Below are 56,624 nucleotides of genomic sequence, written 5' to 3'. Positions count from 1 at the left end.
GGCGCGGGCTGTCGACGGAGAGTGCCCGACACGTCGCGACCGGGCCGATCCCGAGGACGCCCGTTGGATTCGCTGAACTCTTTCATCCTGGACGTCAACGACGTCTTCTGGGCCTACTACCTCATACCCCTGGTCGTGGGCGCAGCGTTGTTCTTCACCTTCCGGTCCCGGGCCGTGCAGATACGCCTGCTGCCCGAGATGTTCCGGGTACTGCGGGACAAGGCGCAGACCGGGCCCGACGGCAGCAAGCAGGTCTCCTCGTTCAAGGCGTTCACGATCTCCGCCGCCGCGCGGGTCGGCACCGGCAACATCGCCGGTGTCGCGACGGCCATCACGGCGGGCGGCGCCGGCGCGGTCTTCTGGATGTGGGTCATGGCCCTGCTGGGCGCGGCCTCGGCGTTCGTCGAGTCCTCGCTGGCGCAGCTGTACAAGGTGCGCAACAAGAAGGAGTCGGGGAACGCGGCCGGCACCTACCGCGGCGGCCCCGCGTACTACATGCAGCACGGCCTGGGGAAGCGCTGGGCCGGGCTGGTCTTCGCCGTCGTCATCACGCTGACCTTCGGCTTCGTCTTCAACGCCGTGCAGTCCAACACCATCGCCTCGGTGGCGCGCGGCTCGCTGGGCGACGGGATCCCCGAGGCGGGCATCGGGCTGGTGCTGGTGCTGCTGCTCGGTGCCGTGGTCTTCGGCGGGGTGCGCCGGGTCGCGGCCGTCTCCTCGGTGGTGGTGCCGGTGATGGCGGTGCTGTACCTGGTGCTGGGTGCGGCCGTCGTCGTCCTCAACATCGGTGATGTGCCGCGGGTGCTGGCCGACATCGTCGGTGGCGCGTTCGGTGTCCGCGAGGTCGCGGGCGGCGCCCTGGGCGCGGCGATCCAGCAGGGTGTGCGGCGCGGCATGTTCTCCAACGAGGCGGGGCTCGGCTCGGCGCCGAACGCGGCCGCGACGGCCGAGGTCACCCACCCGGTCAAGCAGGGGCTGGTGCAGACGCTCGGGGTGTTCTTCGACACCCTGCTGATCTGCTCGATGACCGCGTTCATCATCCTCACCTCCAACCCGTCGCTCTCCGAGCGGGCCGGTGCCGATCTGACGCAGTCGGCGCTCACCGGGACGCTCGGCGGCTGGGCCGGACATGTGCTGACGGTCGTCGTCTTCCTGCTCGCCTTCTCGACGCTGATCGGGAACTACTACTACGGCGAGTCGAACATCCAGTTCATGACGGGGAAGCGGTGGGCGCTGCCCAGCTACCGGGTGCTGGTGCTCGTCGCCGTCTTCGCGGGGGCGCTCGGCTCCGTCGACGTCGTGTGGAACCTCGCGGACGTGTTCATGGGCGGTATGGCACTGGTGAACCTGCTGGCGATCCTGCCGCTGTCCGCCATCGCCTGGAAGCTGCTGGACGACTATCTGGCCCAGCGGCGCGACGGCCTCGACCCGGTGTTCACCCGCGAGCGGGTGCCGGGGCTGCCCGGCCGGATCGAGTGCTGGGAGGGCGAGCGGGCGTCCTCGTCGGAGCCCGTCGCCGAACGCTGAGCCCGTCGCCGAACACTGAGCCCGTCCGCCCGGGCGCCGAGCTTGCCTCCGCAGGCGAGTCCGCCGACGGGTTGCCGGTTCGGCAACTTTCCTTTGCCGGGGCGGGGCCGTTGCCGCAGCCTGCGCTCAGGTCCGAGGGCGGCGCGGCCGCGCCGCCGGTGAGGCGAAGGAGGAGCCCGATGTCCGAGGCGACGGAGCGCGGCGCAGCCTGCGGGAACGGCCAGGAGCCGGAGTCCGAGCAGGAGCGCTGGGACGCGATGTACCGGGAGCGCGCGCAGGTGTGGAGCGGGAACGCCAACGTCGCGCTCGTGAAGGAGGTCGACGGGCTGGAGCCCGGCACGGCGCTGGATCTGGGGTGCGGTGAGGGCGCCGACACCATCTGGCTCGCCGCGCGGGGCTGGCGGGTGACGGGCGTCGACATCTCGGCGGTGGCGCTGGAGCGCGCTCGGCGGCACGGTGCCGACGCCGGTGTGGCCGACCGTGTCAGCTGGGAGCAGTGCGATCTGGCCGACCCGGACGCCTTCCCGGCCGGCCCGTTCGACCTGGTGTCCGCGCACTATCTGCACACCTGGGGCGAGATGCCGCGCGAGCGCATCCTGCGGGACGCTGCGGCGGCCGTCGCCCCCGGCGGCACCCTGCTCATCGTCGGCCACGAGGGGCCGCCGAGCTGGGACAACGGCGAGCACGCCGATGTCGTCCTGCCGACGGCCGACGAGGTGCTGGCCTCGCTCGAACTGCCCGCCGGGGAGTGGGAGGTGCTGCGGGCCGAGCCCTTCGAGCGGGTGCACAACGATCCCGAGGGACGGCCCGGTACCCGCACGGACAACGTCCTGAAGGCCCGCCGGACGTCCCGGACCGGCTGAGGACGAGGCCGGGCCCGAGGCCGGGTCCGAGGCCGGGCCCGGGCCCGAGCCCGAGGGCGCGCCTGACGCCGAGGCTCGCCGTGCCGGGGACCTTGCGGAGAACCCGGAGTGTCCGGGCTCTCCGCAAGGGTTCCCCTCGCAGGGCGAGCGGCCCGTCAGGACGAGCAGCTCGTCAGGACGAGCCGTCCGTCAGGACGAGTGGCTCGTCAGGGCGAGGCCGGGGCCGGTGCCGGTTCCGGGTCCGGCTTGGGGTGGGGGCCCGGTCCGGTGCCGGTGGAGGAGGTGGACGGGGAGGACTCCTGGGCCGGGGCGTTCAGTTCGGTCAGCATCTGCTTGCTGAAGCCGAAGAAGTAGGTGGCGATGAACCCGGCCACATAGCCCGCGAGCAGCCCCACGCCGTAGATGGCGGCGATCGCGCCGAGCCCGTGGTTGCCCTTCAGCAGCGGGAAGAGGGCCCAGCCGGAGGGGCCGATGGCGGTGGAGCCCACCGAGGTGCCCAGCTGGTAGAAGAGGCCGACGACGCCGCCGCCGAACGCGCCGCCCACGCACGCCGTGATGAACGGGCGGCCCAGCGGCAGCGAGACGCCGTAGATCAGCGGTTCGCCGACGCCGAGGAAGCCGGCCGGCAGCGCGGAGCGGATCGTCTTGCGGACGGAGAGGTTGCGGCGCAGCCGCAGGTAGATGGCGACCGCGGCGCCCACCTGCCCGGCACCGGCCATGGCCAGGATCGGCAGCAGCACGGTGTAGCCGTTCTGCTCGATCAGCGTGGTGTGGATGGGGATGAGGGCCTGGTGCAGGCCCAGCATGACCAGCGGCAGGAAGAGCCCGCCGAGGACGAACCCGGCGGCGGCACCGCCGTGCTGGAGCAGCCAGTCGGCGACGTGTCCGATGCCGGTGGCGATCTCGCCGCACACGTACATCAGCCCGAACAGGGTGACGAGCCCGGCGACGAGGACCGTGACCGTCGGGGTGACCAGCACATCCACGGCGGTGGGCACGATCCGGCGGCAGCCCTTCTCCACGTACACCGCCAGCAGCGCCGCGAACAGGGCGCCGAGCACGCCGCCCTGGCCGGGTGCCAGCTTCTCCCCGAACGCCGAGACGTCCGCGACCCCGGGGAAGACGATCACCGCTGCCGCGGCGCCGCCCAGCACCGGCGTCCCGCCGAACTCGCGCGCCGTGTTGATGCCGACGAACACCGCCAGCAGCGACATGAACCCGTTCGAGATCGCCGTCAGCGCCGGGGTGAGGGCGGGCAGCCAACCGGCGTTGGTGAACAGCCCGTTGAGGCCCGCGACGATGCCGCAGCCGATCAGCGCAGGGATGAGCGGCACGAAGATGTTCGCGATACGGCGCAGCATCAGCTTCACCGGCGTCGCGTTCTTCTGCTTGCGGGCGGCGCGGATGGCGGCGCCCTCGGCGGCGAGTTCCTCGGCCGTGCGGGGCCGGTGCTCGTCACCGTCCGGTGCGGGGGACGAGGCCGGGGCCGAGTCGTCCCGCGCCGCCGCGCCCGCCTCGACGAGGGAGGCGAACTCGGGGGCGATGCGGGCGACCTTTCCGGGGCCGAGCACGATCTGGTACGTGTCGTCCTCGACGACGCCCAGCACCTCGGGCAGCGCCTTGAGGGGCTCGTCCCGGACGAGGGAGCGGTCGGCGAGTCCGAGCCGCATACGCGTCATGCAGTTGTCGACGGAGGTGACGTTCGCCGCGCCTCCCACCAGGGGGAGGATCGCCTCCGCGATCCGGCGGTCGGGGCTGCCCGTGCCGCCGTTCTCGGGCCCCGTGCTGTCGGGGCTACCTGCGGGGTCTGTGTGGTCTCTGCTCATGGTGCGGTCGCTCTTCTTTGAGTCGGGCCATGGGGCGGGCGGTGGAAAGGGACCGGTTCGGTTTCACGTGGTGCCAGTCGGAAGGGGTCGGATGGGCACTGTTCCTGAGTCCGCTGCTTCTGCGGTTTCTGCGGTTCCTGCCGTTCTTGCGGTTCCTGCGGTTGCCTGTGGCTTGTGCTGCCGGCGCTCGCTGCACTGTCGCTGTCGCTGCCGTCGCCGGGGGATCTGCCGTGGCTGCTGCCTCAGCTGTTCGTGCCGGGGGAGGACCCGGGAGCGGGGGCGTGGCCGGAGGCCGGGGCCGCGGCCAGCGCGGCGCGCAGATGTCCGTGCGCCTCGTCGAGCAGACGCGCGGCGGTCGGTCCGTCGACGCCGCCGAGGACGACCAGGATCGCGTTCTTGACCTCGCCGTCCGTCGCGGTGAGCGCCGCCTCGATCTCGTCGTCCGGCGCCCCCGTGGCCAGCGCGACGATACGGCGGGAGCGGGCCCGCAGCTTCTCGTTCGAGGCGCGCACGTCCACCATCAGGTTTCCGTACGTCTTGCCCAGCCGGATCATCGTGATCGTCGAGAGCATGTTGAGGACGAGCTTCTGTGCCGTGCCCGCCTTCAGCCGGGTCGAGCCGGCCAGCAGTTCGGGGCCGACGACGACCTCGATGCCGTGCTCGGCGGCGTCGGCGAGCGCCGAGCCGGCGTTGCACGACAGCCCGATGGTGAGCGCTCCGTAGGTCTCCCGCGCGTGCCGGACGGCGCCGACGGCGTACGGGGTGCGGCCCGAGGCGGAGATGCCGACCACCGTGTCGTCGCTGGTCAGCCCCAGCGCGTCCAGGTCCTCCGCCGCGGCGCGGGGGCTGTCCTCCGCGCCCTCGACGGCGCTGACCATGGCCTCGGGCCCGCCGGCGATCAGCCCGGTCACCTGCCCGGGCGCGGTGTTGAACGTGGGCGGGCACTCGCTGGCGTCCAGCACGCCCATCCGCCCGGCCGTGCCGGCACCGGCGTACAGCAGCCGGCCGCCGCGCGCCATGCGGTCGGCGACGGCGTCGATCGCGGCGGCGATGGCGGGGACCTGCTCGGCGACGGCGGCCGGGACGGTGGCGTCCTCGCCGTTCATGATCCGGGCGATCTCCTCGGTGGACTGCCGGTCGATCTCGGCCAGTTCGCTGCGGACGGCCTCGGTCGTCATCGACTCCAGCTGGCTGCGCAGCAGGTCGGCGGCGGGCCGGCCGGAGCCGGTCGCGGGCGGCTGCGGGCCGTCGCCGGGCTCCTGGGGCGGGGTGAGGTGCGAGACATGCGGTGTCATGCGGTGCGGCTCTCCGGGGGGTGGGGCGGGTGGAACGGGGGAACGAACGGTCGGATCTTCGGGCCAAGCCGGGCCGGGCCCGGCGGCGGACGGCCGCCGGACGGCCGGCCGGTGGCCTGCCGGGGCCGGGGCCGTCGTGCGGTCCGGCGGAGGCCCGGCCGGACCTCCGGTGCGGATGCGGTCCGTCGGCGACGGGTCCGCGGGCGCCGGGGCCCGGGCGGACGGGGCGGGGAACGTCCGGGGACGTTCGGTGAACAGCGACGTTCAGGAAGAGCGACGTTCAGGAACAGTGAGGACGTTCCGGGGCGGTCCGGGAAGGGGGCGGGGGTGTCCGTGCGGGGGTCATCGGTGGCGGGGCCGGGGCGAGTGGCGGTGCACCAGCGCCTCGTAGGAGGCGGACAGCGCGGGCGCCGCCGTCTCGTAGGTGCGCTGGGCGACGCCTATGAACAGGCAGTCGACGACGAGGAGTTGACTCGTCCGGCTGGACATCGCCGCCGGCCGCAGCTCGCTCTCCCGGGCCGTCGAGGTGGTCAGCACATGGTCGGCGTAGGAGGTGACCTCGCCGTCCGGCCGTCCGGTGACCGCGATCGTCGTCGCGCCGTGCTCGAAGGCCACCCGCAGTGGCTCTATGACGTCCACGGTCCGGCCCGAGTGCGTGATGGCGAGGGCGACATCGCCGGGGCGCAGCTGGACGGCGTTGGTGACGGCGAGATGGGGGTCCGTGTGCGCGTGGGCGACCAGTCCGATGCGCAGCAGCTTCTGTGCGAGGTCCTGGCCGACCAGGCTGGAGGCGCCGATCCCGTACACGTCCACGCGCCGGGCCCCCGCGAGCGCGCCGACGGCCGCCTCCAGCTGTGCGGTGTCCAGCCCGGCCGCCGTGTCCGCGAGGGTCTGCTGCTCGTCGTGCGCGAGCTTGGTGACGACATCCGCCAGGGGGTCGTCCACCGCGATGTCGGCGGTGACGGCCGGTGCGGCACCGGACTCCTGCTGCGCCGCGAGGCCCGCGAGGGCCAGCCGCAGATCCCGGTACCCGGGGTAGCCGAGCAGTCGCGAGGTGCGCACCACGGTGGCCTCGCTGGTGCCGGTGCGCTCCGCGAGTCCGGTGACCGTCAGCTGTGCGCAGCCCGCCGGGTCGTTCGCGACGGCCTCGGCGACGCGCTGCATGGAGCGGGTCAGCGACGGTGCCATCGTGCGGACCTTCGCGGCCAGCGCGGCGGGACTCTGGCCGCCGCCGCGCACGGACGCGCCGCGCTGCGCCGGGCGTCCCACGGCGGGGCCGCGCGCCCCGGGGCCGCGTATGCCGGAGCTCTGTGCGCCGGGGCCCCGGGAGCCCGGGTCCCGGGCGCCCGAGGGGTCCCGCGGGCCTCTGGAGTCCCGCGGCCCCGGGGAGAAACTTTCCTTCACTTCGCTCGTCACAGGCGGAAAATATTTCCAAACGACTCGGTCGTCAATGGTCACGCAGTGGTGCAATGGAGATATGGAACCGATGGAGCCCGAACAGCAGGAGGCCCTGGAGAAGGCCCTGCACGCCGCTCGCGCGCTGGTCCTCGCCGATCTGGAGGCGGGGGACGTGGCCCGCGCCGACATCGTCTCCCTCGTCGAGGAGTCGGTCTCGCACCGCCGCTGGTGGGTGGGGCAGTGGCCGGAAGGGGTCGCCTACGTCGACGGCCTCGTGGCGCAGGACGTCCAGGACGCCCTCCTGGAGCGGTACGGGCGCTGGCCCGTCTGCCCCGTGTGCGTCGGCTCCGACCCGCACGCACTCGACGTCGAACCCGAGCTGGGCGAGGACCCGCACTGGGTGTGTGCGAAGACCTCGACCGTCGTCGCGCGCGTCGGCTCGCTCGGCACCCGGTTGTGACCGTCTACATCGACCCGCCCAACTGGCCGGGGCACGGGCGGATGTGGTCGCACCTCGTCAGCGATGTCTCCTTCGACGAGCTGCACGACTTCGCCGCCGCCGTCGGCTGTCCGCGCCGTGCGTTCGACGGGGACCACTACGACGTGCCCGCCGCGCGGTACGGGGAGGCCGTGCGGGCCGGTGCGGTCGAGGTCGGCTCCAAGGAGTTGGTGCGGAGGCTGGTCGAGGCGGGGCTTCGGCGGCGCAAGCGGGGGTGACGTCCGTCGGGACCCTCGCTGTCGTCTCTCCTTGACGTCTTTCTTCCTCGGTGGTGTCTCTCGTCCTCGCGACCTTTTTGCCCCTTGGCCTCTCGTGCCTTGGTGTCCGTGTCGTTCGGTGGTGTTCAGGCGTCGCGCCAGGGCGCTCGTCCTCAAACGCCGGACGGGCTTCATGTGTCTCCGTGCGCCGGACGGGCTTCAGTTGCCTCAAGCGCCGGGCGGGCTACTTCGTGGTGGGCCCGTGAGGGTGTGGGCGAGGGTGGTGACGGCTTCGGTGAGGCGGGTGGGGGGTGTGGCGGCGTAGCCGAGGACGAGGCCCGGGGTGCCGGGGCGGCACCGGTGCCAGCCGAGCGGATGCACCTTGACGCCCCGGGCCAGCGCCGCGGCGGCGAGCGCGACGTCGTCCCCGGCGGTGTCCGGGAACGTCACCGTCAGATGCAGCCCGGCGGCGGCCCCGTGCACCCGGGCGTCGGGCAGCCGTGCGCCCAGCGCGTCGACCATCGCGTCCCGCCGCCGGCGGTGCCGGCTTCGTAGCTGCCGCCAGTGCCGTTCCAGCGCGCCGGAGGTCATCAGCCGGGCCAGCACCAGCTGCGGCAGCACCGGGCTGCCGAGGTCGGCGTACCGCTTGGCCTCGATCAGGGGTTCGCGCAGCCGGCGGGGAGCGAGCAGCCAGCCGATGCGCAGCCCGGGCGCCAGCAGTTTCGAGGCGCTGCCCAGGTAGACGACGTGCTCGGGCAGCATCGCGCGCAGTGCGGGGGTCGGCGGCCGGTCGTAGCGGTGCTCGGCGTCGTAGTCGTCCTCGACGATCAGTCCGCCGTCGGACTCCGCCCACCGCCGCAGCTCCCGACGGCGCGCGCCGGCGAGCACCACCCCCATGGGGAACTGGTGCGCGGGGGTGAGCATGGCGGCGGGTGCGCCGCTCGCGCACAGCTCCCGCACCAGGATCCCGTCCTCGTCGACGGGCACCGGCAGCGTCTCCATCCCCCAGTGCCGGACGGCCTGCCGGGAGCCGAGCGAGCCGGGGTCCTCGACGGCGAGGGTGCGCAGGCCCGTGGGGAGCAGCGCCTGGGCGAGCAGGCCGAGCGCCTGGGCGGCGCCGGAGACGATCAGCACCTCGTCGGGCGCGGCCCGGATCCCGCGGGTACGGGCCAGCCACGCGGTGACGGCCTGCCGCAGCTCGGGCGCCCCGCGCGGATCGCCGTATCCCAGGGCGGCGGCCGGGTCGCCGTCGAGCGCGGCCCGCTCGGCCCGGAGCCAGGCGGCGCGGGGGAACGCGCCGAGGTCCGGGGTGCCGGGGGTCAGGTCCCAGGTGGCGGGTGCGGCGCGCAGGGCGTCGAAGACCTCCTGGTCGGGTGCCGGCAGCGGCGCGGGGAACCGGGGCGGGGCGGCGGGTACCGGGCCGGGCGCGGCGGCGCGGGGCGGGACCGCGACGACCACGGTTCCCCGCCGGCCGGCCCCGGCGACGTGCCCGTCCTCGGCGAGCCGGCGGTACGCCTCGGTCACCACGCCGCGGGAGACGCCGAGTTCGGCGGCGAGGGTGCGGGTCGCGGGCAGCGTGGCGCCGGGCCGGAGGCGGCCGTCGACGAGTGCGGACCGCAGCTGGTCGGTCAGCCAGTCGGCGAGCCCGTGCCGGGGGGCCTGCGCGGGATCGAGCTGGAGGAAGTCCGTTCCGCTGCCGGGCGGCGGTCCCGTCGGCGTTTCGGACCGGTTGCCGGCCCCGTCTATGGATCTTTCCACCGGGCCATTGTGCGACGAGGCTGATCCGTGCCGACCCCGGACCCGGGGTGATGCGGCAGGGAGAGAGCCGTTGCGGCGCGGCAGCGGCCGGGCGGTGCACAGAGAGCCGTTGCGGCGTGGGAGCGCCGAACGCGGCGTGGAGAAAGGAGCGTCGGCAGTGACGAGGGGACCGGAGGGGGCGGCGGCGCTGCCGTCGGCGGGCGGCACCGGGGCGTCGGGCCCGGGCGGGAGCGGTGGACGGCGGGAGGCGGCCGGCTATGTGCACGGCTACACCGCACACGAGGCGCGGCGGCTGGACGATCAGGCGCAGACGCTGGCCGGGCTGTTGCACGCGGGCACGGCGTATCCGGACGGCAGCCGGGTGCTGGAGATCGGCTGCGGTGTCGGGGCGCAGACCCGGCATCTGGTGGCGGCCGGCCCCGGGGCGCGGTACGTGTGCGTGGACCGCTCGCCGGAGTCACTGGAGACGGCCCGTCGGCGACTCGCGCCGAGCGGTGCCGACCTCACCTGGCAGTGCGCCGACGCCCGGCAACTCCCGTACGAGGAAGGCGAGTTCGACCATGCCTTCGTCTGCTTCCTGCTGGAGCACCTGCCCGATCCGGAGCGTGCGCTGGCCGAGGCGCGCCGGGTCCTGCGGCCCGGTGGCACGCTCACCGTGATCGAGGGCGATCACGGTTCGGCGTTCCACCATCCGCCGAGCCGGTACGCGCAGCGGGCCATCGACTGTCTGGTGCGGTTGCAGGCGGTCGACGGCGGTGACGGGCTCATCGGCCGCGCCCTGCGACCGCTGCTGGCCCGTGCGGGGTTCGCGGACATCGAGGTCGCACCGCGCACGGTGTATGTGGACGCGGGCCGTCCGCACCTGTTCGACAGCTTCACCCGGCAGACGTTCACCGCCATGATCGAGGGCGTGGGCGACCGGGCCGTCGCCGCCGGGCTGATGTCCCGCGCCGACTGGGAGCGGGCCGTCGCGGACCTGCTGCGCACCGCCGGGCCGGACGGGACCTTCCACTACACCTTCTTCAAGGCCGTGGCCCGTCGACCGTGAGCGTGAGGCTCTCCGGGAGCGCCGCGCAGGCCGCGCGGGTGCGGGCGGCCAACTCGTCGATGCCGGGGGCCTCCACGGCGCGGGGAGCGCCGGCGGTGCCGGAACCCCCGGGCGTGCCGGAGGCGTCGGGTGTGCCGGTGGGCTGGGAGGCGTCGGCCGGGCCGGGGGCGACGGCGAGGGCCACCCAGCTCTCCATCGCCCAGTGGAAGGCGGCGACGACCATGTCCACCGCGAGCCGCGGCCGTGGATCGTCCTCGGTCCGCAGGCCGAACCGTTCGTCCAGTACGGCCAGCGCCCGGTGGCTGGTCTCCTCGCAGAACCGCAGCCCGTGCGCGTTCATCGACGGTGTCCTGCCGGCCAGTTGACGGCTGAGCAGGACGCGGCCCGCCCAGGCGCCGTCCCGGCCGGTCCGGTCCGGCCCGGCGCCCGCCGTCCGCATCCGCTCCAGCGCGGCGAGCAGCGAGTCGCGGAGCACGTCCAGCAGCGTGCGGCCGTCGGGCGTACCGGCCCGCAGTTCCTCCAGCCAGGCCAGCCACAGGTCCTGTGTCGGGGCCATGGCGACATCTTCCTTGCTGGTGAAGTGCCGGAAGAAGGTGCGCTTGGAGGTCTCGACGGTGTCGCACAGCTCGTCGAGGGTCACCCCGCCGAAGCCGCGCGCGGTGAACAGCTCCAGCGCCGTGTCGATCAGGGTTTCCCGGGTGCGGAGCTTCTTGCGTTCCCGCAGCGGGAGGCGTGCGCCGCCTTCGCCCTGTCCGCCGGCCGGCTTGTCGTTCCCCATGGTGCGCAGCGTACCGGAGGGGTGAATACCTCCCGGATTCCAATGCCACTTGCTGGCTAGTGCCTCTCAGTGGCATAAAGGGGGCGACCACCCGCCGCACGGAAGGTGCACCCATGCGTGCTCTGCTCGTCGACCGCTCCGCCCCCGCCGGGCTCCGCCTCGCCGAGGCGCCCGACCCCGAACCCGCCCCGCACCAGGCCCTCGTGCGTGTGTCGGCGACCTCCCTCAACTACGGCGAGGTGCGCGGCGGCCTCCCGGCGGCGCCGGACGGGGCCGTGCTCGGCTGGGACGCGGCCGGAGTGGTCGAACGGCCGGCCGCCGACGGCACCGGACCGGCGGCCGGCACCCCCGTCGTCACCCTCGGCGCCGACGGAGGCTGGGCGGAGCTGCGCGCCGTCGACACCGGCCTCCTCGGCGTCGTCCCGTCCGGCGCCGACCCCGGCCTGATCAGCACCGTGCCGGTGGCCGGGGGCAGCGCCCTGCGCGGGCTGCACCGGCTCGGGCCGCTGCTCGGCCGCCGCGTCCTGATCACCGGTGCCACCGGCGGTGTCGGCCGGTACGCCGTCCAGCTCGCCCGGCGCGGCGGTGCGGAGGTGGTGGCCTCCACCGGCTCGCCCGACAAGCACGCGGAGGCGCTGCGCCGCCTCGGCGCCCACGAGGTGGTGCCGGGCCCGGACGCCGTCGAGGAACCCGTGGACGGTGTGCTCGACCTCGTCGGCGGGCAGCAACTCGTCGACGCCTTCGCCGGGTTGCGCAAGCACGGCACCCTCGTCGCCGTCGGCCACTCCGCCCACCAGGACGAGACCTTCCCCTACGGCGCCCTCTTCGGCGCGGGCGAGTCGCACGACCGCACCCTCACCACCTTCCACCTCCTCGGCTGCACCGGCCTCGCCCGCGATCTGACCTGGCTCGCCGCCCGCGTCGCCGCCGGGGATCTGGACGTGCCGACGCCCTGGCGCGGCCCCTGGGACCGCGCCGACGAGGCGATCGACGCCCTCCTCGGCCGCCGCCTGCACGGCAAGGCGGTCCTCGACATCGGCTGAGAGCGGGCCGTCCGCCGCGGGCCCCGGCGCCACCGGACGGTCCCCTGCTCTTCTCCGTGGGTTCCCGCGCCGAGGACGACGAGGTCAGCGAGGACGGCGGGGAGGGCGAAAACACCGAGGACGGCGAGGACAGCGGGGACGGCGAGGAGGGCGAAAACACCGAGGACGCCGAGGACAGCGGGGACGGCGAGGAGGGCGAAAACACCGAGGACGCCGAGGACGCCGAGAACGCCGAGGACGGCGAGAACGGCGAGGAGGGCGAAAACACCGAGGACGGCGAGAACGGCGAGGACGGCGAGGACGCCGAGAACGGCGAGAACAGGGCCCGCTCGATCTCAGGGGACGGGCGGGCCGCGTCCTACCGGGCGTCGAAGTCCGGCAGGGTGAGCGTGCCGTCCTCGGCGAGGGCGAAGCCCGGGTTGTGCGCGATCTCCCAGGCGTGGCCGTCCGGGTCGGTGAAGGTGCCGGAGCGGAAACCGATCGGGTTGACGGACGCGGGCTTCGTGACGGTGCCACCGGCCCGCTCCGCCGCGGCGAGCAGCGCGTCGACCTCCTCGTCCGCGCGGACGTTGTGCGCCAGCACGATCCCGCCGAATCCGCCCGTCGCCCGGCCAGGGTCCAGACCGCTGTCCGCCGCGAGCTTCGCACGGTCCCACAGGACCAGCGCCAGCCCGCCGGCCTGGAAGAAGACGGTCTCCTCGACCTCCTGGCCGCGCCAGCCGAGCGCCTCGTAGAAGCCCTTGGACCGCGCCAGATCGCCGACGCCCAGCGTGACCAGAGTGATGCGCTGTTCCATGCCGCCACCGTACGAGCCGAGCCCCCGCCCCGCCCGCCGTGCGCCAGGGGCGGGGGCAGGGCGGGTGTCAGCCGCGGGGGCCGGTGACGGAGCCGAGCAGACGGTGGAGGCGCGGGGGCCCCACCCGGACACCGGCCGCCGCCGCTCCGTCCGGAACCGGAAGCTCCCGGCCCGCGCCCGGTGCGGCGGGCGCCTGTACGAGGACGCTGCGCCCCTGCGTGCTCACCAGGATGTGTGCCGGGCCCGGTCCGCCGGTGGCGCGGAGCGCGTCCGCCATGGCGTCCGCCCAACCGCCCGCCGCCTCCGCGGTGTCGGCCTCCGCCCGGAGGACGACGACGGTGCCGGTGGGCTCCGGTACCGCCGGGCCGTCGACGGTGTGCCGACGCCGGAAGCGGACCAGCCCGGGGCGTTCGATGCCCGGCAGCGCCTCGTCGATCCGCGACACCATGGCCGCGCGGTGCTCCCGCACGAAGGCGAGATGCTCCTCGTCGCTCGTCCACAGCGCGGTGCTGAGCAGGACCCGGCCGTCGTCGCTCCCGAAGCAGGCCAGTTGGAGGAACGCCTCGGGGCGCAGGGTGGTCGCCAGCCCCTGCCACTCGTCGAACAGGGCGTCCGCCGCCGCCTGTTGGCGTTCGGGCGTGTCCACGATCCATTCGCTGAACAGCAGGGTGCCGGCGTCGGGCCGGGTCAGATCCGGCAGCGGGGTGGGGTGCGTCATCGGCCTGTACCTCCCGGGTGTCGAGGCCACAGGATTCGACTTCAACCGAGGTTCACGTCAAGGCCGTCGGCGCGGGGTGGGAGCCCGGCCCGGCCCCCACCGGCTGTCCACCGGCTGTCCACCGGCTGCTGTCCGGGTCAGACCTCCGTCCGCTGGGCGTCGTGGGCCGGCGCCGGGTCCGCCGGGCGCGGGGTGTGCGCGGAGGAGGCGACGATGCGGGAGCGCTGATGGACGCGGGAGGCTATGACCGTGGTCAGCACGCCGAGTGCGGCCATCGCCGCGCCGACCCAGGCCACCGCCTGATACCCCCAGTGCGCGCTGATCGCCAGGCCGCCCAGCCAGGGGCCGACGGTGTTGCCGATGTTGAAGGAGGCGGTCGTCGTGGCACCGGCCAGGGTCGGCGCGGCGCTCGCGACGTTGAACATACGGGCGTTGAGCGCGGGCGCCGTGGTGAACGCCGTGACGCCGAGCATCAGCGCGAGCGCGATGGCCGCCACCCGGTACTCGGCGAGGAAGGCGAGCAGGGTGAGGACGACGGTGGAGGCGGCGATGCCGCCGTACATCGTGCCGAACAGGTGCGCGTCGGCGACGCGTCCGCCGATCGCCGTGCCCACCAGCCCGCCGACGCCGAACAGGCCCAGCACCGTGGGCACCTGGCTCTCCGGCAGCCCGGCGACATCCGTCAGCAGCGGGGCGAGGTAGGAGAAGAGAGCGAAGACGGCGCCCGCGTTCAGCGCGATCGTCACCAGGGCGAGCCACACCTGCTTGTCGCGGTATATGCGCAGCTCGCGGCGGAGGTTGGGGGCATCGGCGCCGGTGGGCACCTCGGTGTGCGGCACGAGCGCCACCACGCCGATCAGGCCGATCGCGGCGAGCACGGCCACCGCCCAGAACGCCGAGCGCCAGCCCGCCTGCTGGCCGAGGAACGAACCGGCGGGTACCCCCGCGATGTTGGCGACGCTCAGCCCGCCCACCATGATCGCCATGGCGCGGGCCCGGGCGTTCTGCGGCACCAGCGAGACGGCGACCGCGGCGCCCACGGCCCAGAACCCGGCGCAGGCGAGCGCGCTGACCACACGGGAGACGAACAGCACCTCGTACGTCGAGGCCATCGCGCCCGCCACCTGGCCGAGCATGAAGGCCGCCAGCAGCGAGATGAGCGTCGTGCGGCGGGGGAGCTTCAGCGTCGCCGCGGCGAGCGCCGGTGCGCCGACGACCATGCCGACCGCGAAGGCGGAGACCAGCAGCCCGGCCTTCGGGATCGAGACGTGCAGATCACGCGCGAGCGGTTGGAGGATGCCGGACAGCATGAACTCGGACGTGCCCAGCGCGAAAACGGACAGGCCGAGGACGTAGACGGCGAGCGGGATACGGGTGGGACGTGGCTTGTCGGTCGACAGCGGATCGGCAGGCATGTCACCCACCAACCGCCCCGGACCGCGTCCGCATTCCTGTCCGACGAGGCGTTCAGGTGTGCGGCGGATCACGCCGGCGCGCGGTCGGCACGACGCGCCCCACCCGGCTCCGCCCGGCTCCACCCCACCCCGCTGCGCCCCGTATGCCGCTCCCCGCACGCACGGGTCCCCCGCGCGCACCCCGCGGGGGAGGTCGCTTCGGGAACGCACGCCGGGGTGCGCCCGTTCACGCGCCGAGCAGCTCCAGCTCCGTCCGCAGGTTGTGCCGGGCCCGGCTCTCCCACCGGTCCCGGGCGTACGGCGTGCGGAACAGCGAGGGCAGGGCGAGGAGTTGGCGCAGTACATCGGCGCGGCCCGCACGGAAGGCGTCGTCCGGGACGAAGGCGTACTCCTGCCTCACCTCGGCGGCGTAGTGGGCGTACGCCTCGGGTGAGCCGGCGAGCACGGCGAGATCGGCGTCGCACAGCACGGCGCCCGCCAGGTCGCCGGGCGCCGGGTCGTGGGTGACGGTGAGCCGCACCAGCCGGGCGACCTCGGCGGTGCGGGCCTGCCCGACGCCCGCCTCGGGCAGGGCCCGCTCGGCGAGGCGGGCGCTGCGCTCCTCGTTCTCGCTGCGGTCGGGCCGGTACACGGCGTCGTGGAACCAGGCGGCGAGCCGGACGGCGGACGCGTCGACCGCCCCGGCGACCGTTCGTGGGTGCTCCCCGGTGCCCGGTTCGCCGGGCTGGGCGAGGAGTTCGTCGGTGCGGTCGAGTACGGCACGCAGATGAGCGGTGGAGTGGTAGCGGCGGTGCGGTTCGGCCCAGCGGGCGAGCAGGTTCTCGCCGTACGGCGCGGGGTCGGGCCCGTCCGCGCCGTCCCGCGCCGCGGTCAGCAGTGCGTACCAGCGGTCCGCCAGGTCCTGGTGGTTCGGCTCCGAGGTGGGCATGGGCACAATTGTCGGCGCCCCGCGCGGTGGGCGTCTTCCTCAAGGTCACCGGGGTGTGGCAGTCTGTGCTATATGTCTAGACCAATTCTCGAGGTGATCGCGCTCAGCGCGCAGGACGCGGCCGCGGCACAGGCAGGAGGCGCCGACCGCCTTGAGGTGATCAGCGACATGGCCTCGGACGGGCTCAGCCCCGCGCGGGAGACCTTCGCCGACATCCGCGAGCGTGTCGACATCCCGCTCCGGGTCATGCTGCGGCTCCGCCGGGGCTTCCTGGCCGGCGGCGAGGCCGGGCTGGACACCCTGTGCGAGACGGCGCGTGAACTGCGCGCCGAGGGGGCCGACGAGTTCGTCCTCGGGTTCCTCGACTCCGGCGGCCAGGCCGACACCCACGCCGTGACGACGCTCGCCTCCGTCGTCGCCGGCTGCCGCTGGACCTTCCACCGCGCCCTCGACCACGCGGCCGACCGCGACGCGCTGCGCCGTCAACTGGCCGATGTGCCCGGCCTGGACACCTATCTGACGGCCGGCTCCGCCGACGGCGTTCCCGACGGCTACGACGTGCTGCTCACCGAGGCCGCCCGCACCCGCGACCGCGAACCCGGCTACGCGGCACAGCTGCTGGTCGGCGGCGGGCTCCGGCTGGAGCATCTGCCCGGGCTGCGCGCGGCCGGCGTCGACGCCTTCCACATCGGCGGCGCCGCCCGCCCGCACGGCTGGGACGCACCCGTCGACCCGGCCGCCGTACGCCGCTGGCGCGAGGCCCTGGACGGCACCCCCTCCGCCGAAGGGGCCGGAAGGGGCGCGTAGGCGCGTCGAGCAAGCCTCCGGAGTACGGGCCTACGGGCCTACGGGCGCACGCGCTCCGTCCCGTACCCGCGGTGGCAGCCCGTGCCCGTGGCGACGGCCGCCCACCCGGGACGCGGTCATGCGCCGGAGAGGAGGCCGGCGCGTTTGAGGGTGCGGGTGACGGGGGCGCTTTCGACGTGGGTGAGGCCGGGGAGGGCGGCGACGGGGCCGGTGAGATAGGTGTGCAGCGCGCGGTTGTCGTGGCAGGTGATGGCCGCGTAGAGGTTGGTGGGGCCGGTCGTGGAAGCCGCGAAGGACACCTCGTCGTGCTGGGCGAGCGCCCGCCCGGCCGCGTCGAGGTGGGCCGGTGCGACCGTGGCCCACAGCATGGCCAGGCGAGAGAGTTCGAGCACCCGAGGGTCGTAGTCGACGTCGAAGTAGAGCACACCGGAGTGCCGGAGCTCGGCGACGCGGCGCTGCGCGGTGGACTGCGAACAGCCCGCCGCGGCGGCGAGTTCCTGATTGCTCGCGCGCCCGTCGCCGTACAGGACGCGAAGGACGGCGCGGTCGGTGTCGGAGAGGGCGGTCGGCCGGGGCGGCAGGCTGGGCACGGTCAGCGCGGCGATCTGCTCGGGGGAGAGGGGCCGGAGCTTGTCGACGGGGTTCTGCGGGCCGCCGTAGTACTGGTGGAGCAGGCAGTGGGCCGTCATGGAGATGACGCGCGGGGTCTTCGGCAGATTCCGCAGCAGGAGGGGTTCGCTCCCCTCCGGGTTGCGGGTCGTGCAGACGATCTCGGTGCTGCCGGAGGTGGAGTGCACCCAGACCGTCTCCTCGTGGCGGGCCAGGGCGTGCGCGACCTGCTCCGTGGCGTCGGGCGCGCAGCGCACGCGCAGGAACCATTCCTCGTCGCCCAGCGCGTACGGCTGGGTGCGGCCGAGCACCCGCAGCGACGCCGTGGTGCGCAGGCGCGCGTAACGCCGCGCGACCGTCTGCGGTGAGGCCCCGACGACCTGGCCGATCGCGCGGAACGACGCCCGGCCGTCGATCTGCACGGCATGGATGATTTTTCTGTCCAGCTCGTCGGTCACGGTTCCTATCGTCTCTCAAGCGCTGGTGATGTCTCATCCTCCCTCCAGCCACGCCGTGGCTGGAGGGGCGCCCGTATGCGGCCGCACAGTGGATGCCGCCGGCGCCCGGCGATGGTGCGGCCGAAGCGTGCCGCCCGCACACCCCGGCCGTACGCACGAAGGCGACCGCGCACGCCCCGACCGCACAAACCCCCGCGCGAACCACCCCTGAGGAGCGAACGTGACTGCCCGCCTGTACCGCAATGCCCGCATCCTCACCATGGACCCGGCGCTGGGCGACTTCGACGACGGCGACCTGCTGATCGACGGCGACCGCATCGCCGGTGTCGGCACCGCGCTCCGGGCTCCGGACGGCGCCGAGACCATCGACGCGCGCGGCCGCATCCTCATCCCCGGCTTCGTGGACACCCACCGCCACATGTGGCAGGGCATCCTGCGCGGCATCGCCCCCGCCCACACCTTCCCGCAGTACATGGACGACATCCTCGGCGACCACGGGCCCGCCATGACGCCGCATCAGCTGTACGTCGGGAACCTGCTCAGCGCCCGTGCCGCGCTGGCGTCCGGTGTCACGACGATCCAGGACATCTCCAATATCCAGGACACGCCCGGCCACAGCGATGCCCTGGTCACCGCCCTCACGGAGTCCGGAATACGCGCCGTCTTCGCCTACGGCAAGAGCTTCCCCAAGATCAGCGCCGAGGGGACCGTCCTGCCCGAGGACGTGCGCCGCGTGCGCGGCGAACTGCTCGGCGATCCGCACGCGCTGGTGACCATGGCCCTGGTGGCGGAGGGCGGCAGCGACGAGGAGGAGCTGGCCAACGTCGCCCTCGCCCGCGAGCTCGACGTGCCGGTCTCCCGGCACTTCTCCTCCCGCCAGAGCGCCGCCCACCTGCGCGAACTCGGAGCCATCCGACCGGGAACCACCTTCATCCACGCCAACGGCCTCAGCGCCGAGGAACTGGCCGTCATCGCCGACAGCGGAAGCAGTGTCTCCGTCTCACCCGCCATCGAAATGATCATGGGGCACGGGTATCCGATGATCGCTCCCGCGCTGGCCAGGCGCGACCTGCTGGTCAGCCTCAGCGTGAACGTCGAAGTCACCGTCGCCGGCGACATGTTCACCCAGCTGCGCGCCGCCTACCAGGCCGGCCGCCACGCCCAACACCCCGCCATGCTCGCCCTCGACGACCCCATCAGCGACAACCCCACCGGTATCACCGTGCGCGACGTGCTACGGATGGCCACCCTCGACGGCGCCCGCTCCCTCGGCCTCGACGACCGCACCGGCTCGCTGACCCCCGGCAAACAGGCCGACCTGGTCGTCCTGCGCGCGGACCGGCCCGACGTCGCCCCCGTCCACGACCCGTACAGCACCGTCGTACTCCAGATGGACCGCGCCCACATCGACTCCGTCGTCGTCGCCGGCCGCGACCACGTCCGCGCGGGGAACCCCGTCGACGACAGTTCCCGCCTCCTGGCCGACGCCGACCTTCGCCCGCCGCCTCCGCACAAGCGGCTGACAAGGCCCTCGTCCCACGGACGTCGTGCGCGGTGGCGCGCGGGCCGCTACCGGTCTCCCACCCGGCGCCTCCCCTCCGCGAGTGCGCCCTCCGCGATCTCCGCGATCTCCGCGATCTCCGCGAACACCGCGGGCAGCAGCATCACATCGGGGCGGGTCCGCAGCGCCTGCCGGGAGTCGGCGCGTACGGGCCCGGGACACCGGCTCCCGGCGCAGGCCGTGCCGGTCGGAGTCAGCCGTTCAGCGGCCCGGGCGGGCGTGCGCTACATCCCCGCCGCCTCGTACGAGCACGGCCGCCCGCGCCCGGGAACCCGGCGGCAGGCCCGGACGTCACCACGGTGGGGCGGGCGGCGGCCGGGGCCGCTCCGTCCCTCCTGCCCACCCGACGCCACCCGCCGGGCGCCCCTCCCGCGCACGCCCCGGGCCCCGGCCGAGAACGGACCTCAGATGGCCACCTGGACCACTCGCCCCGAGACCGCCGAGGACATCCCCGTGCTCCGGGACATCGTTCTCGCCGCATTCCCCACCGCGGAGGAGGCCGGTCTCGTCGATGCGCTGCGCGCCGACCCCGGGGCCTGGATCGAGGGTCTGTCGATGGTGGCCGTCGGCGATGACGGGGTGCCGGCCGGGCACGCGCTCCTCACCCGCTGCCATGTGGGCGGGGCGCCCGCCCTCGCGCTGGCTCCGTGCGCGGTGCTGCCCTCGGCCCAGAGGACGGGCGCCGGTTCGGCCGCGATCCGTGCGGCTTTGGACGCGGCCCGGGGCCTCGGGGAAAATCTCGTCGTCGTCCTCGGGCACCCCGACTACTACCCCCGGTTCGGCTTCGTGCCCGCCTCCCGGTTCGGGATCCGCGCACCCTTCGAGGCGCCGGACGAGGCCCTGATGGCGCTGTCCCTCGACCCGTCGCGCCCCGTCCCTTCCGGCACCATCGCCTACCCCGCGGCCTTCGGCGTGTGACACACCGGAACACCTCGGCGCCTCCGTGAACCGCCCGTTCTTCCCCGCGCCGCGCACCGGGGACCGAGACCCCGCGGGAGACCGCCGCCCGGATCGTTCGGTTCACCCGGGGAGCGGCGCGGCCTGAGCGCGGGTGGCCCGGCCGTGGCGGGTCAGTCGTACGCCCGCAGCAGTTCGACCAACCGGCCGCTCTCCGGCGCGCCGCCGCGGCGCAGCACCGCGGCTGCGGCGTGCAACTCGCCCCACGCGTGCGGCCGTCCGACCTCGGCGGCGTCCGGCACCGTGGCCCGTGCGACGGACAGCGCCCGGTCGGCATCCCCGGCGCCCGCGTGCGCGTGCGCGAGGCACGCGGCATACCAGGCGCGGTCCCTGCGGTACGAGGTGTCCAGGGCGTCCAGCCCCGCCGTCAGCCGCTCGGCGGCCGACGACCAGTCCCGCAGGTGCAGGGCCGCCATCCCGCGTTGCAGGGTGAACCACGTCTCGTCGTAGAAGTACAGCCACGGCGGGTTGTCCTCGGGACGCTCGGCGGCACGGCCGACCAGCAGCTGCGCCTCGTCCAGCAGCCGGTGCGCGGCGTCGGACGTGCCGGCCAGCGCATGTCCCCGGCCGGCCATCTGCGCCGCCATGCCCCGCACCGCCGAGGAGGCTTCGGGCGCGGAAGAGCGTGCCGCCTCGGCGAGCCGCACACACCGCTCGGCACGCCCCTTCGACCAGGCCAGATGCGCCTTCATGCTCAGCGTCGTCGCCGCCATGTCCGCGTCCCCCGCCTCCAGCGCCCACTCGTGGGACCGGTCGTACCAGGCCAGGGCACGCGCCGTGGCGCCCTGGTCCTGCGCCATCCACGCGAGGAACTGCGCGTGCTCGGCCGCCAGGCGCACGACCCGTTCGGCCAGGCTGCCGCGTGTCCCTCCGTACAGCCCCACCACCGTGCGCAACTGTTCGCGCATCACTGCCACGAGCGGCCGGGCCCCGATGAAGTCCTCGGCCCGCCGGTGCTCGGCCAGCAGCTTCTCCAGCCAGTCCAGGGTGGGACCGTCCGCCCGGCGGGAACCGTCCACGACGCCGGTGATCCGCTCCAGGAGATCGCCGTCAGGAAAGCCGTCGTCGCTCTGCTCGCTGTCCGGCGCCAGGCCCGGCACCGGAAGGAGCGGCGGCGACGCCGCCCCCGGACGCACCCGCTCCGGAACCCCCAGCCCGCTGACGATCCGGTCCCGCACCTCCGCCGACGTCACCCGGCGGTGCCCCCGCTCCACCTCCGACACATCGGGCTGTGCCAGCCCGACCAGCGCCCCGAGCCGCGTCTGGCTCAGGCCCGTGAGCCCCCGGTACGCCCGGAAAACGGCTCCCCAGTCCTCGGTCGCCAGCGCCGCCACGAGCCGGGGGTGCGTCCACAGACCAGGGTGCGGGTCTCCCATGCACCCAATATAGGACGCTCCTATACCAACCGCCGATGGGAACAACCACCGCTTCCCACAAGGGTGTTGACGCACCGAGCGGACGACGCACTGTACGGAGGCACCGATGAACGACCAGGACCACGGCCCGGCAGACGAGAACCTCCGGCTGCTCCCGTGGCTGTCTGCGGGCGGAGCGGGTGCCGGGCGCGGGAAAGTCCACGGTCGCGCCGATGGTCGCCGCGCGCGGCGCACATCAGCGGTGACGGCCTCTCCTGCATGGTCGTCCACGGCCGGGTCGGCCTGCTCGGTGAGCCCGAGGAGTCCCGGCGGCAGACCGAACTGTGCCTGCGCAACATGTGCGCGCTCGCCGCCGGCTGTCAACTGACGGTGCTGCTGGGCAGGTTCGTGCGCGTTCGTGCTGCGCGCGTCCGTACCCTGGTGGCGGGTTGCCGGTGCCGCCGGGTGCCGGGCCGGAAGCTGCCGCGAGTGGCGGGAAGGGGCTTTCCATGGCGTCGGTGGAGCGGGGAGCGAAGCACGGGGCCGGGGGACCGGGTGGGGAGGCCATCGCCTTCGGTGAGCGGCTGAGGATCCTGCGGACCCGCCGGGGGATGACCCGTGAGGTGCTGGCCGGGCTGCTGGGGCGGTCCGACAGCTGGGTCAAGCAGGTGGAGCGCGGTCGGCTCCAGATGCCCAAGCTGCCGATGCTGCTGCGGATCGCCGAGGTGCTCCGGGTGGCGGATCTCGCCGAACTCACCGGTGATCCGGCCGCCGGTGCGGTGCTGTTCACCGGGCCCGGTCATCCGAAACTCCCGGCGGTGCGGGCCGCCATGGACGCGTTTCCCGAAGACGGCCCGGGGGCAGCGCCCGCTGTGGAGGAACTGCGTGACCGGCTGCGGCGCGCCTGGGCCGTGCGGCACGCGTCGCCGCATCACCGGGACGCCGTCGGCGCGCTGCTGCCGTCCCTGATCGAGGACGCGCGGCGCGCGGCGGGCCAGGCGGAGAGCCCGGCCGAACGCCGGGCGGCGCAGGCGGTGCTGGCGCAGGTGTACGGCCTCGCGCAGTTCTTCCTCGCCTACCAGCCGGATGCCGCGCTGTTGTGGAGAGCCGTGGAACGCTGCACGGTCGCCGCTCATGAATCGGGTGACCCGCATGCGGTCGCCGTCGCGGCGTGGCTGAGCGCGCAGGCGCATCGCGACAGCGGACACGCGCACTTCGATGCCGCGGACGCGGTGACCCGGGCGGCGCTCCGCTATCTGGAACCACATCTGCCGGACGGTGGTACCGAGGTGCTGGCCATGGCCGGGGCGCTCCGGTTCGAGGCCGCCTACACCGCTGCCCGTCGGGGCGACAAGGGGGACGCCTGGCGGCACTGGGACGCGGCCGGAGCCGTGGCCCGACGGCTGCCTGCCGATTCCTTCCACCCCGTGACCTCGTTCTCCCGTGCCGTCATGGGGGCGCACGCCGTGACGGTCGCCGTGGAGCTGCACGCGGGCGGGGAGAGCGCCCGGCAGGCCGCCGCAGCGGATGCCACCCGTATCCCGTCCCGTCCCCGGCGCGCACGGCACCGGATCGAGGCCGCGCGCGGCTTCCAGCTGGCCGGACGGCCCGACGAGGCACTGAGCGCGCTGCACGGCGCCTGGGAGGCGGCGCCGGAGACGATCCGCTACAACGGCTACGCACGCCGCATCCTGTTGGAGGAATCCGAGGTCAAGAGCGCCGGGCGACGCCGGCGTGCCTGCGAACTGGCCCAGCGGATCGGCATGTTGAGCGCCTGACACCTGGGCACGAACTGTGCCCCTGGCGCGCTCGTCGTCTTCGTACGGTCGGCGCATGGACGACCGTGCAGAGACCGGCGGCCGGCAGCGCCGCGCTCACACATACGACGAAGACGGGGTGGAACGGGCGGACGCAGCATGCCGTGCCGACGGCGGACTCCGGCTGCTCCCGTGGCTGAGTGAGTCAGGGAAGCCGTGTTATCTGCGGGCGGAGGAGGGCGAGCCGGGGGTTGTGGGGTTGTTCGCGGATCGGGTGGAGGCGCGGCAGGTGGTGGAGGCGGAGCGGGTGTTGGGGGAGGCGCGGGCCGTGCTGGGGGAGCCCGCTGCCGGGGCGTTGGCGTTGCGGTTGTCGTTGACGTCGGCGGCGGGGGCGCTGGAGAGGGTGTTGCGGATCGCGGAGAGCCGGGGGCGTCGGGTCGTGCGGTGAGAGGTGCCGCCTGGACCGGGCGCTGTGCTGCGCCGGGCCGCCCCGGTTCTTGGCGCTGCCCGGTACGGAGGGCATGGCCGCGTACCGGGACTGCGCCTTCCCCCTTCGTTGTGCCGGCTCTCCGCGTACGGCGGCCGTGGGCGGTGTTGTCGGACTGTTCGAACTGCTGTGGCGGCAGGGGGCGTTACGGAGTGAACGCCTCGGCGAGGGTGCGGGCGAGGCCGTCGGGGTTGTCGTTCGGCATGGGGTGTCCCGAGCGGGGGACGGTGAGGACGCGGGCGCCCGCGCCGACGGCGTCCTCCTCCTCGTCGTACGGGCGGCTCGCCTCGCCGACGAGGAACGCCTTGGGCCCCTCGAACCGGGAGAGCAGAACGGCCAGTTGGGGCGAGGTGCCGCGGACGAGGCCGACCGCCGTGCGGTGCAGGGCGCGCGGGGAGCTGAGCCGGAGCGTCGTGCGGTAGGCCGGGTCGGACTCGCCGTCCAGGAACTCCGCCATGCCGTGCCGGACGAACTCCTCCTCGCGCCACTCGGCGACCTTCGCGCTCCATGCGCCGCCGCCCGCACGGAGGTTGGCCTCGCCCAGGACGAGGCTGCCCACCAGATCCGGCCGGGTGTCGGCCAGCGTCAGCGCCACCGCGCCGCCCAGGGAGTGGCCGAACACCTCGGCGCCGCGCAGGCCCTCGGAGTCCAGGACGGCCGCGACGGCCGCCGCGTGCTCCTCCAGGCTGTAGCCGAACGCGTCGTCGGCTTCGCTGCCGCCCGGGGCCTCGGGCCGGTCGCTGTGGCCGAATCCGAGCAGGTCGACGAGGAGCGAGCGGCGGGCCAGGGCGGGCGTGGTGAGCGCCGGGTGTGTGGCGATCTCCGGGTAGTCGTGCGTCGAGCTGGCACCGAGGCCGTGCAGGAAGACCCGGACCGGGCGGCCCTCGGCGGTGGCCGGGGCGGCCAGGTCGGCCCAGCGGAGGTGTGCGGACGGGAGGTGCGGGTTCTGCTTGTCGAGCAGGAGCTGTTTCACACGGCCAGGCTAGGCCAGCGGTACGACAAGCGGGGTTGCCGGACGGCGGCCGGTGCGCGGGGCCGGGCCGCGCGGTACGTGTACCCCCGGCGGGGTGTGGCGTCCGCAGCCGGATCAACTGGCGTGTGCGGCGCCCGGGTTGCGGGGCTCAGCGGTGGGCCCGCCCGCGTGCGGGGGCGCGGGCGGGGTGGACGGGGGCGGTCAGGCGGCGAGGTCGCCCGGGTCGGTGTTGGCGCCGCACAGGACGACGGCGACGCGTTCCCCGTCGGACGGGGTGTACGGCGCGGTCTCGCCGAGGATGCCGGCCATGGCGGTGGCGGCGGCGTGCTCGACGGCGAGGCGGTGCTCGTTCCACAGGGTGTCGCGGGCCGCGACGACCGCGGAGTCCTGGACGAGGACCGAGCGCACGTTGCGGTGGGCAGCCGCCGCGTGCGCCATCGGTGTCGCCCGGCGGGCACCGAGGGAGTCGGCGGCGACCGAGTCGACGGGCACGTCGACGACGCGGCCCGCCTCCAGGGCGGCGTTCAGCGCCCGGCAGTTCTCCGGTTCGACGGCGACCACGCGGATGCCGTGGTGCTGCGCGGCGGCGGCCACGCCCGCGAACAGGCCGCCGCCGCCCACGGAGACGACGACGGTGTCCAGGTCGGGCACCTGGGCCCGGATCTCCTCCAGCAGGGTGCCGGCGCCGGCGGCGATCAGCGGGTGGTCGTAGGCGTGCGAGCGCAGCGCGCCCGTCGACTGTGCGAACTCCTCGCAGGCCGCGGCGGCTTCGGCGTACTCGGAGCCGGTCAGCCGCACCTCCGCGCCGTACGAGCGCAGCCGTGCGACCTTCACCCGCGGGGCGTTCTCCGGCAGGAACACCGTGGCCGGAACGCCCTGTTCGCGGGCCGCCCACGCACAGGCCAGCCCGGCGTTGCCGCCGGAGGCGATCGTCACGCCCGTCTCCGGCAGGGAGCCGTCCTCGCGGTGCGCCGCCAGGAAGTTGCGTGCGCCGCGCGCCTTGAAGCTGCCCGTGTGCTGGAGGAACTCCAGTGCCAGCCACAGGCGGTACGGGGACCGGGGAGCGCCGGTGCCGGGGCCCAGGACGGGCGCGACAGTGACGGGGCGGACCAGGCCGTCGATGCGTTCGGCGGCGGTTTTGACCTCTCCGTATGACAGATGGTGCACGGCACAACTCCTCGGACGCGTAGGGACAAACGGCTACGTTACGGGGTGCCGGGAGCCGCCGGGCACCGGGCTCCTCGCGGACGCCCACCCGGCGGCTGCTCCTCCGGCGTCCGCCCGGCGCCTGGCTGCGCGGCGGCCCGGTCCGGTGACGAGGTGGGGGCCGTCGCGGTCCGGGCCCGATCCGGAGCCGTGTCCTGTTCCTGGTCCGGTTCCTGTTCCTGTTCCTGGTCCTGTTCCTGGTCTGGGGCCTGGCCCTGTCCCTGTCCCTGGCCCTGGCCCGTCAGCGGCGCGGGGAGCGGTTCGGCGTGGACCACGGTGAGGCCCGAGACGGCGCGGGTCAGACACACGTACAGGCGGCGCAGGCCGGTGCGTTCGTCGGGTTCGGCGGCGACGAGTGCGGCCGGCTCGTCCAGCACGACGTGGTCGTACTCCAGACCCTTGGCGAGGTCGGCGGGCACGAGGGTGAGCCGGGCGTCCTGGCTCGTCTCCTCGCCGGGCGACAGGGCGCGCAGGCCCGCGGCGTCCAGCGCGGCCGTCAGCGCGGGCAGCCGGGGCCCGGCGGCGATCAGCCCGATGGAGCCCTCCTTGCCCAGGGCCTCGCGGCAGGCGTCGACCACGGCCGTGTCCCGCTCCGCCGGGTCGGTGCGCCGGACGGCGAAGTCGCCGGGGGACTCGCGGACGGACGTCGCCGGTGTCAGCGTCGGCGCGATGGCCGGCAGCAGCCGGGAGGCGTAGGCGATCACATCGCGCGGCACCCGGAAGCCCTCCGTCAGTTCCTCCACGACGGCCTCCGGCTTGCCCAGGTGGGACAGCGCGGTGCTCCAGCTCTCCGTCGCCCACGGGGTGGTGCCCTGCGCGAGGTCCCCCAGCACGGTCGCCGAGCCGGTCGAGCAGCGGCGGCCCACCGCGCGGTACTGCATGGGGGAGAGGTCCTGCGCCTCGTCGAGCACGACATGGCCGAGGGAGCCGGTGCGCTGCACGAGGTCGGCCGCCTCGTCGACGAGGACGGCGTCGGCCGGCGACCACTTCGCGCTCTTCACGCCCCGCGCCGGCTTCGCCCACAGGATCGCCCGCTGTTCCTCGGGCGTGAGGACGCCTTCGGCCTGCGCGGCGAGGAACTCCGGGTCGGACAGCAGCCGCAGCACCAGCTTCGCCGGGTCGACCGCCGGCCACACCTTCTTGACCAGGGCCTTCACCGGCGCGCTGCGTGCCACCGCGTCCTGCACCCGGTCGTCCGGTGCCTCACCGGCGCGCTCCATACGCACCAGCACCGCGTGCGCGATGCGCTGCGGCAGCGCCTCACGGGCCGCGCCGTACCGCATGTCCCGGCCGAGCAGTTCGCCGACCATCTCGTCCAGCTCGTACGCCGGGACGCGCCAGCGCCGCGAGCCGCGCACGACGACGAGCGGCTCGGCGTCCGGCACCTCGGACGGCAGCGTCACCCCGGCCCGCACCGCGCGGCGCAGCACCTCCGCCATGCGCGCATCGCCCTTCAGCCGCGCCGCCTCGGCGTCGTCCGTGCCGCGCACCTCGACGCCGTCCCGCGCCACCAGGCCCTCGACGGTCGTCTGGCGTGCGTCCAGCTCGCCCAGCGCGGGCAGCACCTGCTCGATGTAGCGCAGGAACGACGCGTTCGGGCCGACGACGAGGGTGCCGGTGCGGGTGAGGCGCTCGCGGTGCGCGTACAGCAGATAGGCGACACGGTGCAGGCCGACGGCCGTCTTGCCGGTGCCGGGCGCGCCCTGCACACAGACGGTGCCCTCCAGACCGGAGCGGACGATCTCGTCCTGTTCCGGCTGGATCGTGGCGACGATGTCCCGCATCGGGCCGACGCGGGGCCGCTCGATCTCCGCCTGGAGGAGGCTGCTGGTGCGCTCGGCCTCCGTCTCGTCGGTGAGGTGCTCGTCCTCGTACGCCGTCAGTTCGCCGCCGGTGTAGCCGAAGCGGCGGCGCAGGTCCACGCCCTGCGGGTCCTTCTTCGACGCGCGGTAGAAGGGCTGGGAGACGGGGGCGCGCCAGTCGACGACCATCGGGTCGCCGTCCGCGTCGTGGACGTGCCGGCGGCCGATGTAGAACCGGTGCCCGACGTCGTCCCCCTCCTTCCCGGTCTCCCCGCCCTCGGCGGACCCGGCGTCCGGGGCGGCCGCCGACCGGGTGCCGTAGTCGAGACGGCCGAAGAACAGCGGCGCGTGCGCCAGATCGGCCAGCGAGGCGATGCGTGCCTCGATGCCGGAGGCGAGCACCTCGGCGTTCACCCAGTTCGCCGCCACGTCGGTGATGTCCAGCGCCTCCGCCTCGGCGCGCATCGCACGCAACGCGGCCCGGGAGGCGGCGAGATGGGCGCGCTCGCGGGCCAGCGGGTCCTGTGCGCCGGACGGTGCGGGAGGGGCGTCCGCCCCGGGCCGCGCGTGCTCGGGTTCCTGCGGGGATCTGGCGGTCACCTGGCTGCCTCCGGGATGCCGTGCGGGCACGCCGACGCTCCCGCGCCAGGGCGGACCGGCACGCCGAAGAGACCCGGTCGGGCCGGGCCGGCAGGCGGCGGTCTCGGCACCCGCGCGGGGCGCGGCGGTGCGGAGCGCGGGACGCGGCGGTCGTGCGGCGCGTCGTACGGGTACGGAACGGAAGGCCCGGCCGGTTTCCGTGCGGCGGGCACCTCGCGGGCCGGGCGGGCGGGCCCACCGGCGGCGAGGGGGACAAGCGGGGGAGTCTAGCCTCCGCCCGGCACACCGTCGAACGGTTTTTGCCGCGGGGTCCGGCGGGGCCGTCCGCTGCGGGCCTGCGGCTGTCGGGCGCTGTCCTGAGCTGTCCGGAGCTGTTCGGCGTCGTCGGGTGCACAGCCGGGTGCACAGTTGGGTGCCGTCGGGTGCCGTCGAGGGCGGCGACGGGGGGGCGACGGGCTCGTCAACGGGGCCGCTCGGGGCGGTGGTTGAGCCGCGCGTCCGGACAGCGGTGAGGTGCGGTGACGTCCTGCCCGGCGGGTATCGGGGGATCCGGCGGCGGACGCGGTGCGGCCCGGCGGGTACCAGGGCGCCCGGGCGCCGGGTGTCGGGGTGTCCGGGTGCCCGGGGCCGAGCGGCACGGTGTCCGAGCGGCACGGTGTCCGAGCGGGAAGACGGGGGCGGTCCGGTCGGGGAGGGTGTACGGGCAGGCAGGAGGTTCATCCTTTCGGGGAAGCCCGGTGGGGTTCTCCCCCGGTCCTGCCGGAGGAACGGGGTGCGACCTGAGTCGTAGGGCGGGCGCGGGCTTTCGGACCGTCCGGCTGATGCCCGCGCGGGCGCCGTCCGGCGAGGCTTGTGCCATGAACAGCGCACCGATGCAGACCGCACACCACGGCCACGCGACCTGCGCGCCGGCCCGGCACCGCACCGGCCGCCGCCGTCCCACCTCCGTCCACACCGGGCCGGAGCACCCGCACCGGCTGCGCCGCACCGCGCACGACGCGGTGCGCGCCGTCCGCGCCTTCGGCTCGGCCGCGTTCAGCGTCGTCATCCTGGGCGGTGACGAGGCGACGCTCACCGAACGGCGCGGTGCCCGCTCGTAGCCCCGCCCGCAGCCCCGCCCGACCGCCCGCGGCAGCGGTGTGACGGGAGGGGAAGGCGGGGCGAGAGGGCGCCGGGACCGGCCGGTGCGGTGCCGCGCCGCGGTACTGAGCAGCGCCGGACGGGGTAGGTGACCCGCCGCCGGGGCCGCCCCGGTGCCATCCGGTCGGCCCCGGCACAGCGAGCCGCCTCGCGGAGCGCGCACGGCGCGTGCCGGACCGACGAGCGCGAACCAGGCCGAGGAGAGCGTGTGCGCAGCACGACCCAGGACACCCCGCTGACCCTGACCCGGCTTCTCGTCCACGGGATGCGCGCGCACGCCACCTCCACCGTGACGACCTGGCGCGGCACCGCGCGGGGCGCCGTGCCCGACCGCCGCGACTTCCGCACCGTCGGCACCCGCGCCACTCGGCTCGCGAACGCCCTGCGGGACGCGCTCGGCGTGCGCCCCGGCGACACCGTCGCCACGCTCATGGCCAACACGGCGGACCATCTGGAGGCCCAGCTCGCCGTGCCCGCCATGGGTGCCGTGCTGCACCCGCTGGGCGCCCCGGCCGGTGATCCGCTCGCCGCGCCGCGGGACCCGGCGCTGCTCGCCGCCGTGCTCGACGACGGCGCGGCGCGGGTGCTGCTCACCGACGCGACGGGGCTGCCCTCGCTGGCGTCGGCACTGCCGTGGCTGCGGCAGACCGCACACCTCGAACACGTCGTCGTCGCCGGGGACACGACGGCCCCCGGCACCCCCGTCGTCACGGGCGGCACCGAGTACGGCGTCACCGTCCACGACTACGAGACCCTCATCGACGACCGCCCCGACCACTGTCCGTGGCCCTCGACGGACGAGCGGGACGCGGCCGTGCTGTGCCACATCGGGCCCGCGACCGCGCCGGGCGCCCCGGCGGAACAGCGGGGCGCCGAGAAGCCGGAGGTCCGGGGGCGGCCGGGAGAGCGGGCGACGGCACGCGAGGCGGACCGGGCGCGGGAGCCGCGGGAACTGCGAGAGCCGCGGGAACTCCGGGGATTGCGGGAGCTCCGGGAACTCCGGGCACTCCGGGAACAGGGCCGATCGGGCGCGGGCGGTGGGGAGTTGCGGGCCGTCGCGTTCAGCCACCGCGCGCTGTATCTGCACGCCCTCTACGCCCAGGCCCCGCAGGCGTACGGCCTGACGGAGGAGGACGTCGTCCTGCCCGTCGTCCCGCTGTCGCACATGCTCGCGTGGGGCCTGCCGTACGCGGCCTTCGCCTCGGGCGCCTCGCTGCTGCTGCCCGGCGCGTTCGGCCGGCCCCCGGCGCTGGCGGTCGCGGCCGAACAGGAGCGCCCGACACTCCTCGTCGCCGAGCCGCCGGTGTGGCACGGGCTCGCCGACGAGCTGGCCGGACGGCCGCGCGACCTCAGCTCCCTGCGCGAGGCCGTGATCGCCGCGCACCCCGGCACGGCACCCCAACGGGCCGGGCTGGCCGGTGTGTTGACCCGGCTCCTGGGGGCGCGGGTGGCGTGCGCCTGGGGTGTGCCCGAGGTGCTCGCGCCGGCCTGTGTGGCCCGCGCGGAGGAGGGCGGCTACCGCTTCCCCGCCCCGGTGGAGTACGGCGTCACGGGGCCCGATCTCGCGCCCCTGCCCTGGGACGGCCGTTCCGCCGGCGAACTGCTGCTGCGCGGCCCCTGGGTCACCGCCCGCTGCACCGGCGGGCCCGCGCCCGCGCACGACGGCTGGCTGCGCACCGGCGAGACGGCCACCATCGCACCCGACGGCCGGGTCACCCTCCGCCCCGCCCACCAGGCCGCGGCCGAGGGCGCCTGACCACCGTCGGCACCCCGGGAAGACACCACCCGGGAAGACACCACCCCGGGAAGGGGCACGCCACCCCGGGGGAGGGGGACGGACGCCGCCCCGGGGAGGGAAACGCCACCCCGGCAGGGAAGACGCCGCCCCCTCCCGAAAGGAGCCGGTCGATCAGCCCTCGTCGCCCGACAGTTCGCCCGCGCCGGTGCCGTCCCCCGGCCGCCCCGCGCCGTCGTCGGCGCCCGGCGTCCCGCCCGGCAGCTCCTGCGGCGGCAGATCGCGGCCCGACAGCAGATCGACGGAGTCGACGATGCGGTAGGCGTACCCCTGCTCGGCGAGGAACCGCTGACGGTGCGCGGCGAAGTCCTGGTCGATGGTGTCGCGCGCCACGACCGAGTAGAACCGGGCCTCGTGCCCGTCGGCCTTGGGCCGCAGCACCCGGCCGAGCCGCTGCGCCTCCTCCTGCCGCGAACCGAACGTCCCGGAGACCTGTATGGCGACGGTCGCCTCCGGCAGGTCGACGGAGAAGTTGGCGACCTTCGAGACGACCAGGCAGCCGATCTCGCCCTGCCGGAACGCGTCGAACAGCTTCTCCCGCTGCGCGTTGCTGGTGTCGCCCTTGATGACGGGGGCGCCCAGATGCTCGCCCAACTCGTCGAGCTGGTCGATGTACTGGCCGATCACCAGCGTCTGCTCGCCCGCGTGCCGCCGCACCAGCGCCTCGGTGACCTTCCGCTTGCTGTCCGTCGTCGCGCAGAACCGGTACTTCTCCTCCGGCTCGGCCGTCGCGTACGCCAGCCGCTCGGAGTCGGTGAGGCTGACCCGGACCTCGACGCAGTCGGCCGGTGCGATCCAGCCCTGGTTCTCGATCTCCTTCCAGGGCGCGTCGAACCGCTTCGGCCCGATCAGCGAGAACACATCGGACTCGCGGCCGTCCTCGCGCACCAGCGTCGCCGTCAGCCCCAGCCGACGGCGGGCCTGGAGATCGGCGGTGAACTTGAACACCGGCGCGGGCAGCAGATGCACCTCGTCGTAGACGATCAGACCCCAGTCACGGGAGTCGAACAGCTCCAGATGCGGGTAGACGCCCTTCCGCTTGGTCGTGATCACCTGGTACGTGGCGATGGTGACGGGCCGGATCTCCTTCTTCGTCCCGCTGTACTCGCCGATCTCGTCCTCGGTCAGCGAGGTGCGCCGCACCAGCTCGTGCTTCCACTGCCGGGCCGAGACCGTGTTCGTGACCAGGATCAACGTCGTGGCCTGCGCCTTGGCCATCGCCCCGGCCCCGACCAGAGTCTTGCCCGCGCCGCACGGCAGCACCACGACACCGGACCCGCCGTGCCAGAAGCCCTCCACGGCCTGCTCCTGATACGGCCGCAGCGACCACGCGTTGCCCTCGGCGTCCCGCTCCTCCAGCCGGATCGGGTGCGCCTCGCCGTCCACGTACCCGGCGAGGTCCTCGGCCGGCCAGCCCAGTTTCAGCAGCACCTGCTTGATCTGGCCGCGCTCCGAGGGATGCACCACCACCGAACCGCCGTCGGCCGCGTCCGGCCCGGCGATCCGCTCCCCGACCAGCGGCTGCACCCGCTTCGAGCGCAGCACCTCCTCCAGCACCGCCCGGTCGCTGCTCTCCAGGACCAGCCCGTGCGCCGGGTGCTTGACCAGGGTGAGGCGGCCGTAGCGCGCCATGGTCTCCGCGATGTCGACGAGCAGCGCGTGCGGCACCGGATACCGCGCGTGACGCACCAGCGCGTCCACGACCTGCTCCGCGTCGTGCCCGGCCGCCCGCGCGTTCCACAGCCCCAGCGGTGTCACCCGGTAGGTGTGGATGTGCTCGGGAGCCCGCTCCAGCTCGGCGAAGGCGGCGATGTCCCGCCGGCACGCCTCGGCCTGCTCGTGATCGACCTCCAGCAGCAGCGTCTTGTCGCTCTGCACGATGAGGGGGCCACCGTTCACGCGCGTCTCCTTCCGGTCGCGGATGGGCCAAACGTCCAGTGTGCCGCACGGGGCCGGGGAGACGCGGGGCCCGCAGAGAGCCCCGGGCGTGACCGGGCCCGGCCCGGCCCAGACGAAGGCCCCGCCTCCGGGAAGAGGCGGGGCCGGGGCGGGGCGGTCACAGGCCCGCGGTCAGCTCCGTGAGGTCGAGCTGGACGGGGTACGGGTGGTCCGTGGCGAGCTTCTCCCGGTGGACGGGGTGCGGGGGTGCCGGGAAGTAGCTGCGGGTCTCGGCGTTGAGCCAGTACTCGTGGACGACGGCGCGGTCCTCCCGGGTGCGCTCCACCCGCCAGTAGTAGGGGACCTTGGCCTGGGCGAAGAGCGCCGGCTTGAGGATCCGGTCGTCGCTGCGGGAGCCGGGGGAGACGACTTCCACGGCGAGGGCGACGTTCTTCACCGGCACGCACTCGACGCGGCTGAGGTCCAGGCCCGTCGGGTCGTAGACGATGATGTCCGGTTTGCGCACGTTGCGCTCGTCCAGCATCACGCACTGTTCTGCCAGCACCCTGAAGGGCTTGGTGCGGGCCTGCCGAAGGGCATGCACGATCCCGTCCCGCATCTCGTTGTGCAGAACGACTGCTTGTCCACGAACCACGATCTTCCCGTCCACGAGTTCCCAGTCGAAGGGCAGATCAAGATCCTTCACCTGGTCGAACGTCCATCCGTCGGCGGGCGGGAACGCCCAGGTCTCCTCGGTGGCGTGTACCGGGGCTTCTGCGGCCATCACTGCTCCCATGCGCGTGAGTGTGGACGGGGATGCGGCCCGTAGTCCTGCGTACGACGGTACGTTCACCCAAAGGTGGACAGCCATCGAACACGGCGGTCCGTGCGGCTGTCTCAGTCCTCCGTGATCTCGGCGACGCCGGTGATGCGGTGCAGGGGATAGGTGCGGACCTCGTCGGCCGTGTGGTCGTACGCGGTGACGAAGCCGCCCTCGACCTTGACGGGGGCGATCACGCGCTGCGAGGCGGCACCGTCCGCGTTGACGTAGCCGATCCACAGGGGTGTGCCGGTCAGGGTGGCCGACTGCATCGTGGCGAGGGTGTCGGCCATGACGGTGCGCGGGAGACCGCCGTCGGGCGGCGTGGAGGCCGGAGCCTTGGGCTTGTGCGGGAGGGTCGCGGCGTGGTCGCCGGCGCGGATGGCGCGTACGGCGGCGGTCAGCAGCGCGGCGTCCGGGAGCGGCGGCCGGTCGGGCACCGGCTCCGGCGGACGGCGGGGCGGGGTGCGGCGCACATCGGGACGGCCGAGGAGGACGTCGCCCTCGGCGGATTCGGCCGCGGGCGCGTAGCCCATCTCGCGCAGCCGGGCGAGGAGTTGGTCGGGCGGTGCGGCCGAGGCGAGCACGGTCGGCGCGAGCATCCGCAGGCGGAGCGGGGCGGCGCGGCGGTCGGCGAGCAGCCCGGCGAGCAGGGCGTCGTCGTCGCACCGCAGATAGGAGGAGGCGGCGCCGACGCGCAGCCGGCCGTGGCGGCGGGCGACGTCGTCGATCAGGTACGTCAGCGGCTGCGGCACCGGCGTGCGGGAGTGGCCGGCGAGGAAGGAGTGCAGGTCGGCGGCGGAGCGGCCGGCGTCGAGCGCGCGGCGTACGGACTCGGGCGTGAAGCGGTAGACGGTGGCGCCGCCCTTGGACTCGACGTCCGCCATGAGGCCGAGGAACGCGGACAGTTCACGCTCCAGCGGGCCGGGCGCGACGGCGGTGAGATCGGCCTGGAGCAGTACCTCGGTGAGCGGTTCGGGGACGAGGGGTGCCAGCGCGCGGGCCGCCCGGTCGACGGCTTCGGCGGCCTCGGCTTCCTGTTCCTCCCGGGGCCGGCCGTTCCGCAGGGCCTCCGCGGCCCCGCCGTGTGTGCCGGCCGCTGCCGCCGGTGCGGTGCCGGGGGCCGCGGGAGCGCGCTCGCCGGGGACGGTCGGGCCGAGCAGGGGGCGGGCGAAGGAGGCGAGGGCGCCGCGGCCGGTGACGCCCAGGAGTTCCGCCTCCTCCAGCGTCCAGTGCGCCAGGCGGTCCCGCAGGGTGACGGGCGCTTCCTCGGCGGCGGGCGGCGTGTCCGGCGGGGCGGGCGCCGGGGCGGGGCCGCGGTCCGTGCCGTCGGCGGGGCGGCGGCCGGTCCTGTGCGGGTCGCGGTGGGCCTGCAACGGGCGTTCCCAGCGCAGGCGTTCGTGCAGGGAGGCCCGGTCGGGCCGGGTGCCCGGCGGGAGGCCGGCGAGCAGGGTGAGGGTGCGGTGGCGTACATCGGGCGCCGGGCCGCGGTCGAGGCCGGGGCCGAGCGCGGCGAGCGCCTTGCCCTTGGTGTCCCGCTCGCCGACGGGGCCGGCCACCCGCGTCGCGGCGAGCCAGGCGGTGGCCAGCAGCGCCCAGCGCTCCGGCGGGGCGGCCCGCAGCCAGTCGTCGTAGGCCGGGGTGGGCGCGTACGCCTCGTCGACCTCGCCGTCGGACGCCACCAGGCCGGCGGCGTACGCGAGTTCGGCCCAGAAGGCGGCCTGCTGCTCCGGCACGTCCAGCAGTCCGGCGGCACGCCGCAGATCGCGGACGCCGAGGCCGCCGGCGCGCAGTACCGGCGGCGGTTCGGTCTCCCAGTGGCCCAGCAGCTCCTCGACGGTGGCGAGTGCGGCGAGCGCCTGGCCGGCCGCCGCGGCGTCGACGGTCTCCGGCGGGTGGACGCGCTCCTCGGCGACGGCCGGCGGAACCGGCTGCGGCTCGCGGTGCGCCCGCCCGCCGCGCAGATGCAGCGCCACCTCGCGGGGGAGGACGACCGTCCCGGCGGCGGCCGTACCGCCGCCGCTGTCGCTCCTGTCGGCTCTCTCTCCTCTGCTCTCGCTCCGGTCGCCGTCGGGGCCCGCCGGTACGAGCAGGGCGCGGTCCAGCAGCCAGCCGACGGGCCGGGAGGGGTTGGCCACGTCCACCGTGCCGTGCGGCGGGCCCCACTCCAGCTTGCGCAGCAGCGGCACCGCGCCCTCCGGCGCGCCGTCCAGCAGCGCCGACATCCGGTCCGGGTCGGTGAACAGCGAGGTCAGCGCGGAGACGGCGCTCACCGGGTCGTGGGTGGCGGGCAGCCCGGCGGCGCCGAGGATCTCCTGGAGCCGGGCGGGCGAGAGCCGGGCGGTGCCGACGGCCTCGGCGAGCGGCGGACCCAGCCCGGTCGGCGAGGGCGAACCGAGCAGTTCGCGCGCGGTACGCACCAGCCGGGGGTTCTCGCCGCCGCCGTCCCCGTCGCCCCACACCAGGGCGCGGGCCCGCAGCTCGTCCAGCGCGCGGGGCAGCCGCTCGGCCGCCTCCTCGCCCGGCAGCAGCGTGGCGAGCGACTCGCGCACGGTGGGCCCGGCGGCGCCCGGGGGCGGTGCGACGGCGAGGGCCTCGGCCGTCTGGAGCGTGAAGCGGTCGAGGCCCTCCAGGGCGCGGACGACGGAGGCGCGGGTGCCGGCCCGGGTGGCGAGCTGGGTCAGATCGCCGGGGACGGGCGAGAGCAGATCGGGGCGGGCCCGCAGCAGTGCGGCGAGGGCGGCGTCGTCCCGTGCGCGCAGGTCCTCCGCGAGGGTGCGGGGCGCCGGCCGCGCCTCGGGTCCTGGCTCCTCGGGGGCTGGGCCGTCGCCGTTCTGCTCGCTGCTCACGCTCCCCACCGTAGCGGCCGGTCCCGTCGCCGGGGGCCGGGCTGCGGGGCCCGGGGACGGGACCGGCCGCCACGGGCTGCGGCGCCGTGCGGTTCCGCCGGGGTGGTCCCAGGAGGGTCCCGGGGGGCTGGTGGCCGGTCCGGTGACGTGGGCGGTCCGGGGGCCGGGAGGGCTCATGGCGGGGTCGGCCGGGTGCGGGAGTCGGGTTGCGCGCCCGGTCGGGGGCGTGGGTGCAGTGCGTCGGGGTGGGTTCCGGGTCCGGGTGCGGGCTCGGGCGGGCCCGCTGCCTGCGGGTATCGACGGTGTTTGTGGCGCCACGCGACATCTGTGTTGGCCCTGGGCGGATGTGCCGCCCAGACTCGACAGCGGACCGGCGACAAAGGCCGGAAGCGACCCGTAAGCGGATGAAAGCCCCGGAGTGTGTCGAAGCGGGCTGAAGCAGCAGTGTCCGGGAGTGCCCCGGGCCGTTCGGCGGCCGGTGGTGCTGTGCCGGGGCGCGCGGAAGTCGCGAGGCGGTCGCGAGGAACGAGAACGGCAAGGAGAGCGCGGTATGCCCGAGAAGAGCGAGAAGCCGGGGAAGACGATGCGGAACAAGGTGGCGCTCATCGGTGGTGGCGAGAAGAACCTGGGCGGTCTGCTCAGCCGGGCCTTCGCCGCGTCCGGCGCGAAGGTCGTCGTCCACTACCACGGCTCGCAGAGCGAGGCCGAGGAGACCGTGCGGGCGGTGGAGGAGGCCGGCGGGCAGGCGGTCGCGGTGCAGGGCGATCTCACGAAGGTCGCGGACGTGCGGCGGCTGTTCGACACGGCGGTGGACACCTTCGGCGGTGTGGACGTCGCGGTGAACACGACCGGGATGGTGCTGCGCAAGCCGATCCTGGAGACCACCGAGGACGAGTACGACCGCATGTTCGGCATCAACGCCAAGGCGGGCTTCTTCTTCATCCAGGAGGCCGGGCGGCGGCTGAACGACAACGGACGGATCGTCAGCATCGGTACCTCGCTGCTCGCGGCGTTCACCGACGGCTACGCGACCTACGCCGGCGGGAAGGCGCCGCTGGAGCACTTCACCCGGGCCGCGGCCAAGGAGTTCGCCGACCGCGGCATCTCCGTCAACGTGGTGGCGCCGGGGCCGATGGACACCCCGTTCTTCTACCCGCAGGAGACGCCGGAGCGGGTGGAGTTCCACAAGTCGCAGGCGCAGGGCAACCAGCTCACCCACATCGAGGACATCGTCCCGGTGATCGAGTTCCTGGTCACTGACGGCTGGTGGTTCACCGGCCAGACGCTGTTCCCCAACGGGGGGTACACCACCCGCTGAGCGCGGGAGGACCACGGGAGGAGCCCGGCCCCGGGTGGCGAGCGCCGCCCGGGGTCACCGGCGTACAGCGGGGAACACACACATCCATGGCCTTGGACCTGCACAAACTGGAACACCTGATCGCCGTGGCGGAGGAGGGCAGTCTGACCCGGGCCGCCGCCCGGCTGCACCTCAGCCAGCAGGCTCTCTCCACCTCGATCCGGGTGCTGGAGCGGGAGGTGGGCGTGCCGCTGCTGGAGCGCGGCGCCACCGGCGTGGCCCTGCTCCCCGCCGGGCGGGCCCTGGTGGAGGACGCCCGCACACTGCGCGGTCTGGCCCGTGCCGCGCTGCGGCGTGCGCGGGACGTCGGGCGGGGCGAGGCCGGGGCGCTGCGCATCGGGCACACCCCCGCCGTGACCGGGGAGGAGGTCACCGCGCTGCTGCGGCCGGTGAGCGCGGTGCGGCCGGAGCTGGACACCCGGGTCAGCCAGTGCTATCCGGCGGACCTCACCGCCCGGCTGCGGGACGGCGACCTCGACGTCGGGCTGTGCCGCGCGCTGTCTCCCGGGCCGGGGCTGCGCCGCACCACGCTGGGCCGTCAGCGGCTGCACCTCGCCGTGGCCGCCGGGCACCGGCTCGCCTCCGGCACGGCCGTCTCCCTGCCGGAGCTGGCGGACGAACGCTTCATCGTGTGGGGGCATCCGGGCCGCTCCGAGTACACCGACCTGCTCGTCGGGCACTGCCGCGCCGCCGGCTTCGAGCCCCGTACGACGCGCAATCCGCTCCAGGGCACCCCGCCGGTCACCGCCGTCATCGGCACGGACGGCGTCGCCTTCGTCACCGCGCCGCCGGGGGAGGCCGCGGGCGGCCGGGTGCGCGTCCTCGCCCTGGAGCCGCCCGTGTTCGCGCCGCTGCACGCGCTCCACTCCCCGCACACGGCACATCCGGGCCGGGACGCCTTCCTGGCGGAAGCCTCGATCTCCTGAGCGGGCGGGGCCGGGCGCTCCTGAACGGCGGGGCGGGCCCCGCTCTCCCTCCCGTTCGCACGGGCCACGGGCGCGGTGGGGCGCGGTACGGTCGGTCGGTAGCGTCCTGGGGTGTCCGGGAAGGCTTCGGGCGCCGGCGGACGTCCGGTCAGATGCGAGCAGCCGTTGGGGACTTGGTGGGGATCGAGAGCGACAAGCTCGTCTTCGACTATCTGAGCCGGGTCGGCGACCTGGCGCACAGCGCGCGCATGTCCGCGGCCGAGCGGGCGAAGCTCGTCGGCGGGCTGCGGGACCGTATCGACCGGGAGCGCGCCGCCGACGGCGGTGCGCAGAGCAAGGGCGCGGTGCAGAAGATCCTCGGCCGGATGGGCCGGCCCGAGGACGTGGTCGCGGCGGCGAACGGCGGGGTGGCTCCGTCGCCCGGCGACGCGGTGCCCTCGCAGCGCGCGGACGGCCCGGCCCCGGCGGCCGGTCCCGGCGCCGACGGCATCCCGACGAGCGGCAGCGGCGAGCGCATCCTCGGGATGGGCCGCGATCTGTGGACGGGGCTGACCGGGCGCGTCCGCGACACCGGCCAGGAGACGGCGAAGGGCACGGCACCGGGCGCGGGGACGGGCGCCACCGGTACCACGGGCCCCTCCGCCCCCTCCGCTCCGTCTCCTGCGTCCGGTTCCGGTTCCGGTCAGGCTCCGGGCCGCGGGGCCGCCGACGCGGGGGACGAGGAGGAGAAGCCGCGGCCGTCCGTCCCGATGCAGCGGCCGCCCGTGTGGGACAGCTCGTCGCCGCATCTGGCGGGCCTGGACGAGCTGGGCTCCGGCGAGTCGGAGGAGCCGGGGCCGCAGGCGTCCGGCAGCGCGGGCACCGACTGGTGGCGGGTCGAGCCGGGCCCGTACGGCGAGGAGACGCCGCGGCTCGGGGACGCGCGGGCGGGCGGTGGGCCCGTGCCGGGGTTCACCGGGGGGATCGAGCTGCCCGAGGTGCTCCGGCCGCCGTCGGCCGACGGGCCGGGCGGCGCCGGGGCGCGGGCGCCCGGGGCGGGCGAGGCGTCCGGACCGCCGGAGACGCCGGTCGAGGCCGCGCCCGGCAAGGAGTCCGCGCGACGGCGCGGCGCCGGTGCGCTGCTGGGCCGGGTGCTGGGCGGTGGGCGGGCCGCGCGCGGTTCCGGTGGGCCGCGGGCGGGCGGTTTCGTGGAGCTGGCGGCTGCCGCGCTGCTGGTCGCCGGGGCGGTCACCGGGTCGTTCGTGCCGCTGGCGCTGGGCTGGCTGGCGGCGTGGTGGTCGCCGAAGCTCAGCCGGGTCGAGGCGAAGTGGGCGGCGGCCGGGATGCCGGGTCTGGTGCTGGCCGGTACCGGGGTGTGGCTGTGGGGCCGGATGGACGGCCAGTGGGGCGAGCCGATCGCGCAGGGCGGGGAGGCGATGCGGGACGCGATGGGCGATGTCTTCCCGGTGCTGCTGCGGACGGCGGCGGTGGCCAGCGCGCTGTATCTCGTGTGGCGGGCCCGTCGGCCGGCGGGCGGCTGAGGCGCGCACGCGGCCGGCCACGGGGCATACGGATAACTGCATGATCATGCAGATGGGGAGCGTCTACCCGGGCCGGAAGACATCATTCCTGTGTTGTTGTTCATCGATGAACAACCCCCGAATTGCGCCGCATACCGGGCAATTCGGCCCCTGGTGCTCGTCTAGGGTGCCACCCCATGAGTACCGCCCGTCCCACCAGCAGTCAGCCCAACCAACCGCACACCGCTCATAACCATGCAGTGCGCGTGCTGCGGCACGTGTGGATCCCGCTGCGGGACGGGACCCGGCTCGCGGCGCGGATCTGGCTGCCGGAGGGCACCGACGGCCCCGTCCCGGCCGTCCTGGAGTACATCCCGTACCGCAAGAACGACGGCACGGCGCCGCGCGACGCCACCCTGCACGGCCGGTTCGCGCAGGCCGGCTACGCGGCGGTGCGCGTCGACTGCCGCGGCAGCGGCGACTCCGACGGCGTGATGCTCGACGAGTACCACCAGCAGGAGCTGGACGACGCGCTGGAGGTCCTCGCCTGGATCGAGCGCCAGGAGTGGTCCGACGGGCAGGTCGCGATCATCGGCAAGTCCTGGGGCGGGTTCAACGGCCTCCAGATCGCCGCGCTGCGGCCCCCGCAGCTGCGCTGCATCGTCACCGTCTGCTCCACCGACGACCGGTACGCCGACGACGTGCACTACGCCGGCGGCTGTCTGCTCGCCTCCGAGATGCTGCCCTGGGCGTCGACGATGCTCGCCTACAACGCCCGCCCCGGCGACCCCGCCGTCCTCGGCGACGCCTGGCGCGAGAAGTGGCTGGAGCGGCTGGAGGCGACCGTCCCCTACGCGGAGACGTGGCTCACCCACCAGCGCCGGGACGCCTACTGGCGGCACGGCTCGGTGTGCGAGGACCCCGCCGCGATCGAGGTGCCCGTGTACGCCGTCGGCGGCTGGCTCGACCCGTACCGGGGCGCCGTCCTCCGGCTGCTGGAGAGCCTCGACCAGGCCAAGGCGCCCACCAAGGCGCTCCTCGGCCCCTGGGCGCACACCTACCCGCACCAGGCCGAGCCCGGGCCCGGCCTGGACTTCCAGGGCGAGTGCGTGCGCTGGTTCGACCACTGGATGCGCGGCGCCGACAACGGGATCATGGACGAGCCGCGGCTGCGGGCCTGGATGCCCGAGCCGGCGCAGCCCGGCAGCGACCGCGAGGTCCGCCCCGGCCGCTGGATCGCCGAGCCCTCCTGGCCGGCGCCGGGTGTCGAGGACCGCCGCACCCCGCTCGCGTCCTGGGCGGACGCCGGACCGGTGCTGCTGCGCTCCACGCTCGCCCTCGGCGCCGCCACCGGCGACTTCCTCAAGTTCGGCGACATACCCGGCCAGTACGGCGACCAGGCCGCCGACGACGGGCGCTCGCGCACCTTCACCGGGCCCGTGCTGACCGAACCCGTCGAGATCCTCGGCGTCCCCTCCGTCGCGCTGCGGGTGACCGCCGACCGCCCGCAGGCGCAGCTCGCCGTGCGGCTGTGCGAGGTCTTCCCCGACGGCGCCTCGAAGCTGGTGACGACCGGGCTGCTCAACCTCACCCACCGCGACGGGCACGCCGAACCCGCGCCGCTGGAGCCCGGCCGCGCCTACGACGTGCGGGTGCCGCTGTTCGCCGTCGGGCACGCCTTCGGCGCCGGCAACCGGATCCGGGCGTCCGTCTCCGCCTCGCTGTGGCCGTGGATGTGGCCCTCGCCCGAGGCCGCCACCGTCGAACTGGACGCCGCGCACGGCGAGTTGGTCCTGCCCGTACGCGATCCCGACCCGGCGCGGGACGCCGCGCTGCCGCCCTTCGCACCACCCCGCGAGGGACCGCCGCACAGCATCGAGTCGGTCGGCATCCCCGGCGCGCGCACCGTCACCCTCGACCACGAGACCGGCGAGCAGACGCTCGTCTCGACGCCCGCCGACGGCACCGTGACCGACCACGCCGACGGCCTCACCCGCACCGGCCGCGACCTCAACCGCTTCCGGCTCACCGAGGGCGATCCGCACTCCGCCGTCGTCGAGTGCGAACGCGAGGAGACCATCGGCCGGGACGGCACCGCGGCGGACGGCAACGACGGCTGGGCCACGCGCGTGCACACCCGCTCCCGGATGACGGCCGACGGCGACGACTTCCTCGTCGTCAACACCCTGCGTGCCTACGAGGGGCGCGGCGCCGCCGAACGGCAGGTCTTCGCCCGCACCTGGTCCTTCTCCGTCGCCCGGGACCAGGTGTGAGCGCGCCCCGCGCGCGGCGGCGCGCCTGGGCGGGCGCCCTGGCCCTGGTCTGCCTCGCGGCCCTGACGGGCTGCGGCGGCGCGGCCTCGGCGACCGGCGGCAGGCCCACCGTCGTCATCGGCGCCAAGCAGTTCACCGAGCAGTGGATCATCGGCGAGATGTACCAGCAGGCCCTCACCGAGGCCGGCTACGACGTCGAGCTGAAGAACAACATCGGCAGCACGGAGATCATCGACGGAGCCCTCACCTCGGGCCAGATCGACCTCTACCCCGAGTACACCGGGGTGATCCTCCAGGTGCTGGCCAAGGACGCGCACATCCCGCACTCGGCCCGCGACACCTACGAGCGGGCCAAGGCGTTCCAGGAGAAGCGCGGCCTGACGATGCTGGAGCCCACCCCGTTCCAGAACAAGAACGCCGTCGCCGTGAAGCCCGCGTTCGCGAAGAAGCACGGGCTGAAGACCGTCGGCGACCTGAAGAAGGCCGGGCACGTCCGCTTCGCCGAGTACCCCGACAACATCTCCGGGGCCCTCGGCTACACCGAGCTGGTGAAGAAGTACGGGCTGACCGACACCAAGGTCCGCTCGCTCAACATCGGCCTCCAGTACAAGGCGCTCGACCACGGCGACGTGGAGGCCGCCGACGTCTTCACCACCGACCCCCAGCTCGCCCGCGGCGACTACACGCTGCTGAAGGACGACAAGGGCTTCTACGGCTTCCAGAACGTCGCACCCGTCGTGCACAAGGACGTCCTGGAGGAACAGGGCCCGAAGTTCGCCGCGACGTTGGACCGGATCGACGCGCTGCTGACCGAGAAGGCCGTGCAGCAGCTCAACCGGGCGGTCGACACCGTGCGGCTCACCCCCGCAGAGGTCGCCCGGAAGTTCCTCGAAGCCAACGGCCTGCTCTGACGCCGCTCGGCCCCCACCAGGAGAACCACCCATGACCCAGGCCGGTCCCGAAACCCCCGCAGGCGCCCAGGACATCGTCTTCGACCATGTGGTCAAGACGTATCCGAACGCCACCGTGCCCGCCGTCGACGATCTGTCGCTGACCGTCCCGGCCGGCGAGATCTGTGTGCTGCTCGGCCCGTCCGGCAGCGGCAAGACGACGGCCCTGATGATGGTCAACCGGCTCGCCGAGATCACCGGGGGCGACATCCGCATCGGCGGACGCTCCATCCTCGATCTCGACCCGATCCGGCTGCGCCGCTCCATCGGCTACGTCATCCAGCAGACCGGGCTCTTCCCGCATCTGACCATCGCCGAGAACGTCGCCACCGTGCCCAAGGTCCTCGGCTGGGACAAGAAGCGGCTGCGCGAGCGCGTCGGCGAACTGCTCGAACTCGTCGGGCTGCCCGCCGGCGAGTACGGCAGGCGCTACCCGGCACAGCTGTCCGGCGGGCAGCGCCAGCGCGTCGGCATCGCCCGCGCGCTCGCCGCCGACCCGCCGGTGATGCTGATGGACGAGCCGTTCGGCGCGCTCGACCCGATCACCCGGGAACACGTCCAGGACGAGTTCCTCGCGCTGCACGCCCGTATCCGCAAGACCGTCATCTTCGTCAGCCACGACATCGACGAGGCCGTGAAGATGGGCGACCGGATCGCGATCTTCCGGGAGGGCGGGAAGCTCGCCCAGTACGACACCCCGCGCACCCTCCTCAAGGAGCCCGCCGACGCGTTCGTGGCCCGCTTCGTCGGCGCCGACCGCGGCCTCAAGCGGCTCACCCTCACCCGCCTCGCCGACCTCGCCGACGCCGGAGCGCTCACCCCCGCGCGGGACGCCGACGCCGCGCTGCCGCAGCTCGCCGCCGACGCCAGCCTGCGCTCCGCGCTCTCGCTGATGGTCGCCGAGGGCACCGACGCCGTCCGCGTCACGGAACCCCGCGGCCCGGCCGACGGGAGTGACGGGACCGGCCCGGTGCTCGGCGTGGCCTCCCTGGACGCCGTGCGGAAGGCGGGTGCCGCATGAGCGCCCAGCCCGTCATACCGGACTACGGCGACCCCAGCGCCTGCGTCGCCCGGGACGCCACCTTCTGCACCGACTGGTTCGGCGACCACTGGTGGAACCTGTTCTGGCCCGCGCTCGTGCAGCACCTCGAACTGACGCTGATCGCCGTCGTGGCCGGCTTCGTGCTGGCCGTCGTCGCCGCCGTCCTGTGCCACCACAAGAGCTGGCTGGCCGCGCCCGTCTCCGGCGTCACCTCGTTCCTCTACACCGTGCCGCCGCTGGCGCTCTTCCAGCTCCTGGTGCCCGTCACCGGGTTCTCCGTGCTGACCGTCGAGACCGCCCTCGTCCTCTACAGCCTCTATCTGCTGTTCACCACGATCCTCACCGGGCTGCGCGAGGTCCCCGAGGACGCGGTGCGCGCGGCGCGCGGCATGGGCCTCACCCGGTGGCAGATCCTCACCAAGGTCGAACTGCGGCTCGCCGTACCGTCGTTGATCTCCGGACTGCGGGTGACGACCGTCATGACCATCGGCATCGTCGCCATCGCCGCCTACGTCGTCGACCAGGGCCTCGGCTCGCTGATCCTCAAGGCCCTCCAGTCGCCGTTCAACACCCAGTTCATCGGCGCCGGAGCGCTCGCCGTCGCCCTCGCCCTGGCCGCCGACGGCGTCCTCGTGCTCGCCGGGCGGCTGCTCACCCCGTGGGCGCGCACGAGGAGGGCCGCGTAACCATGGACACCTTCCTGGGTTCCTTTACCTTCATGGGCGACCAACTGCCCCTGCTGCTGGAGAAGACCGGCCAGCACATCTGGATGTGCGTGATCGTCGTCGCCGTCTCGCTCGCCGTCGCCGTGCCGCTCGGGCTGTGGCTCGGCCATCTGCACAAGGGCGAGTTCCTCACCACCAGCATCTCCAACATCGGCCGCGCCCTGCCCAATCTCGCCGTCATCGCCATCGGCCTGGGCATCTTCGGCCTCAACTTCACCAACATCGCCGTGGCCCTGCTCATCACGGCCATTCCGCCGATCCTCAGCCAGACCTACCTCGCCGTCGACCAGGTCGACCCCGACCTGGTGCGCTCGGCGCGCGGCATGGGGCTCACCCCGGCCCAGGTGCTCCTCAAGGTCGAACTCCCACTGGCGCTGCCGCTGTTGTTCTCCGGCGTACGGATCGCCGTCGTCTACGTCATCTCCAGCGCCACGCTCGCCACCGTCGCCGGCGGGGGCGGCCTCGGCGACATCGTCCTCGGCCAGGCCACCTACGGGCTGGAAGGCGTCATCGCCGCCGCCCTGTGGGTCGCCGTCCTCGCCCTCGCCGCCGACGGCGCGCTCGCCCTGCTCCAGCGCGTCCTCGTCCCCAAGGGCCTGCGGACCGCCGGCCGCTGAGGCACAGCGCGACGCGGAGGTGCTCCCGGACCCGGCGCGGCCGGGCACGGTGTGCGGCGGCGGGCCGTCCGGGGCAGGCATGCTCACCCCGGACGGCCCGCCGGCCCCGTGGCCCTGGGCCCGGGTCACTTCCCCCGGCCGCACAGGGCGTGGTCGACCAGCGTGCGGGTGGCCGCGTTCAGCTTCACCTGGTCCGGGGCCTGCCCGTCGCTCGTCACCGAGACGGCCACCGACCGGCGGCCGTCCGGGGTGACGCCGGTCCGGGTGTAGGTGCCGAAGCCGTCGCCCTCGTGGTGCCAGTAGCTGCCCCCGCACGACAACGGCGTCTCCCGGACGCCGAGCCCGTAGCCGCCCTCCGGCCAGGCCGCCACGTCGTCCGGGTCGTCGGTGCGCTCCACCGTCCGCTTCATCTCGGCCAATTGCCTCTCCGGCAGCAGCTTTCCGGACATCAGCGCACGGTAGAAGGCGTTCAGGTCCCGCGTCGTGCTGACGACGGCCGAGTCGGCGGTGTGCTGGAGGGTGTGCTCGGTGACATCCAGCGTGCCGCCGTCCGGGCCCGGCAGCAGAACCCGCGCGTGCGGCCCCCGCAGGAACGGGTCCGTGCCCGTGACGCTCGTCTCGTGCAGCCCCAGCGGAGCGATCACCCGCTGCTCCACCTGCTCGCGCCAGGTACGCCCGTCCGCCTTCTCGGCGATCATGCCCGCCAGCAGGTAGTTGGTGTTCGAGTACGCCCACCGGGGCGCGTCCGGGCGCGGTGTGAACACCGGCTCGTGCCGCATCGCCACCCGCACCCACTCCCGGGCCGGTGTCGCGTCGTAGCGGTTCTCGTCGAACTCCTCGGTGACCGCGCGGATCAGCTCCGGATCCTCCACGTAGTCGAACAGGCCGCTCGTCTGCCGCAGCAGATCCCGCACCGTGATCCGCGACCCGTCGTTGCCGTTGCCGGACACCACTCCCGGCAGCCACTTCTCCACCGAGTCGTCGAGCGACAACTTGCCCTCGTCCACGAGCTGGAGCACGACCGCCGCCGTGAACGTCTTCGTCGTGCTCGCCACCCGGAACCGCGCGTTCCAGGGCACCTTCGTGCCGGCGCCCGCCCGCGCCCGCACCGACTCCCCGCCGCGCCGCACCTGCGCCAGCACCTTCACCTTGCCGCCGGCCTTCCGCACCGCCGCGACATCCTGCTCCAGCACGGCCCGGCCGTACCCGGCGTCCCCTCGCGCGCCGGGTCCGGCCGCGACCGCGGCCCCCGCCCCCTGCAACGCCACGCCCGCGACAGCGGCCGCCGCCACCAGCGCCGCCACACCTCTCCGCGCCTTGTTCCCCCTCATGACCGTCCTCCCCTTCACCGGTTCGCCGGGTCGCCGGCTCGGCCGACTCCACCGGGCTCGCTGATCCGCCGATGCCGCCGCTCGGCATCCGCCGCCCGCCGGGGCCGTCCCCGCGGCGAGCGGAACCAGCTCACCACCGGCACCCGGCCCGGAACGAGGGGGCCAGACCCCGTCCTCCGGGTACCTGACCCCACCCGCGGGCGTGCACCCGTCGCCCCCCGGGGCGGGCGCGCGGTACCGAAGCCCGGTGACCCCCAACAGCGGGCGCCGCACGGCGCGTTGGGCCGAGCCCCCCCGGGGGGTGACCTACGGCTGCCGCCCCGTGACGGCCACGATCCGCTCCAGCAGCGGCGCCTCGGCCGGCACCTCCACCGCGGGCCCCCACAGCTCGGGGACGGGTGCGCGGGGAACGAACACGCGCACATGGTCGAAGCAGGCGCGCAGCGTCGGCTCCGGCAGGTCCACCTCCTGCCCCGTCGCCCGCGCGAGGTCCCACCCGTGCACCACCAGCTCGGTCAGCACGATCCGCCCCCACACCGCCCGCTCCAGCACCACCCCGGCGGTCCCCGCCCGCCCCTGCCAGGCCCCCGGCGCCCGCCAGGCCCGCGCCAACTCCCCCAACTCCCGCCCGGCTTCACCCGGCCACCGCGAGGTGGGCCCGCCGGACGCCTCCGCACCGGACCCGCCGGACGCCTCCCGCGCCATCTCCGCGAACCCCCGCGCCACCTCCCGCACATGCGCGACGAGCTCCCCCACGCTCCACCCCGCACACGGCGTCGCCGCACCCCACTGCTCCTCCCGGACACCTGCCACCAGCACCGCCATCCCCCGGCACGCGGGCTCCAGCTCGATCACGGCTCCTCCTCCACACCGGTACGCCACGGGGCCGCGACACGACCCCCACCCCTACCGACCACGCGACGGACCGCAACTCATCGGTGCGGCGGGCACATTCGGACCGTGCGCCACGGGAGTCACAGAGTCACGGGCGTCGTGGCGTGCGGGGCCGGGGGCCGGGGGCCGGGGGGCGTCACGGTGTGCGGGGCCGGGGCACAGCGCCCCCGGGCGTACCGAAGTCGGCCGCCGACCTCCTCCGGAGGAAAGATTTTGCGGCCGGGGGCGTTCGTGCGCAGTATCGCGGGATGGCCACCACGATGCCGGTCTCCGTCCGTCCGATGACGGTCGACGACTGCGACCTCTACCGCGAACTGCGCCTGAACGCCCTCGCGGACGCCCCGCGCGCCTTCGGTTCCACATACGCCCGCGAAGCGGCCTTCACCGCCGAGCAGTGGCGCGAGCGCCTCGCCGCGCGCAGCACGCTCCTCGCCGAGGCGGACGGGAAGCCCTGCGGGCTCGCCGCCGTCATCCCGGAGGGGCCCGGCCGCAGCGAGCTCGTCTCGATGTGGGTGGCGCCGGACGCGCGCGGGCGCGGGATCGGGGGCCATCTCGTGCGCGCCGCACTGGAGTTGGCCGACGCGCGGGGCGTGCCGGAGGTGCGGCTGTGGGTCGTCGAGGGCAACCCCGCCGCCGAGCGCCTCTACACCCGGCACGGGTTCGCCTTCACGGGGGAGGTCCAGCCCGTCCGGGAGGGCGAGCCCACCCGGGAGTACGCGATGCTCCGCCCCGCACCCGCCACGGGCACGGGCACGGAGGAACGCTGAGCGGGGGCGTGCGGCGCCTCACCCCGTGAGCTTCTGTTCCAGTTCGTCGAGGATCTTGTCGGCGGCGGTGTAGCCGATGCCCTGGATCCACAGTTCGTCGTCGACGCGGAACGCCCTGCCGTGCTTGACGGCGCGCATGTTCTTCCACAGGGCGCTGCGGACGGCCTCGGCCTCGCCGGACTTGGCGGGGGAGCCGTAGGAGCAGTAGAAGACGACGTCGGCGTCGCCCTTGTCGACCTGTTCGGGGCTGACCTCCATGGCCAGGCCGTCGAGATCCTTCGCGTGCGCGGCGACGGCGGGGCGGCCGAGCCCGACGTCGTCGAGCAGGGTGGCGATGTACGCCTTCTCGCCGTAGATCCGGGTGTCGGCGCCCTCGGTGAACCGGATGACGCTCGTCTCGGTGGCCGCGGCCTTGCGACGGCCGCCGAGCGCTTCGGTCACCCGCGCCGTGTGCGCCTCGTAACGGGCGACGGCCTTCTTCGCCTCGGCCTTCCTGCCGAGCGCGTCGGCGTGCACCAGGAAGTTCCGTTTCCAGGGGTGGCCGGTGGACTCGGTCATGACGGTCGGCGCGATCCGCGACAGTTCGTCGTAGCGGTTCGCGTCCCTGGCCTTGTTGGTGAGGATGACGTCCGGGTCGAGCGCGGCGATCTTCTCCAGGTCCGGCTGGGCGACGACCCCCACGTTCTGCACGCCCTTCAGCTCGCCCTTCGGCAGGTAGTCGAGGAACGGCTTGCCGGGCTGTGCGGTGGTCGCGCCGACGGGGGTCACACCGAGGGTGACGGCGGAGTCCAGCTCGGCGGTGTCGAGCACCACCACCTTCTCCGGGTGGTCCGGCACCCGCACCGGCCCGTTGGCGGTCCGCACGGTGTGCGTGCCCTTGCCGTCGGCTCCATCCGAGCCGGAGCCCGCACCGGAACCGGTGCCGCAGGCGGTGAGGGCGAGGGCGCCGGCGAGCAGGGCCGCTGTCACGGCGGCGGTACGGCCCACGGTGCGGCGGCGCGGCGGACGTACGGGGAACGACGTCGACGACGTCATGGACGCCATGGCTCTGCCTTTCGACGGGGGGACGAGGGACGTGTGCCGGGGACGACGAGTCGGTCAGGGGGCCGGGGGAGGTGTGCCGGGGACGACGAGCGGGGCGCCCGTCACGGGGCAGGGGACGACGGTGGACTCCAGGCCGAACACCTCGCGCACCAGCCGGGCGTCGACGATCCCGCCGGGCGGGCCCTGCGCGACGACTCGGCCGTCCTTCATGGCCACGAGATGGTCGGCGTAGCGCGCGGCCTGGTTGAGGTCGTGCAGCACCATGACCACGGTGCGGCCCCGCTCCTGGTTCAACTGCCTCACCAGGTCGAGGACTTCCACCTGGTGGGCGATGTCCAGATAGGTCGTCGGCTCGTCCAGGAGGAGCAGCTCGGTCTCCTGCGCGAGGGCCATCGCGATCCAGACGCGCTGCCGCTGCCCGCCGGAGAGCGCGTCGACGGGCCTCTCGCCGAGCCGGGCGACACCGGTGCGCTCCATCGCGTCGGCGACGGCCCGCTCGTCCTCCGCCGACCACTGCTGCCACCAGCGCTGGTGCGGCTGCCTGCCACGGGAGACGAGGTCGGAGACGGTGATCGCCTCGGGCGCGACGGGGGACTGGGGCAGCAGCCCGACGGCGCGGGCGATCCGCCGCGTGGGGATCCGCGCCAGCTCCCGGCCGTCGAGCAGGACGGTGCCGGCGCGTGGCCGCAGCAGCCGTCCCAGCGCACGCAGCGTCGTCGACTTGCCGCAGGCGTTGGGGCCGACGACGACGGTGACGGCGCCGTCCGGCACATCGAGGTCGAGGCCGTCGACGACGGCGCGGTCGTCGTACGCGAGCGTCAGCCCCCGGGCGGCCAGCCGCCCGGACGGCGGCGCGGCCCTCCGCCCCGGCCCGGCCGCGGCCTCGGCAGCACGGTCGTCGGCCCCGGGGGATCCGTGTCCGCCGCGGGTTCCGTCCGCCTCGTGGAGGGCGTGCGCCGTGCGGGAGTTGTCCGCACCGTGGGGGGCGTCTGCCGTGCCGGAGGCGTCGGCTCCGTGGGAGTCCTCCGCACCGCGGAGGTCGTCCGCCTCGCCGGAGCTGCCGGAGCTGCCGGAGCTGCCGGAGCTGCTGGAGCTGCTGGAGCTGCCGAAGTCGCCGGAGTTATCGGTGTTTCCGGGGGTTTCGGTGCTGTCGGGACCGGAGCCCGTGGAGGTGGCGGGCGTGGCGGCGGGCGCACTCCGCGGGCCGGGCGCACTCCGCGGGCCCGGTCGGCCCGTGCGGTGCGTCGGGGCCGTGGCGCCCGGGCCCGTGCGACTCGGGCCCAGCGGACTCTTCGGGCTCATGGGGCTCATAGGGCGGCTCCACTGCGGCGGGGGTGGTGAGGGTCGCGGGGGTGGCGGATGCGGAGGAGGCCGGGGGTGCGGCGGCGCCCTGCGCGGGTGCCGCCGTCCCCGGAGGAGGCGCGGCGGCCGCCCCCGGCGCGCACGATCAGCCGGATCAGGAACGGTGCGCCCACCGCGGCCGTCAGCACGCCGACCGGCAGCTCGGTGGGGGCGAACAGGGTCCGGGCCAGCAGGTCCCCGAGGACGACCATGCACGCGCCCACCAGGGCCGACGACAGCAGCGGGAGCTGCGCGGCGCGGGTCAGCCGGCGTGCGATCTGCGGGGCGAGGAGGGCGACGAAGTCGATGGGTCCGGCCGCGCCCGTGGCGACGGAGGCGAGCGCCACGCCGATACCGACGAGCCCCAGCCGGACCCGGCCCAGCCGGACGCCGAGCGCGGTGGCGGTGTCGTCGTCCAGCGTGACGTTCCGCTGCGCGCGTGCCGCCCACACGGCGCACGGCAGCAGTGCCAGCAGGGCCACCGCGAGCGGGCCCGCCTGGTCGAAGCCGCGGCCGTTGAGGGAGCCCGTCAGCCACACCTGGGCCTGCTGGGCGGCGAACTGGTCGCCCTTGGTGAGGAACAGCTGGGTGACGGAGCGCAGCGCGACGGAGAAGCCGATGCCGATCAGCACGAAGCGGCCCGCCTGGAGACCGCCGCGCCAGGCGAAGACGTGGACGAGGAACGCGGCCGCCAGCCCGCCCGTCACGGACAGCCAGGGCAGGACGTCGAACGAGGTGAGCCCGAACGTCATCGCGCCGACCGTCAGCGCCGCTGCGCCGTGCGTGACACCGATGATCTCGGGGCTGGCGAGCGGGTTGCGCGCCACCGTCTGGATCAGGGCGCCCGCGGCGCCGAGCGCCGCACCGGCCAGCAGCCCCACGGTCATCCGCGGCAACCGCAGTGTGCCGACGACCAGTTCGTCCGGCGACGGCCGCCCGAACAGCACCTTGACGACCTCGCCCGGCGCGACCGGCGACTCGCCCGCCGTCAGATGCGCGACGACCACCGCGAACAGCAGCACACCCAGCCCGGCGGCCACCACCGTGCTCCGCCGGTGCACCAGCCACGAGGTCCCACCGCACCGCACGACCCGGTACCCGGCGGGCCGCACCCCACCGCCCCCGCCGCCCGGTTCGGCTCCGTGTCCGACACCGGCCTCGACGTCCGCCGCGCCTCCGCGCGCCCGCGTGCGGGGTGCGCCGCGCCTCACGCCGGTACCGCCTTCCGCCGGACGAGGACGACCAGGAACGGCACGCCCACCAGCGCGGTCATCACCCCGGCCGGCACCTCGCCGGGCGGCAGGACGAGCCGGCCGGCCACGTCCGAGACGAGCAGGACGACGGGCCCCAGCAGGGCCGCCATGGGCAGCAGCCTGCGGTGGTCGCCGCCGACCAGGGAGCGGGCCAGATGCGGTACGGCCAGCCCGACGAAGGCGATCGGCCCGGTGGCGGCGACGGCGGCGCCGGTCAGCACCGTCGCGCCGAGCCCGCCGACGATCCGGACGGCGGCGATGTTCCGGCCGAGCCCCTTCGCCGCGTCCTCGCCCAGCGCCAGCGCGTCCAGCCCCCGGACGACCGCGCACACGAGCAGGGCGCCGACGGCCAGGAACGGCCAGATGCGTCCGGCGATGTCGGCGTCCCGCCCGGAGAGCGAACCGACCTGCCAGAAGCGGAACTCGTCGAGGGTGGCGGCGCGGGTGGTGAGGATGCCGGAGACGACGGCGGCGAGCAGCGCGTTGACGGCGGCCCCGGCGAGTGCCAGCTTCACCGGCGTCGCACCGCCCCGCCCCCGCACGGCGACCGCGTACACGGCGACGGCCGCGCACCCCGCGCCCGCGAAGCCGAACCACACATAGCCGGTGAGCGTGTGCACGTCCGCGAAGGCGATCGCCGAGACGACGCCGAGCGCCGCGCCCTGCCCGATGCCGAGGATGCCGGGCTCGGCGACGGGGTTGCGGGTCAGCCCCTGCATGACGGCCCCGGCCAGCCCGAGCGCGGCCCCGGCCAGCAGGCCGACGAGGGTGCGGGGCAGCCGCATCGTCCGGACGACCTCGGCGGCGTCCCCGTGTCCGCCGTGCAGCAGGGCCTGCCACACCTCGCCCGGTGCGATCGGCCGGCTGCCCAGTGCCAGGCTTCCCAGCGCTGCCAGCGCGAGCACCAGCACGGCGGCGAGCAGTGCGCCGAGCCGCCGCAGGGCCGCTGTGCGCGGGGCCGCCGCCCCGTCCGGCCCGTGCCGTCGGGCCTGCGCACCGCCGCCGTCGGGTGCCGTGCCGTCGTCGTCCGGGGCCGTGCCGCCGCCGTCGGCTGCCGCCTCGTGCGCCGGGTCGGACAGGGGCCTGGGTAAGGAAGCGGGCATCTCCACCTCGGTGTCCTCGGTAGTCCTCGGTGCCTCGGTGTGTTCGTGCGCTCGGCGTTCTCGATGTGCTCGGCGCCCCCGGCGCGTTCGGTGCGCCGGAGCGTGCTCGGTGCGCTCAACGTGCTCGGTGTGCTCGGTGCGCTCGGTGCGCTCGATGTGCTCGGTGTCGTCGGGAGCTTCGGGAGCTTCGGGGGCCTCGGTGTCCGGCGGATCACGATGCAGGTTAGGTGGCCCTAAGTCTACGGGCCCGCGCAAGACTCCCCGGGGTACGAAGGCGCCGGGGAACCCCCGCGGTCGGAGGGCGCGGGGGTCGTGGCCGCGGGGGTGGACGGCCGCCGGAACGTCCGCTGCCACCAGGCACAATGGCGCACATGGATTCGAACGGCCCGGCTCCCCGGCACCCCCTGCCCGCCCGCCCCACCATCGGCTTCGACCTCGACATGACGCTCATCGACTCGCGCCCGGGGATCCACGCCGCCTATGTCCGCCTCGCGGAGGAGACCGGGACGTTCATCGACGCCGACCTCGCCATCAGCCGCCTCGGCCCGCCGCTCGTCGAAGAGCTGGCGCACTGGTTCGAGCCGGAGCGGATCCCGGCCATGGCCGAGCGCTACCGCGCGCTCTACCCGCGCTACGCGGTGCCGCCGAGCCCGGCGCTGCCCGGTGCGCGCGAGGCCCTCGCCGCCGTGCGGGCCGCCGGTGGCCGCTCCCTCGTCGTCACGGCCAAGCACCGGCCCAGCGCCGAACTGCACCTGGACCACCTGGGCCTGGAGCCCGATGTGCTCGTCGGCGATCTGTGGGCCGAGGCGAAGGGCGAGGCGCTGCGCGCGCACGACGCGGTGGCCTACGTCGGCGACCACGTGGGCGATGTGCGCGGCGCCCGGCACGCGGGGGTGCTCTCCGTCGCCGTCGCCACCGGGCCCTGCGATACCGCCGCGCTCACCGAGGCCGGAGCCGACGTGGTCCTCCCGGACCTCACGGCCTTCCCGGCCTGGCTGTCCTCCGCGGTGGGCTGAGCGCCGCCGTGCGCCGGGGCGCTGTGCCGGTCGTCAGCCGGCGGAGCGGGCCGCCCGGCGCTGGGCGCGCGCGGCGCGGAAGACGCCGACGCCCGCGATGACGAAGCCCGCGCCCATCAGCATGCAGACGAAGTAGGCGGGTGCCGGGAACGGCTCGGTGCCGAGGAAGAGCGGTGCCATCGTCACCAGCGTGGCCACCGCGCCGATCAGAAAGACGATCCCGCCGATCCGTACCAGAAGATCACCGGCGGTGGGAGTTTCAGTGTTCACCCGCCCAGGGTAGGTCCCGGTGGCGTGTTCCCCGGCCCCGCCCGTCCCGAGCGGACGGGAGCCCGGCACCGTGCGGGAGGGCGCCCGGGAACACTCGGTGGCACCTTGCCACGGCGCGAGGGGCCATTAACCTTGGAGGTGGCGGGTCGATCGGCCCGCCCGACTGCTGTTCCGGGGGTTATGGGGGGCGCAACGGCACTCCCGCTTCCACAGCAGGGCCAGCACCACCCCAGCAGCCGCAGCCCGGTGAAGACCGGACGAGTACGAGGACGAGGACAGACGTGCCTACCGGCAAGGTCAAGTGGTTCAACAGCGAGAAGGGCTTCGGCTTTCTCTCCCGCGACGACGGCGGCGACGTCTTCGTGCACTCGTCGGTGCTTCCGGACGGCGTGGCGGCGCTGAAGCCGGGCCAGCGCGTGGAGTTCGGTGTCGTCGCGGGCCAGCGCGGCGATCAGGCGTTGTCCGTGACCCTGCTCGACCCGACGCCGTCCGTCGCCGCCGCGCAGCGCCGCAAGCCGGACGAACTGGCCTCCATCGTCCAGGACCTCACGACCCTGCTCGACGGCGTCTCGCAGTCGCTGGAGCGCGGGCGCTACCCCGACAAGCAGCAGGGCCGGAAGATCGCGGGCATGCTCCGCGCGGTCGCGGACCAGCTCGACGTCTGACCCGGCCGACGGGCGGGCGCCCCCGGGGCGGGGGCGCCGTCAGCGCCGGTCGGCAGCGGACGGGCGCCCGCGGATCCCCTCCAGGATGTAGGTGGTGCGGCGGTCGTAGTCGGCCCGCGCGGGCCGCTCGCCGTGCTTGAGGGCGAGGGCGGTGTCGACGACGAGCGCGTGCAGGTCGCCCGCCGTGAACTCGGGCCGCAGCGCACCGGAGTCCCGCGCCGCAGCGACGAGTTCTTCGTTGGCCTCGCTCCCGGCCCGGCAGATCTCCATGAGCTGCCGCGAGTGCGGATACGTCTGGAGCAGCACGTCGTTGACGGCGGGCTGGCGGTACTGGAGGTCGCGGAGCGCGGTGACGTAGTGGACGATCCGCTCGTCGATGTCGTCGATGGCCCGGGTGCGGTCGATGAC

At 74.7% G+C, this 56,624-nt stretch carries 49 protein-coding genes and 1 pseudogene (1 of these 50 running past the window's edge); 25 read left to right on the top strand and 25 right to left on the bottom strand.

Going from position 1 to position 56,624, the window contains the following annotated elements:
• Nucleotides 1–63: 63 nt before the first annotated feature.
• Together SCA03_RS10775 and SCA03_RS10770 are read left to right on the top strand one after the other, a co-directional pair.
• Complete coding sequence (locus SCA03_RS10775; protein ID WP_030886461.1) at nucleotides 64–1,527, top strand: alanine/glycine:cation symporter family protein; 1,464 nt, start codon at nucleotides 64–66, stop codon at nucleotides 1,525–1,527.
• Nucleotides 1,528–1,706: 179 nt separating this feature from the next.
• Entirely contained in the window at nucleotides 1,707–2,390 is a 684-nt protein-coding gene (locus SCA03_RS10770) for a class I SAM-dependent methyltransferase (RefSeq protein ID WP_086814229.1), read from the top strand.
• A 206-nt stretch (nucleotides 2,391–2,596) separates the two neighbouring features.
• Here the strand turns inward: SCA03_RS10770 and SCA03_RS10765 are convergent, their stop codons facing one another.
• From SCA03_RS10765 to SCA03_RS10755, 3 genes are all read right to left on the bottom strand, one after another.
• Nucleotides 2,597–4,216: a PTS transporter subunit EIIC gene (locus SCA03_RS10765; protein WP_086814231.1), complete on the bottom strand. Its 1,620-nt coding sequence runs from the start codon at nucleotides 4,214–4,216 to the stop codon at nucleotides 2,597–2,599.
• 242 nt (nucleotides 4,217–4,458) lie between these two features.
• Nucleotides 4,459–5,511: an N-acetylmuramic acid 6-phosphate etherase gene (murQ, locus tag SCA03_RS10760; protein WP_141275332.1), complete on the bottom strand. Its 1,053-nt coding sequence runs from the start codon at nucleotides 5,509–5,511 to the stop codon at nucleotides 4,459–4,461.
• 342 nt (nucleotides 5,512–5,853) lie between these two features.
• Nucleotides 5,854–6,780, bottom strand: coding sequence for a MurR/RpiR family transcriptional regulator (locus SCA03_RS10755; RefSeq protein WP_230988578.1), 927 nt, complete (start codon nucleotides 6,778–6,780; stop codon nucleotides 5,854–5,856).
• Nucleotides 6,781–6,988: 208 nt separating this feature from the next.
• Here SCA03_RS10755 and SCA03_RS10750 point away from each other — a divergent pair, with 208 nt between their 5' ends.
• Both SCA03_RS10750 and SCA03_RS10745 read left to right on the top strand, forming a co-directional pair.
• A complete protein-coding gene (locus SCA03_RS10750) occupies nucleotides 6,989–7,369 on the top strand; it encodes a DUF8819 family protein (protein ID WP_030895235.1) in 381 nt (126 codons plus the stop codon).
• Nucleotides 7,366–7,626: a DUF4031 domain-containing protein gene (locus tag SCA03_RS10745; protein ID WP_086818238.1), complete on the top strand. Its 261-nt coding sequence runs from the start codon at nucleotides 7,366–7,368 to the stop codon at nucleotides 7,624–7,626. The genes SCA03_RS10750 and SCA03_RS10745 overlap by 4 nt, the downstream gene beginning before the upstream one ends.
• A 207-nt stretch (nucleotides 7,627–7,833) precedes the next feature.
• Here the strand turns inward: SCA03_RS10745 and pdxR are convergent, their stop codons facing one another.
• Nucleotides 7,834–9,363, bottom strand: a complete 1,530-nt coding sequence (pdxR, locus tag SCA03_RS10740; RefSeq protein WP_141275330.1) for a MocR-like pyridoxine biosynthesis transcription factor PdxR — start codon at nucleotides 9,361–9,363, stop codon at nucleotides 7,834–7,836.
• A 157-nt stretch (nucleotides 9,364–9,520) separates the two neighbouring features.
• Here pdxR and SCA03_RS10735 point away from each other — a divergent pair, with 157 nt between their 5' ends.
• Nucleotides 9,521–10,411 (top strand): methyltransferase domain-containing protein, encoded by an 891-nt coding sequence (locus SCA03_RS10735; protein ID WP_230988577.1) that lies wholly within the window; start codon nucleotides 9,521–9,523, stop codon nucleotides 10,409–10,411.
• Here SCA03_RS10735 and SCA03_RS36765 read toward each other — a convergent pair.
• Nucleotides 10,386–11,189, bottom strand: a complete 804-nt coding sequence (locus SCA03_RS36765) for a TetR/AcrR family transcriptional regulator (RefSeq protein WP_051847096.1) — start codon at nucleotides 11,187–11,189, stop codon at nucleotides 10,386–10,388. The two genes, SCA03_RS10735 and SCA03_RS36765, sit on opposite strands and share 26 nt — an antisense overlap.
• A 113-nt stretch (nucleotides 11,190–11,302) precedes the next feature.
• On the opposite strand from SCA03_RS36765, the gene SCA03_RS10725 reads away from it, so the two are divergent.
• Nucleotides 11,303–12,232: a zinc-binding dehydrogenase gene (locus SCA03_RS10725; protein ID WP_030895244.1), complete on the top strand. Its 930-nt coding sequence runs from the start codon at nucleotides 11,303–11,305 to the stop codon at nucleotides 12,230–12,232.
• A 358-nt stretch (nucleotides 12,233–12,590) separates the two neighbouring features.
• On the opposite strand, the gene SCA03_RS10720 is transcribed toward SCA03_RS10725, so the two are convergent.
• The 4 genes from SCA03_RS10720 to SCA03_RS10705 all read right to left on the bottom strand — a co-directional run bounded on the left by SCA03_RS10720 (nucleotide 12,591) and on the right by SCA03_RS10705 (nucleotide 16,089).
• Nucleotides 12,591–13,028, bottom strand: coding sequence for a VOC family protein (locus tag SCA03_RS10720; RefSeq protein WP_086816324.1), 438 nt, complete (start codon nucleotides 13,026–13,028; stop codon nucleotides 12,591–12,593).
• 67 nt (nucleotides 13,029–13,095) lie between these two features.
• Nucleotides 13,096–13,746 (bottom strand): hypothetical protein, encoded by a 651-nt coding sequence (locus tag SCA03_RS10715; RefSeq protein ID WP_086816326.1) that lies wholly within the window; start codon nucleotides 13,744–13,746, stop codon nucleotides 13,096–13,098.
• Between the two features lie 137 nt (nucleotides 13,747–13,883).
• Nucleotides 13,884–15,161 (bottom strand): Cmx/CmrA family chloramphenicol efflux MFS transporter, encoded by a 1,278-nt coding sequence (locus SCA03_RS10710; RefSeq protein WP_086816328.1) that lies wholly within the window; start codon nucleotides 15,159–15,161, stop codon nucleotides 13,884–13,886.
• A gap of 226 nt (nucleotides 15,162–15,387) precedes the next feature.
• Entirely contained in the window at nucleotides 15,388–16,089 is a 702-nt protein-coding gene (locus tag SCA03_RS10705; RefSeq protein ID WP_030886502.1) for an HD domain-containing protein, read from the bottom strand.
• A 72-nt stretch (nucleotides 16,090–16,161) separates the two neighbouring features.
• Between SCA03_RS10705 and SCA03_RS10700 the strand changes: the two genes are divergently transcribed.
• Nucleotides 16,162–16,896, top strand: coding sequence for a copper homeostasis protein CutC (locus SCA03_RS10700; protein WP_037852976.1), 735 nt, complete (start codon nucleotides 16,162–16,164; stop codon nucleotides 16,894–16,896).
• 116 nt (nucleotides 16,897–17,012) lie between these two features.
• Here SCA03_RS10700 and SCA03_RS10695 read toward each other — a convergent pair whose 3' ends face one another.
• Nucleotides 17,013–17,963, bottom strand: a complete 951-nt coding sequence (locus SCA03_RS10695) for an Lrp/AsnC family transcriptional regulator (protein ID WP_230988576.1) — start codon at nucleotides 17,961–17,963, stop codon at nucleotides 17,013–17,015.
• Nucleotides 17,964–18,183: 220 nt separating this feature from the next.
• Between SCA03_RS10695 and SCA03_RS36065 the strand changes: the two are divergent.
• Nucleotides 18,184–19,425, top strand: a pseudogene (locus SCA03_RS36065) (amidohydrolase family protein); the annotation flags it as partial.
• 507 nt (nucleotides 19,426–19,932) lie between these two features.
• Nucleotides 19,933–20,442 (top strand): GNAT family N-acetyltransferase, encoded by a 510-nt coding sequence (locus tag SCA03_RS36060; protein ID WP_230988587.1) that lies wholly within the window; start codon nucleotides 19,933–19,935, stop codon nucleotides 20,440–20,442.
• Nucleotides 20,443–20,594: 152 nt separating this feature from the next.
• On the opposite strand, the gene SCA03_RS10685 is transcribed toward SCA03_RS36060, so the two are convergent.
• A complete protein-coding gene (locus SCA03_RS10685; protein ID WP_086815148.1) occupies nucleotides 20,595–21,857 on the bottom strand; it encodes an NsdA family TPR-like regulatory protein in 1,263 nt (420 codons plus the stop codon).
• 488 nt (nucleotides 21,858–22,345) lie between these two features.
• Between SCA03_RS10685 and SCA03_RS10675 the strand changes: the two genes are divergently transcribed.
• Nucleotides 22,346–23,614 carry a helix-turn-helix domain-containing protein gene (locus tag SCA03_RS10675; RefSeq protein WP_051856893.1) on the top strand — a complete coding sequence of 423 codons (1,269 nt, stop codon included), beginning with the start codon at nucleotides 22,346–22,348 and terminating at the stop codon, nucleotides 23,612–23,614.
• 55 nt (nucleotides 23,615–23,669) lie between these two features.
• Nucleotides 23,670–24,041 (top strand): hypothetical protein, encoded by a 372-nt coding sequence (locus tag SCA03_RS10670; RefSeq protein WP_078875496.1) that lies wholly within the window; start codon nucleotides 23,670–23,672, stop codon nucleotides 24,039–24,041.
• A gap of 184 nt (nucleotides 24,042–24,225) precedes the next feature.
• Here SCA03_RS10670 and SCA03_RS10665 read toward each other — a convergent pair whose 3' ends face one another.
• From SCA03_RS10665 to SCA03_RS10655, 3 genes are all read right to left on the bottom strand, one after another.
• Nucleotides 24,226–25,053, bottom strand: coding sequence for an alpha/beta fold hydrolase (locus SCA03_RS10665; protein WP_201453745.1), 828 nt, complete (start codon nucleotides 25,051–25,053; stop codon nucleotides 24,226–24,228).
• Nucleotides 25,054–25,254: 201 nt separating this feature from the next.
• Nucleotides 25,255–26,220, bottom strand: coding sequence for a serine/threonine dehydratase (locus SCA03_RS10660; protein WP_030895267.1), 966 nt, complete (start codon nucleotides 26,218–26,220; stop codon nucleotides 25,255–25,257).
• 38 nt (nucleotides 26,221–26,258) lie between these two features.
• Nucleotides 26,259–28,661 carry a HelD family protein gene (locus SCA03_RS10655; RefSeq protein ID WP_371863912.1) on the bottom strand — a complete coding sequence of 801 codons (2,403 nt, stop codon included), beginning with the start codon at nucleotides 28,659–28,661 and terminating at the stop codon, nucleotides 26,259–26,261.
• Nucleotides 28,662–29,518: 857 nt separating this feature from the next.
• Between SCA03_RS10655 and SCA03_RS10650 the strand changes: the two genes are divergently transcribed.
• Nucleotides 29,519–29,761 carry a hypothetical protein gene (locus SCA03_RS10650; RefSeq protein WP_030886535.1) on the top strand — a complete coding sequence of 81 codons (243 nt, stop codon included), beginning with the start codon at nucleotides 29,519–29,521 and terminating at the stop codon, nucleotides 29,759–29,761.
• A gap of 248 nt (nucleotides 29,762–30,009) precedes the next feature.
• Complete coding sequence (locus SCA03_RS36055; protein WP_230988575.1) at nucleotides 30,010–31,557, top strand: AMP-binding protein; 1,548 nt, start codon at nucleotides 30,010–30,012, stop codon at nucleotides 31,555–31,557.
• A gap of 153 nt (nucleotides 31,558–31,710) precedes the next feature.
• Here the strand turns inward: SCA03_RS36055 and SCA03_RS10640 are convergent, their stop codons facing one another.
• The 3 genes from SCA03_RS10640 to SCA03_RS10630 all read right to left on the bottom strand — a co-directional run bounded on the left by SCA03_RS10640 (nucleotide 31,711) and on the right by SCA03_RS10630 (nucleotide 37,143).
• Nucleotides 31,711–33,495, bottom strand: coding sequence for a DNA repair helicase XPB (locus SCA03_RS10640; protein ID WP_051847101.1), 1,785 nt, complete (start codon nucleotides 33,493–33,495; stop codon nucleotides 31,711–31,713).
• 157 nt (nucleotides 33,496–33,652) lie between these two features.
• On the bottom strand, nucleotides 33,653–34,270 hold the full coding sequence (locus SCA03_RS10635) for a Uma2 family endonuclease (protein ID WP_086816202.1): 618 nt from the start codon (nucleotides 34,268–34,270) through the stop codon (nucleotides 33,653–33,655).
• A 101-nt stretch (nucleotides 34,271–34,371) separates the two neighbouring features.
• On the bottom strand, nucleotides 34,372–37,143 hold the full coding sequence (locus SCA03_RS10630) for a helicase-associated domain-containing protein (RefSeq protein ID WP_371863911.1): 2,772 nt from the start codon (nucleotides 37,141–37,143) through the stop codon (nucleotides 34,372–34,374).
• Between the two features lie 550 nt (nucleotides 37,144–37,693).
• Here SCA03_RS10630 and SCA03_RS10625 point away from each other — a divergent pair.
• The 8 genes from SCA03_RS10625 (at nucleotide 37,694) to SCA03_RS10590 (ending at nucleotide 46,532) form a co-directional block, all read left to right on the top strand.
• Nucleotides 37,694–38,461, top strand: coding sequence for an SDR family oxidoreductase (locus SCA03_RS10625; protein ID WP_051847102.1), 768 nt, complete (start codon nucleotides 37,694–37,696; stop codon nucleotides 38,459–38,461).
• 86 nt (nucleotides 38,462–38,547) lie between these two features.
• Nucleotides 38,548–39,426 (top strand): LysR family transcriptional regulator, encoded by an 879-nt coding sequence (locus SCA03_RS10620; protein ID WP_030895276.1) that lies wholly within the window; start codon nucleotides 38,548–38,550, stop codon nucleotides 39,424–39,426.
• Nucleotides 39,427–39,578: 152 nt separating this feature from the next.
• Nucleotides 39,579–40,946, top strand: a complete 1,368-nt coding sequence (locus SCA03_RS10615; protein WP_107429163.1) for a hypothetical protein — start codon at nucleotides 39,579–39,581, stop codon at nucleotides 40,944–40,946.
• A gap of 176 nt (nucleotides 40,947–41,122) precedes the next feature.
• Nucleotides 41,123–43,198: a CocE/NonD family hydrolase gene (locus SCA03_RS10610; RefSeq protein WP_086818123.1), complete on the top strand. Its 2,076-nt coding sequence runs from the start codon at nucleotides 41,123–41,125 to the stop codon at nucleotides 43,196–43,198.
• Nucleotides 43,195–44,109, top strand: a complete 915-nt coding sequence (locus tag SCA03_RS10605) for an ABC transporter substrate-binding protein (RefSeq protein ID WP_030886558.1) — start codon at nucleotides 43,195–43,197, stop codon at nucleotides 44,107–44,109. The genes SCA03_RS10610 and SCA03_RS10605 overlap by 4 nt, the downstream gene beginning before the upstream one ends.
• 31 nt (nucleotides 44,110–44,140) lie before the next feature.
• Complete coding sequence (locus tag SCA03_RS10600) at nucleotides 44,141–45,169, top strand: ABC transporter ATP-binding protein (protein ID WP_030895285.1); 1,029 nt, start codon at nucleotides 44,141–44,143, stop codon at nucleotides 45,167–45,169.
• On the top strand, nucleotides 45,166–45,876 hold the full coding sequence (locus SCA03_RS10595) for an ABC transporter permease (protein WP_030886564.1): 711 nt from the start codon (nucleotides 45,166–45,168) through the stop codon (nucleotides 45,874–45,876). The genes SCA03_RS10600 and SCA03_RS10595 overlap by 4 nt, the downstream gene beginning before the upstream one ends.
• A gap of 2 nt (nucleotides 45,877–45,878) precedes the next feature.
• A complete protein-coding gene (locus SCA03_RS10590; RefSeq protein WP_030895287.1) occupies nucleotides 45,879–46,532 on the top strand; it encodes an ABC transporter permease in 654 nt (217 codons plus the stop codon).
• 125 nt (nucleotides 46,533–46,657) lie between these two features.
• Here SCA03_RS10590 and SCA03_RS10585 read toward each other — a convergent pair whose 3' ends face one another.
• Both SCA03_RS10585 and SCA03_RS10580 read right to left on the bottom strand, forming a co-directional pair.
• A complete protein-coding gene (locus tag SCA03_RS10585; protein WP_086818122.1) occupies nucleotides 46,658–47,863 on the bottom strand; it encodes a serine hydrolase domain-containing protein in 1,206 nt (401 codons plus the stop codon).
• 306 nt (nucleotides 47,864–48,169) lie between these two features.
• On the bottom strand, nucleotides 48,170–48,718 hold the full coding sequence (locus tag SCA03_RS10580; RefSeq protein WP_141275327.1) for a TIGR03086 family metal-binding protein: 549 nt from the start codon (nucleotides 48,716–48,718) through the stop codon (nucleotides 48,170–48,172).
• Between the two features lie 287 nt (nucleotides 48,719–49,005).
• Between SCA03_RS10580 and SCA03_RS10575 the strand changes: the two genes are divergently transcribed.
• A complete protein-coding gene (locus SCA03_RS10575; protein WP_086818240.1) occupies nucleotides 49,006–49,524 on the top strand; it encodes a GNAT family N-acetyltransferase in 519 nt (172 codons plus the stop codon).
• A gap of 18 nt (nucleotides 49,525–49,542) precedes the next feature.
• On the opposite strand, the gene SCA03_RS10570 is transcribed toward SCA03_RS10575, so the two are convergent.
• The 4 genes from SCA03_RS10570 to SCA03_RS10555 all read right to left on the bottom strand — a co-directional run bounded on the left by SCA03_RS10570 (nucleotide 49,543) and on the right by SCA03_RS10555 (nucleotide 54,265).
• Complete coding sequence (locus tag SCA03_RS10570; protein ID WP_086818241.1) at nucleotides 49,543–50,559, bottom strand: ABC transporter substrate-binding protein; 1,017 nt, start codon at nucleotides 50,557–50,559, stop codon at nucleotides 49,543–49,545.
• 63 nt (nucleotides 50,560–50,622) lie between these two features.
• Entirely contained in the window at nucleotides 50,623–51,405 is a 783-nt protein-coding gene (locus SCA03_RS10565; protein ID WP_086818242.1) for an ABC transporter ATP-binding protein, read from the bottom strand.
• Between the two features lie 470 nt (nucleotides 51,406–51,875).
• Nucleotides 51,876–53,021 (bottom strand): FecCD family ABC transporter permease, encoded by a 1,146-nt coding sequence (locus tag SCA03_RS10560; RefSeq protein WP_086818243.1) that lies wholly within the window; start codon nucleotides 53,019–53,021, stop codon nucleotides 51,876–51,878.
• Nucleotides 53,022–53,116: 95 nt separating this feature from the next.
• Entirely contained in the window at nucleotides 53,117–54,265 is a 1,149-nt protein-coding gene (locus tag SCA03_RS10555; RefSeq protein WP_078873793.1) for a FecCD family ABC transporter permease, read from the bottom strand.
• A 39-nt stretch (nucleotides 54,266–54,304) separates the two neighbouring features.
• On the opposite strand from SCA03_RS10555, the gene SCA03_RS10550 reads away from it, so the two are divergent.
• On the top strand, nucleotides 54,305–54,502 hold the full coding sequence (locus SCA03_RS10550; protein ID WP_141275326.1) for a hypothetical protein: 198 nt from the start codon (nucleotides 54,305–54,307) through the stop codon (nucleotides 54,500–54,502).
• Nucleotides 54,503–54,636: 134 nt separating this feature from the next.
• Nucleotides 54,637–55,281 (top strand): HAD family hydrolase, encoded by a 645-nt coding sequence (locus tag SCA03_RS10545; protein WP_051856901.1) that lies wholly within the window; start codon nucleotides 54,637–54,639, stop codon nucleotides 55,279–55,281.
• A gap of 33 nt (nucleotides 55,282–55,314) precedes the next feature.
• Here the strand turns inward: SCA03_RS10545 and SCA03_RS10540 are convergent, their stop codons facing one another.
• Complete coding sequence (locus tag SCA03_RS10540; protein ID WP_030886597.1) at nucleotides 55,315–55,551, bottom strand: hypothetical protein; 237 nt, start codon at nucleotides 55,549–55,551, stop codon at nucleotides 55,315–55,317.
• A gap of 281 nt (nucleotides 55,552–55,832) precedes the next feature.
• Between SCA03_RS10540 and SCA03_RS36955 the strand changes: the two genes are divergently transcribed.
• Complete coding sequence (locus tag SCA03_RS36955; protein WP_030886600.1) at nucleotides 55,833–56,216, top strand: cold-shock protein; 384 nt, start codon at nucleotides 55,833–55,835, stop codon at nucleotides 56,214–56,216.
• Nucleotides 56,217–56,255: 39 nt separating this feature from the next.
• Here the strand turns inward: SCA03_RS36955 and SCA03_RS10530 are convergent, their stop codons facing one another.
• Nucleotides 56,256–56,624, bottom strand: partial view of a TetR/AcrR family transcriptional regulator gene (locus tag SCA03_RS10530; RefSeq protein WP_086816460.1) — the 3' portion only. The gene runs 234 nt beyond the window's last position; 369 of the gene's 603 nt are visible here — the last part of the coding sequence; its start codon lies beyond the right edge, outside the window; it ends in the stop codon at nucleotides 56,256–56,258.

The sequence above is a fragment of the Streptomyces cacaoi genome (assembly GCF_006539165.1).
Classification (GTDB): domain Bacteria; phylum Actinomycetota; class Actinomycetes; order Streptomycetales; family Streptomycetaceae; genus Streptomyces; species Streptomyces cacaoi.
Note: the sequence above shows the minus strand (reverse complement) of the source record. Positions and strands in the feature narration are given on the sequence as shown.

Coding starts and splice junctions, on each gene's coding strand:
- SCA03_RS10770 (WP_086814229.1), top strand. CDS start 1,707: ATGTCCGAGGCGACGGAGCGCGGCGCAGCCTGCGGGAACGGCCAGGAG.
- SCA03_RS10765 (WP_086814231.1), bottom strand. CDS start 4,216: ATGAGCAGAGACCACACAGACCCCGCAGGTAGCCCCGACAGCACGGGG.
- murQ (WP_141275332.1), bottom strand. CDS start 5,511: ATGACACCGCATGTCTCGCACCTCACCCCGCCCCAGGAGCCCGGCGAC.
- SCA03_RS10750 (WP_030895235.1), top strand. CDS start 6,989: ATGGAACCGATGGAGCCCGAACAGCAGGAGGCCCTGGAGAAGGCCCTG.
- SCA03_RS36765 (WP_051847096.1), bottom strand. CDS start 11,189: ATGGGGAACGACAAGCCGGCCGGCGGACAGGGCGAAGGCGGCGCACGC.
- SCA03_RS10725 (WP_030895244.1), top strand. CDS start 11,303: ATGCGTGCTCTGCTCGTCGACCGCTCCGCCCCCGCCGGGCTCCGCCTC.
- SCA03_RS10720 (WP_086816324.1), bottom strand. CDS start 13,028: ATGGAACAGCGCATCACTCTGGTCACGCTGGGCGTCGGCGATCTGGCG.
- SCA03_RS10715 (WP_086816326.1), bottom strand. CDS start 13,746: ATGACGCACCCCACCCCGCTGCCGGATCTGACCCGGCCCGACGCCGGC.
- SCA03_RS10710 (WP_086816328.1), bottom strand. CDS start 15,161: ATGCCTGCCGATCCGCTGTCGACCGACAAGCCACGTCCCACCCGTATC.
- SCA03_RS10705 (WP_030886502.1), bottom strand. CDS start 16,089: ATGCCCACCTCGGAGCCGAACCACCAGGACCTGGCGGACCGCTGGTAC.
- SCA03_RS10700 (WP_037852976.1), top strand. CDS start 16,162: ATGTCTAGACCAATTCTCGAGGTGATCGCGCTCAGCGCGCAGGACGCG.
- SCA03_RS36060 (WP_230988587.1), top strand. CDS start 19,933: ATGGCCACCTGGACCACTCGCCCCGAGACCGCCGAGGACATCCCCGTG.
- SCA03_RS10685 (WP_086815148.1), bottom strand. CDS start 21,857: ATGGGAGACCCGCACCCTGGTCTGTGGACGCACCCCCGGCTCGTGGCG.
- SCA03_RS10675 (WP_051856893.1), top strand. CDS start 22,346: ATGGCGTCGGTGGAGCGGGGAGCGAAGCACGGGGCCGGGGGACCGGGT.
- SCA03_RS10670 (WP_078875496.1), top strand. CDS start 23,670: ATGGACGACCGTGCAGAGACCGGCGGCCGGCAGCGCCGCGCTCACACA.
- SCA03_RS10650 (WP_030886535.1), top strand. CDS start 29,519: ATGAACAGCGCACCGATGCAGACCGCACACCACGGCCACGCGACCTGC.
- SCA03_RS10635 (WP_086816202.1), bottom strand. CDS start 34,270: ATGGGAGCAGTGATGGCCGCAGAAGCCCCGGTACACGCCACCGAGGAG.
- SCA03_RS10625 (WP_051847102.1), top strand. CDS start 37,694: ATGCCCGAGAAGAGCGAGAAGCCGGGGAAGACGATGCGGAACAAGGTG.
- SCA03_RS10620 (WP_030895276.1), top strand. CDS start 38,548: ATGGCCTTGGACCTGCACAAACTGGAACACCTGATCGCCGTGGCGGAG.
- SCA03_RS10615 (WP_107429163.1), top strand. CDS start 39,579: ATGCGAGCAGCCGTTGGGGACTTGGTGGGGATCGAGAGCGACAAGCTC.
- SCA03_RS10610 (WP_086818123.1), top strand. CDS start 41,123: ATGAGTACCGCCCGTCCCACCAGCAGTCAGCCCAACCAACCGCACACC.
- SCA03_RS10600 (WP_030895285.1), top strand. CDS start 44,141: ATGACCCAGGCCGGTCCCGAAACCCCCGCAGGCGCCCAGGACATCGTC.
- SCA03_RS10595 (WP_030886564.1), top strand. CDS start 45,166: ATGAGCGCCCAGCCCGTCATACCGGACTACGGCGACCCCAGCGCCTGC.
- SCA03_RS10590 (WP_030895287.1), top strand. CDS start 45,879: ATGGACACCTTCCTGGGTTCCTTTACCTTCATGGGCGACCAACTGCCC.
- SCA03_RS10585 (WP_086818122.1), bottom strand. CDS start 47,863: ATGAGGGGGAACAAGGCGCGGAGAGGTGTGGCGGCGCTGGTGGCGGCG.
- SCA03_RS10575 (WP_086818240.1), top strand. CDS start 49,006: ATGGCCACCACGATGCCGGTCTCCGTCCGTCCGATGACGGTCGACGAC.
- SCA03_RS10570 (WP_086818241.1), bottom strand. CDS start 50,559: ATGACGTCGTCGACGTCGTTCCCCGTACGTCCGCCGCGCCGCCGCACC.
- SCA03_RS10555 (WP_078873793.1), bottom strand. CDS start 54,265: ATGCCCGCTTCCTTACCCAGGCCCCTGTCCGACCCGGCGCACGAGGCG.
- SCA03_RS10545 (WP_051856901.1), top strand. CDS start 54,637: ATGGATTCGAACGGCCCGGCTCCCCGGCACCCCCTGCCCGCCCGCCCC.